59 protein-coding genes and 4 pseudogenes (1 of these 63 running past the window's edge) are annotated in these 57,323 nt (G+C 35.1%); 24 read left to right on the top strand and 39 right to left on the bottom strand.

Features of this window, described 5'->3' with window-relative positions:
- From ACFX4R_RS25380 to ACFX4R_RS25320, 13 genes and pseudogenes are all read right to left on the bottom strand, one after another.
- Positions 1-1,005: the 5' portion of a hypothetical protein gene (locus ACFX4R_RS25380; protein WP_377570878.1), read on the bottom strand. The gene continues 165 nt to the left of window position 1, outside the view; only the first 1,005 of its 1,170 coding nucleotides appear in the window; the start codon lies at positions 1,003-1,005; its stop codon lies off the left edge, out of view.
- A complete protein-coding gene (locus ACFX4R_RS25375; RefSeq protein WP_377570876.1) occupies positions 948-2,636 on the bottom strand; it encodes a pLS20_p028 family conjugation system transmembrane protein in 1,689 nt (562 codons plus the stop codon). Before ACFX4R_RS25375 ends, ACFX4R_RS25380 begins: the two co-directional genes overlap by 58 nt.
- Positions 2,637-2,659: 23 nt before the next feature.
- The gene (locus tag ACFX4R_RS25370; RefSeq protein WP_055990018.1) at positions 2,660-2,866 is read right to left on the bottom strand and encodes a hypothetical protein; all 207 of its coding nucleotides are present in this window, start codon (positions 2,864-2,866) and stop codon (positions 2,660-2,662) included.
- A 414-nt stretch (positions 2,867-3,280) separates the two neighbouring features.
- Positions 3,281-3,800: pseudogene (locus tag ACFX4R_RS29455) on the bottom strand (TraG/TraD/VirD4 family protein); the annotation flags it as partial.
- Between the two features lie 104 nt (positions 3,801-3,904).
- The gene (locus tag ACFX4R_RS25360; RefSeq protein ID WP_377570871.1) at positions 3,905-5,719 is read right to left on the bottom strand and encodes a reverse transcriptase/maturase family protein; all 1,815 of its coding nucleotides are present in this window, start codon (positions 5,717-5,719) and stop codon (positions 3,905-3,907) included.
- A gap of 601 nt (positions 5,720-6,320) precedes the next feature.
- Positions 6,321-8,036 (bottom strand): annotated as a pseudogene (locus ACFX4R_RS25355) (VirD4-like conjugal transfer protein, CD1115 family); the annotation flags it as partial.
- Positions 8,026-8,532, bottom strand: coding sequence for a hypothetical protein (locus ACFX4R_RS25350; protein WP_377570869.1), 507 nt, complete (start codon positions 8,530-8,532; stop codon positions 8,026-8,028). The gene ACFX4R_RS25350 and the pseudogene ACFX4R_RS25355, both read right to left, overlap by 11 nt.
- A gap of 169 nt (positions 8,533-8,701) precedes the next feature.
- On the bottom strand, positions 8,702-9,814 hold the full coding sequence (locus ACFX4R_RS25345) for a hypothetical protein (protein ID WP_377570866.1): 1,113 nt from the start codon (positions 9,812-9,814) through the stop codon (positions 8,702-8,704).
- A gap of 59 nt (positions 9,815-9,873) precedes the next feature.
- Positions 9,874-10,179, bottom strand: a complete 306-nt coding sequence (locus ACFX4R_RS25340; protein WP_055990036.1) for a hypothetical protein — start codon at positions 10,177-10,179, stop codon at positions 9,874-9,876.
- 21 nt (positions 10,180-10,200) lie between these two features.
- Positions 10,201-10,449, bottom strand: a complete 249-nt coding sequence (locus tag ACFX4R_RS25335) for a hypothetical protein (protein WP_061860170.1) — start codon at positions 10,447-10,449, stop codon at positions 10,201-10,203.
- Between the two features lie 28 nt (positions 10,450-10,477).
- On the bottom strand, positions 10,478-10,942 hold the full coding sequence (locus ACFX4R_RS25330; RefSeq protein ID WP_377570863.1) for a hypothetical protein: 465 nt from the start codon (positions 10,940-10,942) through the stop codon (positions 10,478-10,480).
- A 488-nt stretch (positions 10,943-11,430) separates the two neighbouring features.
- Positions 11,431-11,679, bottom strand: coding sequence for a hypothetical protein (locus tag ACFX4R_RS25325; protein WP_377570860.1), 249 nt, complete (start codon positions 11,677-11,679; stop codon positions 11,431-11,433).
- A 42-nt stretch (positions 11,680-11,721) separates the two neighbouring features.
- Positions 11,722-11,937 (bottom strand): helix-turn-helix transcriptional regulator, encoded by a 216-nt coding sequence (locus ACFX4R_RS25320; RefSeq protein WP_034656037.1) that lies wholly within the window; start codon positions 11,935-11,937, stop codon positions 11,722-11,724.
- 145 nt (positions 11,938-12,082) lie between these two features.
- On the opposite strand from ACFX4R_RS25320, the gene ACFX4R_RS25315 reads away from it, so the two are divergent.
- A complete protein-coding gene (locus ACFX4R_RS25315; RefSeq protein WP_051975673.1) occupies positions 12,083-12,493 on the top strand; it encodes a helix-turn-helix domain-containing protein in 411 nt (136 codons plus the stop codon).
- Positions 12,494-12,665: 172 nt separating this feature from the next.
- On the opposite strand, the gene ACFX4R_RS25310 is transcribed toward ACFX4R_RS25315, so the two are convergent.
- The 5 genes from ACFX4R_RS25310 to ACFX4R_RS25290 form a co-directional block, all read right to left on the bottom strand.
- A complete protein-coding gene (locus ACFX4R_RS25310) occupies positions 12,666-13,247 on the bottom strand; it encodes a response regulator (RefSeq protein WP_377570857.1) in 582 nt (193 codons plus the stop codon).
- Positions 13,226-13,963, bottom strand: a complete 738-nt coding sequence (locus tag ACFX4R_RS25305; RefSeq protein ID WP_377570855.1) for an ATP-binding protein — start codon at positions 13,961-13,963, stop codon at positions 13,226-13,228. The genes ACFX4R_RS25310 and ACFX4R_RS25305 overlap by 22 nt, the downstream gene beginning before the upstream one ends.
- Positions 13,964-13,996: 33 nt before the next feature.
- Complete coding sequence (locus ACFX4R_RS25300) at positions 13,997-14,629, bottom strand: hypothetical protein (RefSeq protein WP_377570853.1); 633 nt, start codon at positions 14,627-14,629, stop codon at positions 13,997-13,999.
- A gap of 7 nt (positions 14,630-14,636) precedes the next feature.
- A complete protein-coding gene (locus ACFX4R_RS25295; protein ID WP_377570851.1) occupies positions 14,637-15,617 on the bottom strand; it encodes an alpha/beta hydrolase in 981 nt (326 codons plus the stop codon).
- Between the two features lie 239 nt (positions 15,618-15,856).
- Positions 15,857-16,111: a hypothetical protein gene (locus tag ACFX4R_RS25290; protein WP_377570848.1), complete on the bottom strand. Its 255-nt coding sequence runs from the start codon at positions 16,109-16,111 to the stop codon at positions 15,857-15,859.
- Between the two features lie 272 nt (positions 16,112-16,383).
- Here ACFX4R_RS25290 and ACFX4R_RS25285 point away from each other — a divergent pair, with 272 nt between their 5' ends.
- The 5 genes from ACFX4R_RS25285 (at position 16,384) to ACFX4R_RS25265 (ending at position 21,545) form a co-directional block, all read left to right on the top strand.
- Positions 16,384-16,929, top strand: coding sequence for a DUF3967 domain-containing protein (locus ACFX4R_RS25285; RefSeq protein WP_377570845.1), 546 nt, complete (start codon positions 16,384-16,386; stop codon positions 16,927-16,929).
- A gap of 469 nt (positions 16,930-17,398) precedes the next feature.
- A complete protein-coding gene (locus ACFX4R_RS25280; RefSeq protein ID WP_377570842.1) occupies positions 17,399-18,700 on the top strand; it encodes a replication protein in 1,302 nt (433 codons plus the stop codon).
- A gap of 109 nt (positions 18,701-18,809) precedes the next feature.
- Complete coding sequence (locus tag ACFX4R_RS25275; RefSeq protein ID WP_377570840.1) at positions 18,810-19,598, top strand: ParB N-terminal domain-containing protein; 789 nt, start codon at positions 18,810-18,812, stop codon at positions 19,596-19,598.
- A gap of 205 nt (positions 19,599-19,803) precedes the next feature.
- A complete protein-coding gene (locus ACFX4R_RS25270) occupies positions 19,804-20,697 on the top strand; it encodes a sigma-70 RNA polymerase sigma factor region 4 domain-containing protein (RefSeq protein WP_377570838.1) in 894 nt (297 codons plus the stop codon).
- 623 nt (positions 20,698-21,320) lie between these two features.
- Positions 21,321-21,545 carry a helix-turn-helix domain-containing protein gene (locus tag ACFX4R_RS25265; protein ID WP_095380539.1) on the top strand — a complete coding sequence of 75 codons (225 nt, stop codon included), beginning with the start codon at positions 21,321-21,323 and terminating at the stop codon, positions 21,543-21,545.
- Positions 21,546-21,787: 242 nt separating this feature from the next.
- Here ACFX4R_RS25265 and ACFX4R_RS25260 read toward each other — a convergent pair whose 3' ends face one another.
- The 4 genes from ACFX4R_RS25260 to ACFX4R_RS25245 form a co-directional block, all read right to left on the bottom strand.
- A complete protein-coding gene (locus ACFX4R_RS25260; RefSeq protein ID WP_377570836.1) occupies positions 21,788-22,108 on the bottom strand; it encodes a hypothetical protein in 321 nt (106 codons plus the stop codon).
- 289 nt (positions 22,109-22,397) lie between these two features.
- A complete protein-coding gene (locus ACFX4R_RS25255) occupies positions 22,398-23,093 on the bottom strand; it encodes a hypothetical protein (RefSeq protein WP_377559098.1) in 696 nt (231 codons plus the stop codon).
- Positions 23,090-24,223, bottom strand: coding sequence for an FtsK/SpoIIIE domain-containing protein (locus tag ACFX4R_RS25250; RefSeq protein ID WP_377559100.1), 1,134 nt, complete (start codon positions 24,221-24,223; stop codon positions 23,090-23,092). The genes ACFX4R_RS25255 and ACFX4R_RS25250 overlap by 4 nt, the downstream gene beginning before the upstream one ends.
- Positions 24,224-24,235: 12 nt before the next feature.
- Positions 24,236-24,535 (bottom strand): hypothetical protein, encoded by a 300-nt coding sequence (locus tag ACFX4R_RS25245; protein ID WP_377559101.1) that lies wholly within the window; start codon positions 24,533-24,535, stop codon positions 24,236-24,238.
- Between the two features lie 525 nt (positions 24,536-25,060).
- Here ACFX4R_RS25245 and ACFX4R_RS25240 point away from each other — a divergent pair.
- The 3 genes from ACFX4R_RS25240 (at position 25,061) to ACFX4R_RS25230 (ending at position 26,349) form a co-directional block, all read left to right on the top strand.
- A complete protein-coding gene (locus tag ACFX4R_RS25240) occupies positions 25,061-25,333 on the top strand; it encodes a GlsB/YeaQ/YmgE family stress response membrane protein (RefSeq protein ID WP_377570834.1) in 273 nt (90 codons plus the stop codon).
- A gap of 34 nt (positions 25,334-25,367) precedes the next feature.
- Positions 25,368-25,493 carry a hypothetical protein gene (locus tag ACFX4R_RS25235; RefSeq protein WP_274598754.1) on the top strand — a complete coding sequence of 42 codons (126 nt, stop codon included), beginning with the start codon at positions 25,368-25,370 and terminating at the stop codon, positions 25,491-25,493.
- A gap of 376 nt (positions 25,494-25,869) precedes the next feature.
- Positions 25,870-26,349 (top strand): site-2 protease family protein, encoded by a 480-nt coding sequence (locus ACFX4R_RS25230; RefSeq protein ID WP_377559104.1) that lies wholly within the window; start codon positions 25,870-25,872, stop codon positions 26,347-26,349.
- Positions 26,350-27,020: 671 nt separating this feature from the next.
- Here ACFX4R_RS25230 and ACFX4R_RS25225 read toward each other — a convergent pair.
- Complete coding sequence (locus ACFX4R_RS25225; RefSeq protein ID WP_377559106.1) at positions 27,021-27,479, bottom strand: SMI1/KNR4 family protein; 459 nt, start codon at positions 27,477-27,479, stop codon at positions 27,021-27,023.
- A 27-nt stretch (positions 27,480-27,506) separates the two neighbouring features.
- Positions 27,507-27,683 (bottom strand): DUF8096 family protein, encoded by a 177-nt coding sequence (locus tag ACFX4R_RS25220; protein ID WP_377570832.1) that lies wholly within the window; start codon positions 27,681-27,683, stop codon positions 27,507-27,509.
- A 616-nt stretch (positions 27,684-28,299) separates the two neighbouring features.
- Between ACFX4R_RS25220 and spxA the strand changes: the two genes are divergently transcribed.
- Positions 28,300-28,701: a transcriptional regulator SpxA gene (gene spxA / locus ACFX4R_RS25215; RefSeq protein WP_377570829.1), complete on the top strand. Its 402-nt coding sequence runs from the start codon at positions 28,300-28,302 to the stop codon at positions 28,699-28,701.
- A 172-nt stretch (positions 28,702-28,873) separates the two neighbouring features.
- Here spxA and ACFX4R_RS29450 read toward each other — a convergent pair.
- The 7 genes and pseudogenes from ACFX4R_RS29450 to ACFX4R_RS25185 all read right to left on the bottom strand — a co-directional run.
- Positions 28,874-28,994: pseudogene (locus tag ACFX4R_RS29450) on the bottom strand (DUF8096 family protein); the annotation flags it as partial.
- 153 nt (positions 28,995-29,147) lie between these two features.
- Positions 29,148-29,894 carry a type I methionyl aminopeptidase gene (gene map, locus ACFX4R_RS25210; protein ID WP_275800601.1) on the bottom strand — a complete coding sequence of 249 codons (747 nt, stop codon included), beginning with the start codon at positions 29,892-29,894 and terminating at the stop codon, positions 29,148-29,150.
- 460 nt (positions 29,895-30,354) lie between these two features.
- On the bottom strand, positions 30,355-30,924 hold the full coding sequence (locus tag ACFX4R_RS25205) for a dihydrofolate reductase family protein (protein ID WP_377570825.1): 570 nt from the start codon (positions 30,922-30,924) through the stop codon (positions 30,355-30,357).
- Between the two features lie 28 nt (positions 30,925-30,952).
- Positions 30,953-32,155: a macrolide family glycosyltransferase gene (locus ACFX4R_RS25200; protein WP_377570822.1), complete on the bottom strand. Its 1,203-nt coding sequence runs from the start codon at positions 32,153-32,155 to the stop codon at positions 30,953-30,955.
- 107 nt (positions 32,156-32,262) lie between these two features.
- A complete protein-coding gene (locus ACFX4R_RS25195) occupies positions 32,263-32,595 on the bottom strand; it encodes a YolD-like family protein (protein ID WP_377570818.1) in 333 nt (110 codons plus the stop codon).
- 13 nt (positions 32,596-32,608) lie between these two features.
- On the bottom strand, positions 32,609-33,874 hold the full coding sequence (locus ACFX4R_RS25190) for a Y-family DNA polymerase (RefSeq protein ID WP_377570815.1): 1,266 nt from the start codon (positions 33,872-33,874) through the stop codon (positions 32,609-32,611).
- 113 nt (positions 33,875-33,987) lie between these two features.
- Positions 33,988-34,512 carry an ankyrin repeat domain-containing protein gene (locus ACFX4R_RS25185; RefSeq protein ID WP_377570813.1) on the bottom strand — a complete coding sequence of 175 codons (525 nt, stop codon included), beginning with the start codon at positions 34,510-34,512 and terminating at the stop codon, positions 33,988-33,990.
- A gap of 243 nt (positions 34,513-34,755) precedes the next feature.
- On the opposite strand from ACFX4R_RS25185, the gene ACFX4R_RS25180 reads away from it, so the two are divergent.
- From ACFX4R_RS25180 to ACFX4R_RS25165, 4 genes are all read left to right on the top strand, one after another.
- Complete coding sequence (locus ACFX4R_RS25180) at positions 34,756-34,911, top strand: hypothetical protein (RefSeq protein ID WP_180237327.1); 156 nt, start codon at positions 34,756-34,758, stop codon at positions 34,909-34,911.
- Positions 34,912-35,118: 207 nt separating this feature from the next.
- Positions 35,119-36,162, top strand: a complete 1,044-nt coding sequence (locus ACFX4R_RS25175) for a M48 family metalloprotease (protein WP_377570811.1) — start codon at positions 35,119-35,121, stop codon at positions 36,160-36,162.
- An 89-nt stretch (positions 36,163-36,251) separates the two neighbouring features.
- Positions 36,252-36,557: a hypothetical protein gene (locus tag ACFX4R_RS25170; protein ID WP_377570809.1), complete on the top strand. Its 306-nt coding sequence runs from the start codon at positions 36,252-36,254 to the stop codon at positions 36,555-36,557.
- A gap of 608 nt (positions 36,558-37,165) precedes the next feature.
- Complete coding sequence (locus ACFX4R_RS25165) at positions 37,166-37,942, top strand: DUF4046 domain-containing protein (protein ID WP_053488497.1); 777 nt, start codon at positions 37,166-37,168, stop codon at positions 37,940-37,942.
- 87 nt (positions 37,943-38,029) lie between these two features.
- Here ACFX4R_RS25165 and ACFX4R_RS25160 read toward each other — a convergent pair whose 3' ends face one another.
- On the bottom strand, positions 38,030-38,254 hold the full coding sequence (locus tag ACFX4R_RS25160) for a YczF family membrane protein (protein ID WP_029325680.1): 225 nt from the start codon (positions 38,252-38,254) through the stop codon (positions 38,030-38,032).
- A 132-nt stretch (positions 38,255-38,386) separates the two neighbouring features.
- On the opposite strand from ACFX4R_RS25160, the gene ACFX4R_RS25155 reads away from it, so the two are divergent.
- From ACFX4R_RS25155 to ACFX4R_RS25135, 5 genes and pseudogenes are all read left to right on the top strand, one after another.
- Positions 38,387-40,009, top strand: coding sequence for a spore germination protein (locus ACFX4R_RS25155; protein ID WP_377570806.1), 1,623 nt, complete (start codon positions 38,387-38,389; stop codon positions 40,007-40,009).
- The gene (locus ACFX4R_RS25150; protein WP_377570804.1) at positions 39,999-41,225 is read left to right on the top strand and encodes a Ger(x)C family spore germination protein; all 1,227 of its coding nucleotides are present in this window, start codon (positions 39,999-40,001) and stop codon (positions 41,223-41,225) included. The genes ACFX4R_RS25155 and ACFX4R_RS25150 overlap by 11 nt, the downstream gene beginning before the upstream one ends.
- A gap of 21 nt (positions 41,226-41,246) precedes the next feature.
- Positions 41,247-42,246: pseudogene (locus ACFX4R_RS25145) on the top strand (GerAB/ArcD/ProY family transporter).
- A gap of 208 nt (positions 42,247-42,454) precedes the next feature.
- On the top strand, positions 42,455-43,567 hold the full coding sequence (locus ACFX4R_RS25140) for a GerAB/ArcD/ProY family transporter (RefSeq protein ID WP_377570802.1): 1,113 nt from the start codon (positions 42,455-42,457) through the stop codon (positions 43,565-43,567).
- 212 nt (positions 43,568-43,779) lie between these two features.
- Positions 43,780-44,880 (top strand): GerAB/ArcD/ProY family transporter, encoded by a 1,101-nt coding sequence (locus ACFX4R_RS25135; protein ID WP_097825513.1) that lies wholly within the window; start codon positions 43,780-43,782, stop codon positions 44,878-44,880.
- A 633-nt stretch (positions 44,881-45,513) separates the two neighbouring features.
- On the opposite strand, the gene ACFX4R_RS25130 is transcribed toward ACFX4R_RS25135, so the two are convergent.
- Positions 45,514-45,696: a hypothetical protein gene (locus ACFX4R_RS25130; RefSeq protein WP_028410102.1), complete on the bottom strand. Its 183-nt coding sequence runs from the start codon at positions 45,694-45,696 to the stop codon at positions 45,514-45,516.
- 513 nt (positions 45,697-46,209) lie between these two features.
- Here ACFX4R_RS25130 and ACFX4R_RS25125 point away from each other — a divergent pair.
- On the top strand, positions 46,210-46,479 hold the full coding sequence (locus ACFX4R_RS25125; RefSeq protein WP_318619211.1) for a YesK family protein: 270 nt from the start codon (positions 46,210-46,212) through the stop codon (positions 46,477-46,479).
- A gap of 259 nt (positions 46,480-46,738) precedes the next feature.
- On the opposite strand, the gene corA is transcribed toward ACFX4R_RS25125, so the two are convergent.
- Entirely contained in the window at positions 46,739-47,698 is a 960-nt protein-coding gene (gene corA, locus ACFX4R_RS25120) for a magnesium/cobalt transporter CorA (protein WP_377570799.1), read from the bottom strand.
- A 46-nt stretch (positions 47,699-47,744) separates the two neighbouring features.
- Positions 47,745-47,942 (bottom strand): hypothetical protein, encoded by a 198-nt coding sequence (locus ACFX4R_RS25115; RefSeq protein WP_322551912.1) that lies wholly within the window; start codon positions 47,940-47,942, stop codon positions 47,745-47,747.
- Between the two features lie 650 nt (positions 47,943-48,592).
- Here ACFX4R_RS25115 and ACFX4R_RS25110 point away from each other — a divergent pair.
- Positions 48,593-49,783, top strand: a complete 1,191-nt coding sequence (locus ACFX4R_RS25110; RefSeq protein ID WP_322551913.1) for an FtsW/RodA/SpoVE family cell cycle protein — start codon at positions 48,593-48,595, stop codon at positions 49,781-49,783.
- Positions 49,784-50,367: 584 nt separating this feature from the next.
- Here ACFX4R_RS25110 and ACFX4R_RS25105 read toward each other — a convergent pair.
- The gene (locus tag ACFX4R_RS25105) at positions 50,368-51,006 is read right to left on the bottom strand and encodes a hypothetical protein (protein WP_322551914.1); all 639 of its coding nucleotides are present in this window, start codon (positions 51,004-51,006) and stop codon (positions 50,368-50,370) included.
- A 390-nt stretch (positions 51,007-51,396) separates the two neighbouring features.
- On the opposite strand from ACFX4R_RS25105, the gene ACFX4R_RS25100 reads away from it, so the two are divergent.
- Positions 51,397-52,452, top strand: coding sequence for a hypothetical protein (locus ACFX4R_RS25100; RefSeq protein WP_377570796.1), 1,056 nt, complete (start codon positions 51,397-51,399; stop codon positions 52,450-52,452).
- A gap of 166 nt (positions 52,453-52,618) precedes the next feature.
- Here ACFX4R_RS25100 and ACFX4R_RS25095 read toward each other — a convergent pair whose 3' ends face one another.
- Positions 52,619-53,848 (bottom strand): hypothetical protein, encoded by a 1,230-nt coding sequence (locus ACFX4R_RS25095; protein ID WP_377570793.1) that lies wholly within the window; start codon positions 53,846-53,848, stop codon positions 52,619-52,621.
- A 545-nt stretch (positions 53,849-54,393) separates the two neighbouring features.
- Here ACFX4R_RS25095 and ACFX4R_RS25090 point away from each other — a divergent pair.
- Positions 54,394-55,296, top strand: coding sequence for a hypothetical protein (locus ACFX4R_RS25090; protein ID WP_377570791.1), 903 nt, complete (start codon positions 54,394-54,396; stop codon positions 55,294-55,296).
- Positions 55,297-55,344: 48 nt separating this feature from the next.
- On the opposite strand, the gene ACFX4R_RS25085 is transcribed toward ACFX4R_RS25090, so the two are convergent.
- Together ACFX4R_RS25085 and ACFX4R_RS25080 are read right to left on the bottom strand one after the other, a co-directional pair.
- Complete coding sequence (locus ACFX4R_RS25085; RefSeq protein ID WP_377570789.1) at positions 55,345-55,617, bottom strand: hypothetical protein; 273 nt, start codon at positions 55,615-55,617, stop codon at positions 55,345-55,347.
- Positions 55,598-56,275 (bottom strand): protein kinase domain-containing protein, encoded by a 678-nt coding sequence (locus tag ACFX4R_RS25080; protein WP_377570787.1) that lies wholly within the window; start codon positions 56,273-56,275, stop codon positions 55,598-55,600. Before ACFX4R_RS25080 ends, ACFX4R_RS25085 begins: the two co-directional genes overlap by 20 nt.
- A 285-nt stretch (positions 56,276-56,560) precedes the next feature.
- On the opposite strand from ACFX4R_RS25080, the gene ACFX4R_RS25075 reads away from it, so the two are divergent.
- Positions 56,561-57,001: a hypothetical protein gene (locus ACFX4R_RS25075; RefSeq protein WP_377570784.1), complete on the top strand. Its 441-nt coding sequence runs from the start codon at positions 56,561-56,563 to the stop codon at positions 56,999-57,001.
- Positions 57,002-57,323: the final 322 nt, after the last annotated feature.

Genomic DNA, 57,323 nt, shown 5'->3' with positions numbered 1-57,323 from the left:
CTGGGCAATATTCCGTGTTTCTGTCCGATGTTGATGTGGCATTGGAATATCGCTTGTGGAAGTAGGAACCTGATCTTGCCTGATGGTTTCTTTTACCTGACGAGGTTCTTGGGTAGTTGCTACTTGTCTTCGTGCTTGATCCATGTCTCTAGGCATCGTAATAGAAGGTTCATTTATTGATGAAGGAACCTTTGTACTTCCTATAGAAGAACTACTTTCGCTTGGGCTACCACTATAACCGGAAGTTTGAATCTCCTCTTGAATAGGTGTACTTACGCTTCCTATAGAGGAGCTACTTTCGCTTGGGTTGCCACCATAACCGGAAGTTTGGATCTCCTCTTGAATAGGTGTACTTACGCTTCCTATAGAGGAGCTGCTTTCGCTTGGGCTACCACTATAACCGGAAGTTTGGTTCTCCTCTTGAATAGGTGTACTTACGCTTCCTATAGAAGAGCTGCTCTCGCTTAGGCTGCCACTATAACCGGAAGTTTGGATCTCCTCTTGAATAGGTGTACTTACGCTTCCTATAGAGGAGCTGCTTTCGCTTGGGCTGCCACTATAACCGGAAGTTTGGATCTCCTCTTGAATAGGTGTACTTACACTTCCTATAGAAGAACTGCCTTCACTTGGGCTGCCACTATTTCCAGAAGCCTGCATTTCTTCGTGAAGAGAAGCTCCTCCGTTTTCTACACTAGACGATGTTCCCTCACTTGTACTGTTATCATCATAACCAGAAGCCTGCATTTCTTCGTGAAGAGAAGCCTCACCGTTTTCTACACTAGACGATGTTTCCTCACTTGTGCTGTTGTCATCATAGCCAGAAGCCTGCATTTCCTCGTGAAGAGAAGCTCCTCCGTTTTCTACACTAGATGATGTTCCTTCACTTGAGCTATCGTCATCATAACCAGAGGCCTGCATTTCTTCGTGAAGAGAAGCTCCTCCGTTTTCTACACTAGATGATGTTCCTTCACTTGAGCTATCGTCATCATAACCAGAGGCCTGCATTTCNAGGCCTGCATTTCTTCGTGAAGAGAAGCTCCTCCGTTTTCTACACTAGATGATGTTCCTTCACTTGAGCTATCGTCATCATAACCAGAGGCCTGCATTTCTTCGTGAAGAGAAGCTCCTCCATTTCCTGCGATGGCTGTATTTCCTTGTTGCTCTCCTTTTCCTTGGGCGTAGTTAACATCCCCTTTTTGTCCACCTTCTTGTTGACCGGCTTCTTTGCCTGGTGCGGCTCCTTGCTTCTTATCCCCTCCCTGTTGTCCTTTAGAAGCATCGTTTCCTTTTCCATTTCCTCCTCCAACTCCTGCTTTTTTCATTTCTTCGTGTAGACTTGATTGTTGTCCATTATTCCCTTTACTTCCTACTAATCCTTTACTAAGTCCCCCAACACCTGCGGCAGCTTGAAGAGTACTGCTAGCTGCACCTTTTCCAAGACCTCCAATCCCCTTTGCAAGATCTGCTGCATTTTTGAACGTCCCTTTCGCACCATTCATGGTACTTTCCATTCCTTTCATCATCGCCAGACCTCCTGCGACAGCACCCCAACCACTTTTGAGTCCAGCATCAATTCCGAAGAGACGCTCACACATGACCGGTCCATCTACAACTGCAATACTAAAGGCAATCTGAAGAATAAGCGTTGTGACACCTTCTGTGTGTTCAGCTATATAAGTCATGCCTATCAGATAGACTTTCATCGAAATGAAAATCATAATAATCACTAGGAACGTATTCAATATGTTTTGTAGAACAGTTTTTAACTTTTGTCCATCTCCTACATCCGCAGGGGCTACTAACTGGGCCAAAATTGCATTAAACCCTAGCTCATAGCATAACTTTGCTAATTTAATAGATGTAAACAACATCGTCATACCTGTGACAAAAAGGGAAATGGCAATCGTCCAAAAGTTCCAATGCCATCGATAATAAAGCTCTGGAAAGAAATCAAACCATCCATTTTCAAGCTCTACGAGCCCTTCCTTTCCGTCAGGGGTAACGGCGGCTTTATGGGTAAGGATTTTCTTTCCTTCATCTGAAATTTTATCTTTTTCATTGACCTTAAAGTCCCCATCAATCTTTTCGGTAATATCAATTAGATCAATACGATTTTGTGGCACTTTATTTGATTCTTTCAGTTCAGGTGTTTTCCACCCATTCACATCAAATTGAGCGACATCGGTTATATTTTGTTTAATAATCTTTTCACTGGCCGTACTTTCACCGTTTAAATCCACCGCATCAATGGCTTGATCGGTAAACTTATCAGCTTTTACCATACCTGTGTTTAATAAAAGCAACACAGCCATTGAAATAAAAATGTTAATCATGATTTGTTCTCGATTGACTTTTTTATGGATGATTAACATATAACCGATATACAAGAAGGAAAATGCCCACAAGATATAGAGAAACGGCTGGATCTCTTTAATGAAATCTTGAATTGCAGGTGAATTGAAAAAGAGCTTAATGCCTAATACATTGTCTGTAATCCCTTCTAAACTGTCCACAAGGAAGGATAGTACTTGTATAATGCCCCACCCTATTTTTCTCAATAAATACGAAGCAATATTTCCTTTATCAAGGTAATCAGCAAATTCATGTAGCTTTTTCAGAATCTCTTCATCTTTCATTCTCTTGCCTCCTTTCTACATCTTTACAATCCTTGAAATAAGGCATCTACTGTCATATTTAATCGCTGATCGAGAAGAGAAACACGAATTTGAATCGGTGCTTCTCCTCTTCTTCCTTTTTCAAGATGGACAGTGCCATCTAATAAGCCGATTGCGATCTGTCTCCCTTCCTGTACAAGGGGCGAATACGCCTCTAACATCTGTTCTAATTCTTTTGAGATAGCTCTCATCCCGTTTCTCCTCCTTTAAATTATGTTATTTTTTGTCATGTTCTGTGTCTTGTTCACATTTTATTAAGATCTTATTAATCGTATCTTCAATGAGCTGATGATCTTGTTCATCTAGCTGATTCGCATAGGCTGATCCCATAAACTCATCATAAAAAGCACCCATTGATTGTCGTTTAAAGACATCAAGTGGAATATCTAAGGAAGGAGCCACTGTGGTTTGCATGTATGTCCATACTCCTTCATCCAATGAAAAGAAGGCTTCAACTGTTTGACTTTTCCAATTTTCACGATTCACATCGACAAAGGGCTGATCCTTCTCCTCGGTAACTACTTCTTGTCGGTGTTCTTCTTTCACTGGTTCTGAGTCTTTTTTGGCTTGTTTTTGGAAAGAGAAGAAGTTTTCAATGACTAATTCTCTTGGATTCACTTCCTTATGCAAGGATTCAATATCAATGTCTAGCAGCGAACGATCCGTGTTAAAATCGTCTCCAAGATATTCCCATCGGTATTTAAGAGCCGTTTTCCCCGTGTTATGAATCGGATGAGCCTTAATACGGCGGCGTGATTGGTCTTGACGTTTGACGACACGCACCACGACGCTTTCTCCTTCTTTCAGTTCCATCAGCTCATTGGGTGTTAATAATGGCTTCGCATCCACACCCTCCGTCTTATTTTTATCAGTTGATAAGGTCTTTCCACTTCGAGACGTAGAATTGATGGTCCCGTCTCCTAACTTCTTTGAAATTTCTTGTGCTGTTTCATAGTTATTCGTTAAAATATAAATGGTGTTTCCGCAGTTCCCTTCAATAGTAGCTGCGTCTTCACCATATTTATTTTTGAGCTGCGGATACGCTTGAATGACTAAATTAAAGCGTATATTTCGTCCTAAACAAACCGTGATAATGTTTGCCATTCCTTCAATTGCAGGCATATTGTAGGGTAAGAACCCGGCGCCTTAAGACCTCTCAGTCTTAGGTTTCCGAGAACTCCCCCCCGAACCGTACGTACCCCTCTCAAGGTATACGGCTCTCCATCTCTTCAGTCTAGCTTCCCGTTATGCAGGTCACGATGACACTTTCGACAAAGTATCATTGTTTTACGGTTCCTTGCTATCATCTGTCTTTCCCATTTCTTTTTCCCTTTAAGGTTCTTTAACTTTCGAACATGATGAACTTCCATTGAGCCTTCTTCAGCCTTACACCATTCACATTGATTAGCCATCAATCTTTGGACAAGTGATGTTCGAGATTGGTAGGATACTTCCGAAGGAAGTTTTTCTATATCCTTTTTAGTTATAGGAGTTTTATTCCTACGAAAGCCCTTATCATAAAGCACTTCCGTTTTCTTGCCGGACTTTGTCTCATAACTGACTTGGAATATGCCGTTCACCATAAATTTCTGTTTAGCTTTACCTAAAGTCGTACGGTACTTATTCGCTAAGGTTTTATACATAGAGTATTCCAGAAGATACTTATAACTATTTAAGTGGCACACATTTACTGCCAGTTGGTAATATTGATAGGTTCCACGTATTTGGGCGTTATAGTTCCTTAAAATTTCAAGAGGCACCAGTTTAATTAACTCTGGACGGTGCATTGGTTTCCATTGTCCTGTCTTTTGGTTGACCTTTATTACCCCTTTTTTAAACAGGCGACTATAAACAAGATCAGTAGGCATATATAGTTCACACTTTAATGAAAATGCCCTTGTTTTTATTCCATCACTTCGTCGTTTAGATTGAAAATCTCTCCCAACTTTAACGTCATAACCTAAAAATCGTGCCTTGTGCCTCGTATTTGTTATAAGTGTTTTCTCCTCGGATAACGTTAGCTTAAGTTCAGATTTCAAGAAATTAGCTATGTCTTTCTTTGCTCTGCACGCATCTTCCTTACTCCCAATGACTCCAATCAGAAAGTCATCTGCGTATCTCACATATTGAATTCGTTTGTAGTTTTCATCCATTGGATACCGTTGGGGAGTGCGTTCTCTTTCAGCTAATAACTGGCGTATCCTATTACTCAACTCTTTTTCCCGTACTCCATCTTTTTCTTTAGCTCCCCTTAGTTCTTTCTTAGCCCCACTTATCTGATGCTGGATTTTAGAATAAGCTGGATTTGTCCTTTTAGCTTTTCCTATATCAAAAGTTGACTTATACCTACTCATAAAATTGTCTAATTCATTCAGATAGATATTTGCTAATAGAGGGCTAAGAATACCACCTTGTGGTGTACCACTAAACGTCTTATGGAACTTCCAATCTTCCAAGTAACCAGCTCTAAGAAACTTCCATATAAGCGAAATAAATTGTTCATCATCAATCCTCTTCCTTAGGATATTGATAAGAATATGATGATTAATATTGTCAAAAAAACCTTCAATATCACCTTCAATGAACCATCTGCTCCCCGTAAATGTGCCTTTAACCTGAATCAGAGCTGTATGGCAGCTCTTTTCAGGGCGAAAGCCATGAGAGAACTTACTAAAAGTCGGTTCATAGATGGATTCTAATAGGTTTTTGATGACCTCTTGAACTAATTTATCTTCTACTGAAGGTATGCCTAATGGACGCTTTTTTCCATTTTTCTTTGGAATATAAACTCTTCTTACTGGTTGTGGCTGATAAGAAGAATCTCGTAATTTATCGACTAACCCTGAGATTCTTTTTGTAGACATTCCGTCAATGGTCTTTCTATCTGTTCCAGCAGTCATGTTTCCTTCGCTGGCGTATATGTTTTGATAGGCATCAAGGAAAAATAATGGATTATACAGATTTCGATATAACTTCTTGTATTTATATCCTGCTTTGTTACTGTGAGATGCTAGATTTTCTAATACGATTTTTGGGCTTCGCAAGAGCCTCACGCCCCTTCCCAATTTAATATTAGTCGAAAAGACTGTTCTCCTTCGCCTTGTACGAGGCTTTCCCTCGCTCTGACTACTACGAGAACTCCGTTACCATATTGGATTTTCATGAGCCACATACCTTGCTTTTTACACTTGGTATCATCCTCAATAGCCTCCTTACGAGGCGCTCCAGGTTAGGTAATCCCCATTTAGTACATATAGAGACTAGACTCGTTATGATGTCGGATGCCACTTTCGTCCGTTACTTGTTATTCAAGTTAGTCAGTCGTTGGTCTGCCATACGTATTACGTATGTTCAATGGAAACTTCGGCAACATTTCCATTCTTTGACTGCGAAGCGTTTCAATGACCCTTCACTTCGGGCGACGATACTCCACTTTGGACTATGGTTGAAGCAGTTTAGCCTTCATCCTTGTTCACAACATTTTTTACCTTGCCCTTCAGTCGTACCTAGGTCATTTTGGTAACTTAGGGCTTTCCTTGCATGCTCTGGTCCCCTCCGGGTTTCCCCTTGTAGGTAAGCAAGGTGGTAACTAGGTTAAGCACAGACTCCCATCTCTTGTCTAAGGAGATTCTCTATATGCCCGTATGGGCGCACTCCAAATTCATCCAGTAAAAACACCACTTCACGATAACACTTATTTCCTTTAGCCAGCGACGCATTTTTAGCTAATACATAATACAGTTGACGCACAAAAATAGAGGCAATCACATGATTACTAGAATCATAGTCAGGTGTAACCATAAAGATCGCAATTGGCTTTGTAAAATACGTCACTTCGCTTACATGGATGTCTGGATGTTGTTTCTCTACGCGAAAAGAAGTGGTTCCTTTTTTTCGGTCTATATTATAGACCGATACAACCGTTTCATTTTTATGATCGGTGACAATCTGGTCGTTCACTTTTTCAGCAATCCGAATTTCGTTTTCTTTTGGCTTAATCTCACTTGTAAAATTAAGTTCAAATAAACCTTTGGCATCCGTTTTAATACTTTCCACTTTCCCATCGGGAAAGGTCACCTCTAAACGGGTAAGAGGCATGGCTTTTCCTTTCAAGGTTTTCCCGAAGCCTACACGCTTTAAGTCCACGCTATTTTTAGCCGTCATTTTCGCGATTTCATCAAACGTGAAAATAGATAAGCCATTCATTGTTTGGGTAAATATACCGCCCCGTGTTGTGCCTTTCGAGAAGTTTGATGTCGCATATTGCATTTTTGCGACACTATTCGTTGGTAAATCATCGAAATACATATCCAGTGCATTTTGTGTATTTCCTTTTTTATCAATCACGACTTCTTTTGATCCTAACTCTGACAACATATTAGCTACCGTGTACATCGTAATCTTTTCTTCTGTTTTTTCTTTAATACACTTATCTGTTACAGCTAGAATCATGGCATTACATAGACTCATCGCACATTGTTGCCAAAAGGGATCTTTGGCATTTGGATTGTAATAAAGCGTATACGATAACGTATTGCAAAGTGCCTGGGCAGTTGAATAATCTCCGTCCTTATACGTTTCTTTAATCATTTCCAACAAGTTATAGCTCATGGATTCTAACGGGTTTAACAAATTCAATACTTCGATGTGATAGCCTCTTTTTTCAAGCGTTTCTTTGGACGCTGCAAGCAATTCTGCCTTGGGGTCATTGAGGATCAAGGAAGGCTGTTTCTCAGCCCTTGAATACACGTCAATCGCTGGAATGACAAAGGTTTCTCCTTTTCCTGATCGCGTAATCCCAATAATCAAGTTATTCACCGGTGTATCGTCAATTAATAAATGACTACGAGTCGTAAATAGTTGATGTGCTTTTACCAATTTATCCATCCCCTTTAACTTTTGATAGTCGTGCCAGTTATGAATGAGATTGCGTGTGGTGATACGAGAGATCGGAACACCGCCTCCGCCTGGATAATGCTCAGTTTTTTCTGGTACTTTTCGATATTGTTTCTGCAGTTCTCGACGTGTCGTAAAGCGTCCAGACCCTTTTTGATTTTGATTCAAGTCTTTGAAGTTAGAACGTACATCATACGTTAATTTGGCCGTCAGTAAGCAGGCGATGAGTACCATCATGCAGTAAATCGCTGCATACTGACCTGTGTTCATTTGCCATAAAAACGAGAGGGACAAATGAAACGGCTGCGGATCAAACACATCACTAAATGTGGTCTGAATGAGACTTCGCAGCGTATTGAATAAAAAGTTTAAAATTAGAAAAATAAGCACAAAAAAACAAGCACTTAAAGGAATAAGTACTTGTTTCTCAGCGACGATATATTTAATTGATTTATTAGGTTGCATGTTGTACCTCCTGTTGCATGTGCGTTGATAGTGGAATCACATAAGAGGAACTCAGTGAAAACGAAAAGTAGGCTTGATCCCGTGCATCATATTGTTGTTGAAGGTAATGAAAAGCTGTTTTGATATCCCAGTTAACCTCTTTCATATCCTCTTCGGTTATGATATACGCTTGATTTCGGATAAACTCCTCTCTCTCTCGATGAGTAAGGGCTGATAATTCCAGAGGCGGTAACTTAGGCTTGGTACACACTCTGAACTTATATGCGTGTTTGAGAAAATCATCATTAATCGTGATAGATTCAGCATTTTTAAAAATAACGACCATGTGATCTTTCAGAAGAATAATACTGTTAACACTGTTCGCAATCCGTTGAGCATGAAGAGGAGTCGTATGGAACGTTCCTAGCTCTAATTCTAAAAAAAGATCCTCATGTCCATATTCGACACCCACCGCAAAAGAGTGTCGCTGATTCTTTGTTGTGCTCTGATTGAACATTTTTTTCATCCTTTCTTTAAACTGGAATTAAATTCACCCTCCAAATGATAAAGGAGTCGCAACTCCTCGTACGATGTCTGGATGCTTAATACCTATATAAGATCACTCCCAACGCGACATACATCATCAAACTGACGCATTTTATCATCCTATTCTCTTCCTCTCTTCCTTATATATTTTTCATGACTTCTTCTTGTTTCTTTTGTTGATCGGCTAAGGATTTGATTTTCTTCTCGTCTTTTTGGTCTTTCTTGTTTTCTTCTTCCACTTGTTTTTTCGTTTCCTCTAACTCTTTTTTGGTTTGTTCATAGGTTTCTATTTTTTGATTTAATTCTTGATTCTTAATATGAGCTACTTCTTCTTTTGCCTCCTTTACTTTATCAAGCTTCAAATACCCGTAAGCCTTCATTTCGTACCGTTTATCGGTCATTTCCACTCCCGGTTGCTTCACCATCTCTTCCCACCGTTGTTCGTGATAAGCAAGGTCAAATGCACCATTAGGGGTAGGAAACGATTGTTGAAATGCTTTTAAAGCGTCTATATCTTCTTTTTGAGCAATCATGTTTTCCACAACTTGTGGATGATTGTCTTGAAGCTCCACAGCTTTCTTATAATTTTTTTGACCGATGAGAAGGCTCGTATAGACGCCTTTTTGTTCTTTCGTTAGGTTTTCCTTTGGAATAGATGAAAGCTTCTGTAAAGCATCTTCTTGGTCTCCTAAAAGAGCATCCTCATAAACACTAGTTATTTGTTGCTCGAATTCGACTTGTTTTTGTAAATCTTGGATAGTTTCAGCTCGATTGTGAGAAGTAGCCACTGTTAAAAAACATGTAGCTGAAAGGATGAGAAGGGCAAGAACTCCTCCATACATCCATTTTCGATGATGATTAGATGATGAAACGTTCGTTAGGAGATGTTCTCTGGAAGTAGAAAGACCACCTGAATGCCTCAGATGGTCCGGTACCTGTTCGTTCAGTCTTCCCAGAAAAATTCGCTTTCGCGCTTCTTGTTGATCGTTCATTTTTACACCTATTAATGTCTTACAGATATGATCCACCACATGAGAAGCAGCACCTGATCCAAAAGATAAGGCTCCACGATAAAATTCCACGCCATCGTTGTCGAGGACAACAAAATCAACCTTAGCTTTTTTCTGTTTCTCTTGGTACTCTTTTTCAATCTGTGATGTGACTTCGCATGCTTCTCCAACCGGCATCTTATGAAATGCCTTCAATTGGTCAATTTGGTTTTGCATAAATAGGACAGATAGCATATTTTCCATTCCTTCCTTCTAAAAATGAGCATAGAAAAAAGCTATACAACCCTCGTGTATAGCTTTTCTTAACCACCGAAATGAACATTTGTGTTAACCCCTTCGGCTAACTGATACGCTCCCATGACAACAATCAAACCAATTGCTCCTCCTACAAACCACGCGATACATTTATGGCGACCTCGTTCGCCTCCCAAAATTAAATGGTAGCCTCCTACACAAAACGCAAGTGCTGCGGCTACCATAGCGATTCGTTGCATCCATTTGATAATCGATTTCCCACTTTCAATTAGCCCTGTCATCCCATCTGCGGCTCCCAGTGTTAAATGAGAGGTTAACTGCGTCACATCTACGCTATTCAATAAATCTAACATGTCTATCACTCCTTTTATTTGTTAATTTTGCATTGCTGGAATACTTGTTGGCTTTACAGAAACTTGTTCATTTTCCTTTGGTTCGCTTTTCTCCTCCTCTTCTCCTTGGCCTGTAAAAGCACTCAATGCTTGAAGAATTAAATCTTGATTTTCTTCAATGAACTGTTGATGCTGTTGATGAAGCCAATCGTTGTATTTTTGGTCATTAACTTTCAACAACTTCTCGACCAGATCCTTTGACTTCTTTACATCTTTTTGCGAAACGGTCATCTTATCACCACCTTCCAAGGGAAAACATTTATTCTTCAAAGTACAGTTCTTTTGATGTTTCAATGAAATGAGATAATTCACCCTCTAATTCAGATGGATTATATTCATCAAGCTTAATCTGTTGTTTCAATTCTCCATTCTTATAAGCAGCTAATGTGTCAGTATCCTGTTGTAAACCATAATAAGTTTGGCTCTTTTTTTGATTGTAAAGAGGATCATAACTGTAAATCTCTTTAGCATCTACATCATTTTCCTTTAACGCCTTTTGCACTTCATTCATGTAGATCGTATGATTGTCTTCATCAAAGGAATACATAACAAACCCTGTACCATCTTCTTTCATGAACTTTTTCATTTCTAGAGGATGTAATTCTTCTAGTTGACCATTTCCTTGTACTGGACTTGAATTCTGAGAAGAGATTGCTGCCGTTCCAATTCCTAATGCAACGACAATCCCTGCGGCTGCCACCATGATTTTTTGTTTACGATTCATCATTCATTCTCCTTTATTCTTAATATTCAGACATAAAAAGCGATTCTGAAACCTACCGAGAGGTGTTCATAGTTTATCATACATGTTGGCATCTACTCTGTCTTTTCAAGCACTAAAAGGAAATATATACCCGTTTCTGGCTGGAAGGGCAAACCCTATATTGGCATGCATAGTTTTCACTAAGCCCAATAATGCACAACGTTTTCGGCATGTACGAAGAACCTCGTGTATCTACTGCTTGGAGTGTTGTCGCTTCGTCGGAATTACCCTCACGCCATCACGCTTCACAGATCGTGGATACACCGTCACTGTTTTGTTGCTAGATCACCAATGAGTTTTAGGACGCACTCATCGAACCTTTATTTTTAACCGTATACCTTGATCCCCTTGTGATCCGTTTAGGGGAGGCACGCAATATGAAGTTGTCTAGGTTCCATTACTCGTGCTCTCGGCACGTTTCAAAATCGCTTGTCTGTTTGGTTTAAGAATTAAGAACTTTTTTGAATCACTTCTGTTAATTCTTCTTTTCTTTTTCTTCGCTTGGCGACGATGGTATGAGACTGATCCATCACTGAGCGTACGTCATAATAGATATCAGCTACACGCTTAATGTCGCCTGTTCCATTGTCAACAGCTATACCACCTTTTAAGCTGTATGTTCTTCCGTCAAAGGTTTTGGCACTTTTCGCGCGTACATCTGATATGTCATAGAATGCTAGTCGCTTTTGTGCTTCCATGTTCATCGCCCCTCTTTTAACTATTAATTAAAATTCCACATGTCATTTTATCTGCTTACGACTAGGTAAAAGAATATCTTCTAACTGGATCTCCAAAGCTTCAGCTAGTTTCTTCATACTTTCAAACCTTGGATATGGTCGAAGCCCACTTTCAATTTGAGATATAGTCGATTGTGGGACTCCTGATATTTGTGCTAAATAGCACTGACTCCACTTATTTTTCAACCTTTTCTCACGTATGGAATTTATTTCTAACACCTCCTTGAACACATTATATTCGATATAAGATAATTTGTAAACAGATTTTATTGAAAAAAGATAATTTCTATTAGATAAATTTCACAACATAAATAAATTTTGATAAAATTAATGAAATAACTTTAAAGAAAGTAGATAGATAATTATGAATGAACTTAAAAAGTACATCGGCACAAAAATTAAGGAACATCGTAAGAGCCTTGGTATGACCACCATTGAATTAGGAAAATTATCAAATACATCTCAGAGTACTATTAGTACCATAGAACGTGGGGAAAGATTTGGTACATTTGATACCATGATAAATGTGTGTGAAGCTCTTCAAATCACCTTATACGACATATTACCTCCAGAAAAAAGTGAAAATTTAAATGTTCCTCAGATTCATAATGAACGCATCGCACTTATATTAGATAGGTTATCTTCTGAAGATATTGAGGTAACAGAAACTCTTGTTATAAACGATATGTCGCTCTTAAGAACACTGAATAAATTAAACCCTAATCAGAAAAGACATTTATCCAATCACCTAAATTCGATAATAAATAATGATTGATTATGTAATTTAAATGTTACAGGATTTAATACTTTTAAGGGAGGGTCAAAAAAATACCCCTCCTCAAACAATCGTAAGTGTGGTATAATATATAACTTTCTTTTTATAGATTGTGGTTCTCAAAAACATAAAAAAAGCAAAATGCAATGGAAATTAGCTACAAACTAACTCCTCACTGCATTTTGCTTTTTATAATTCGTAATTGTCTTTTTATTGTTTCGACAGATTTATATAATTTGTCAGCGATTTGTGATTTATTTAACCCTTGTTCTTTTAAGGTATAAACTTCACGTTCTGTTGGTGTTAATATCTTTACTTTTCTTTCTTTCCTTAATTCTCCAACCAATACATTTGTAACATCAGCATGGAGACTAACTTTCCCTCTAAACGCTTCTCTAATAGCATTAGGGATATCTTTATAAGATGTTTTCGTTATGTAATTAACAACCCCTGTATCAAAGCATTCAAGTATAATATCCTTTTCATCCCAAGAGGTTAGCATAATAATTTTCTTTAAACCCTTTTTATATAGATAACTAGCGACCTCAAGACCACTGAAGTTTTCATCATCAATTGAAAGTGATAAATCTAATAACACTACATCTATATTGGTACAATCAACTTGTAATGCTTCTTCTTTGTTGTAAGCTTGCTCAACAACAATGATATCGTTATCCTTTTGTACATAATCACTTATAGATTGCATCCAAACTAAATCATCTTCTACGATCATCAATTTAATTTTGTCGTCCATAGGCCTTTTTCTCCTATCGAGTTAGAATTAGATTGTTCGCTTATTTTGATATTAACAACTCTCTTGGATGGAATTGACAATGTGAATATCGTTCCTTTATTAACTTGACTTTTCACTGAAATACTTCCATCGTGTTTTTGGAGAATGTTATAACATTGAGTTAAACCCAGACCATAATCATTTGTAGATCCTTTTGTTGAATAAAAAGGATCTAATATACGATTAAGATCAGCTTTCTCTATACCCTTACCATTATCTATAAAATCGATATAAACTTTTTTACGAGATGCATAGACTCTTATTAAAATTTGGCCTTTTCCATCCATAGCTTCAATAGCGTTTTTGATTATGTTCAAGTAAGTTTCTTGTAATTGCTCAGTATCACCAACTATTGTGACATCAGCCATGTACTGTCTCATGATTTTAATATCTTGATTATTATATAAATAAGCATTAGATAATTTAATAGCCCTATCAATACTTTCATTAAGGGAGAATTCAGATTCTTTAAGCTTTATAGTGTTTAGCTTGCTTTGAATGCGTGTTGATAACTCTAGAAGGTGATTTGTTGAATTCAATACTAAATTTAGCTTTTCAGAAGATTTTTCATCGAGTGCGATTTGTTCCTTTAATTGATTTACTAGCAAATCAATTTTAGCTATTTCATTTTTTATTGTATGGTTAAATAAAGCTGATCCAGAACGTGCTGCTTTCATTTTAGAATCCCGTATTTCCTTTTCAAACCTAATTCACACACCCAGAATTCCATATCTAGCTCCAAAATAAACGAACACTAGAAATTGACTGACAATAATCCACGGATTGTAGTGCCATACGCCTACAATACCTAATGCTTCTAAAATAATATTTGTAACCAAAACAAAGGTAAACATTGGTATGACAAATATGCAAGTTAATATCTTTCTTCTTTTAATAGTTGGTCGATCTTCTCGCCAAGCAGAATAGATTAATAAAATGTTTGCTGTAACAACATAAGGTACTACCCATAATGCCAAAATACGAAAATCTACTTTAAACTCTGGATACACTTGAAAAATAGGATACATAATGAAGATTGGGATTAGACAAAGCAGCTTTAATATATTTCTCTTTCTTGTATTTCTAATGACATCTGAATAAACTAATCCAAAAATCAGCATACCATATGGAGTAAAGTAGTGTCCTATCGATGTAAATATTCCATCTAAGTGTAATATCCATTCTGGACGATTTACTCCCTTTCCCAGTAAGGCTCCTATTCCCCCGAAACCTCCGAAAAACCCTATAATACTGGCCCACCTAATTTTTTCATTTTGAGGATTTCTAAAAAAAAGAATTGAACTCATTAACCAAAGTAAAGCTACCATTATAAACATAAACATATGCGACTTACCTCGTTAGCTTATTTTGTAGAAATGAAATGGTATCCTTTGCAATTTTTTTTCGTTTAAGAACTATTCCAGCATGTCCACAATTATATACGTATCGTGTAGGCTTTTCCCAAGCCTCCCATAACAAATCTGCGTCTTGAATATGAACATATTGATCATATTTGGCAGAGATCAGTAAAATATTATCTTTATTAATTTTGGGGAGGGCTTGATTTGGCTCAGTTACTTCCCAATATTTTATTAAATCGTTATAATTCACTCCATGATGCTCTAGGTCTTGTCTTATATACTTACCAGGAATCGTATTCCATATCGAATAACTAAGGCGATTAGAATACATTATGGAAACTAAAGCATCAATTTCAGGTTCAAGTGTAGCAACTAAATTTGAGATAAAGCCACCAAGACTAACACCTATTATAATTACAGGACCTTGTTTGTTATTTTTTATCCATTGGATCAAAGCCCTTAGATCAACAATTGCTTGTCTAGTAGATTTAACAGTCCTATTAATATTGGCACTAACCATAAATTCTCCACTATAAAGTGATGCCTCTGGCTGACGTTCCAAGTGGTAAGGAAGCGTATAGTAGTACATATTCCATCCTAAATTATTCATAATCGAATTATGAAAAATCTTCTTTACCCGATCAAATCCTTTCATTCGCCAACCATGCACAAAAATAACATTAGGCTTACTTTCAGATTCATTTAAGAAAGCCTCTCCTCTTACATAGTCATTGAGATCATCCCCAGAAGGTATCAAACTTTCAAATCCAAATTCACCTATGCTATATCCTTTGTCTGTAGAAGTTATATTCAATCCAATATCTGAAGGTGATGCTGGTACTTGAAAAAAAGTTTCTCTATCTATATTTATTGGTATATGAGCAGAATCAATATAGTATTGAGACTCCTCACTTCGGTCTTTATGCAAGTCATTTAAGGCATAATGATCTATAAGTTTCGAAAATAACAAATTAATTTCTCCCTACGACCTAAAAATTAGATATATTTTAGTTTTTTGTTAAATTTTTGTACTTTCTTTCATGATATCAAACTCGTGTTCCGATTTACATGCACCCACATTCCTTTTATATCCAATAATTAAGACCTAAGATATTGGATATTATTTGAATTATAAGTAATAAAATACACACATATCATATATTTTCCATAAAAAGAGGTTCAAAATTCCTATAACAGCCCTATATCCCCCTAAAAAACCCATATAAATATTCTAATTATTAATAACAAACCAATAATAGGAGCTACTATACCTATTACCTCCAATAATATATAGCCGAACAAATACAAGCCACATAAAATACAAAAGACTACTGCAACAATAATTAAAGCTGCTCCTATAAGCTGTAATAATAACCCTTTAAGCATAAATAAAACCGTAAGAATTAAACCTACTATAAGGAAAGATATAAAGATTGGAATTGCATTATGCTTCAACAGCTTCATACAAACCCCCTCCCCACTCCATTTCTGTAATTATCTTTTTCACAAATTAAAATTGGCTGATCCACCTTAAGTTCACCTTAAGTTAAACTTAAGGTGAACTTAAGGTGAACCTACCCTGAAAACTCACGCCAACATATCACTCACTCACTATGGAGTTAAACTCACAAGCGAATGAGTTTAACTAAAGCTCACTCACTCACGAAAGAAGGATAATGCTTGTTTTTGTTGAATCTGTTAGAATAAGTGAGTGGTAAGCAAAAGGAGGTGATTGTGTGAGCGAATGGTTTACCGTACCTCAAATGAGCGAAAAAACGGGTATTCCGCAACAAACATTACGAAGATACATAGCTTCTCATGCACATTTATTACGCATAAAAAAGGAACATAAAGCTTATCAACTTCATAAAGATTGTTTAGATATACTAGCAAGAATACGTGAGTTATATGGGAATGGTAAAAATGCGGAAGAGGTAGACAAAATCCTTACATCACAAGGGGTGCCAGTAACTGTAGAGGTTGTGAGTGAGAGTGGTGAGCAAGAGAGTGCAGAGCTGAGCGAAGTTGTGATGGACATAAAAAAAGCCTTAGATGAGCAAAAAGAGTTTAACAAGCAACTTTTAGAAAAATTTAAAGAACAAGAAGAACTATTAGTTTCTCAACAAAAGTACATCGATGAAAAGTTGAAACAACGTGACGAGCAACTGATGTTATCAATGAGAGAAATGCAAGAAACAAAATTATTAGCGTCTATTAGTAATGAAGGTGCCAATACTGAAGAAAAAAAAGAGTCTTGGTTTACAAAACTGTTTAAGAAGTAAAGTTTTCTATTATACCATATAAAATGGAAATAGGGGAGGGGTATTTTTTTACCCCTCCCCAAATCTATTAAATTCATATACGATGAAGTTGATTCCTCCAATAAACAGTGAAGGATCGACTGTAGCTAAATATACTTGTTTTGATATATTTTGCTATTTTTTATTGAATTTTGAGATGAGTTAACGCTATAATAAAACTAACAAAAAGGTACGGAATAGAAAAAAGACTTCAACTGTTTAAGAAGTGTTGGTCGCACTCTTAAACCGTTCCCCCTAAATCCGGTAGGGAAAACACTTGTCGAAGTCTCTTGTTAATAGATTCATTTTTTTATAAAATAAAACTTATGTTTTTATTTTATACGAAATTGACATCTATTTCAAGGGCTTAGTTCATCAAAATCAAGGCATTGTTTTCCTTTCTCAAGGGAAACAGTGTCTTTTTTTGTTCCTAAAAGGAGACGATGAACAAATGACAAAGATATTAACCTGCTATTTAAAAGATGTAGATACCTTCAATGGACGGTTCAAATGGTTATGGACCCACAAGTCCACACTTCGTAAAAAGAAAGAAGAGTTTTTAGAAAGTCTTCGTGCCCACTTTAAACAACAACAATCTGCTATACATAAAGAATTTCCTAAAAAGAGAATGGAAATGCTCGATCATGTCATCTATAACCTAGTGGCTACGGGCATTCAAGCGATCCGTTCTGAAACGCTTATGAAGAAATTTAATGTTTCCAAAAGTACCGTTTCTCGTTTTGTACGCTCGTTAAAAGCGACACCGTTTATCATTGTCGCTCGTTACATTAAAGAAGATACAACAGGTACTCATCCGGACAGTTATGTATTTATCCTTAAAAGTCATAAGAACTTTCATCACATTTGCGACGAAATCTTTTTTGCCCATGATACAACAGGAATACAAACGCTTCAACAAGAAGAAATGACCACTCCTGTGACACGTCCTGTGACGCATCCAGAAAGTACTGAAAACGTTGATACACCAAGCTTAGAGGCCGATAAATCACCTGATGCCTTTATTAACCTTGATTTACCTGTAAATCATATAAATAATCATTTAATATCTGTTTCACAGGCTTTCAGCTATATTAAAGGTGTGCCAAAGAAAGTTAATCAAGTCTATGCAGGTAAGTATGGACATCAACTACAAGACTTTTATGCTCGTATTCAAAATGCAGCAAAGGCAGTAAAAAGAGATACAGAGACTGAGATTAAAAAAGAGCAAGTACATGATATTGCGTATACATCTATTGTGGGATTAGATAAATATGTCCATGAAGCCAATCAACAAGGCAATCCGTTATCCCTACGGGATATGTGTCGATTAATCTATCAAATTGCGAAAAATCAATTCTATGATTTAACAAAGCCTAAAGACCAGGATTATTCATCAGTATACGCAAACCAACAAGAAGTTATACATAACGAAAGCAAAGAAACAACATTGGCTACACCAAAACGGATTATCCGTAAGGAACTCGTTCCAAATTGGTTAAAAGCTGAACAGCAACAAGAAAAAGCTCCAAAAGAAACAGAGATGTCTTTGGATCAACAGCTTGAAATGATTCAGTTAAAGCAAGATTTAGGACAAGATCTCACACCAGCAGAAGAGGATCTGCTACAGGAGCACAGCTCTACGTATAGTTTGTTGGAGATAGCTCAGGTAAAACAAGACCTAGGACAAGCTTTAACACCGGAGGAACAAGGATGTTTGCGTCAACATAACCAGCTAAAAGACACAGCTTCCTAATCAAAAAAAGTAGAAATCTCTTAGAAGCTGATGTTTTAATAGAATATGTTTATTTAGAACTGTGTTCTAAATAAACAATAACTAATAATCTACGCAGGAGGAGAACATTATGCCACATAAAATTACGTTAACGGGATCAGCCACAGGACCACTACGAGAATATGATCGCTACGTTGCCTTTGATATGCGTGAAAAAGGGTCACCATCTGCGCCTAAAGGGTTAAAGAAGAGTACCTTTATTTCGTATACGGTGTTTGTTGCGAAGAAAGCCTTTAATAAAACCGGGCTTACAAAGAAAAGTATCATGCATGAAAAGGTTTTAATTCAAGGGGAACCAACGTTAGATATTCCGATAGATGAATGCCCTGGTGAAGTAGGGGTCATCTGTTTTCAAATTACGGTTCTCCCGAATAAAAATGACAAAGAGAAGAATCAGCCAGAAGAGAAAAAAGAACCTAAACAAGAGGCATCTGCGCCTTCTGAAACACAAAAGAAAACGGAATCTACTAAACAGGAAGGGGCGCAAGCACCTGTTTCTCAACCTCTAGCAAAGGAAGAGAAGAAAGAAGGAAAGTCTATTCAGCCAGAAGTACAACAAGCGCCTACAGAAGAGAAAAAGGCTGAGGAAAAAAAGACAACACTATCCAACCAACCGAAGGGAACTCAGGATCTAGTGAACTTTGATGATATTATCGTTCCTGATGAGTTCTTAAAGACACGCCCAAACCCTGAAAAAACGCAAAAAGTGATCGATTTTGTGAAGCGTACAGGGCGCTTAGATGAGCCATTGACGATTGAAAAAGGATCGAAGATCTTAAAAGATGGATACCGTCGTTATGTCGTAGCCAAAACGGTCAAAATGGATCAAGTTCCTGTTGTATATGAGTATCAAAAGTAAGAACGCAAAGAAAAAGTAACGATTGTTTATCGTTTCACTGACAAATTAGACAAAAACAGACTAAACAAAGTGATAACCTATGTCCAATAGATAAAAGGTAAATGAAACAGGATTTAATCTCTGTTTAGGTAAGATGAACATCTTCATTACTATTCTCTATACGTAGCTTTCTATACATCTAAGTCGCGAATTGGAGGGAGATATAATGACTAAAAACCAAAAACTGTGGACGAAGGAAGAAGATTTATTTCTAAAAGAACAATATGGGCGGATGACACTCCAAAAAATTGGTGAATGTTTAAATCGTAGTAAAGAATCGGTTAATAAACGGGTCTCACGACTACAACTTCGCAACAACCAGAATGGCATACGCAAAAAATGGTCCCCTGACCAAGATACGTTCTTAAAAGTAAATATTAATAAGATGAACAATCGAGAGATTGGAAAACATTTAGGCAAGAGCCCATCTTCTGTTGCGAATCGAATTAGACTGTTAAAATTAGTACGAAATACGTCATTACGCAGATGGACAAAGAAAGAGGATGAATACTTGGTAAAATGGTATGGAGTCAAGTCCCTTGACCAAATATCTAGACGCTTACAGCGAAGTACACAAGCATTAGAGTCTAGATTATATCGTTTAGGTATAGGTGGCGTAAGAGCTCATCTAGGGAATGTTACAGTATATGAACTAGCAGAGTGTCTCCAAGTTGATGTTCATACCATTTATAATTGGATTCAGAAAAGAGAATTGCCCTATAACATCTTGAGAGCAAACACACGAACATTTTTAGGAATTGACGTAGCAGCCTTTTGGAAATGGGCACAGCAGAATAAGGAACTTATTAATTTTTCTAAGATATCCCTAAATACTCTTATTCCAGAACCCGACTGGGTAAAGGCACAAAGAAAATATGATTATTTTAATCGACCTAAATATGAAAATAAAAAGTGGACTGAAGAGGAAGATGCCCGTCTATGGTACATGTTTTATCAAGAAGGTCGTACTCAACAAGAAATTGGCCAACTAATCGGTAGATCAGCCCATGGAATTCAACGGAGATTACACCGACTACGGAAAAAGAAGTTACCTCAATAAATCCTACCTTTTTTTAATCGTTTTTACTGCTCTCACATATTAGTCCTTTACATTGCACATTCATTTTGTGAAACAGCCTTTTTTATAAGAAAGGTAGCCCTATAGAAGCATAGAAATTCATGTTATGCTTAAAAATATTATATTTTACACTTTACTATTATCTATTGTTTTATTCCATAAAGGAGAGGACTCTATACGGATAGATGGGGTTCTCTTTTCTCCTTCACCGATTAAATTGTGTTTTCTGGTCTGATAATTTATGAATTGCTGTTGTTAACAATGTTCTTACTTTCTCTTGGGCAGACTGCTTTATGACAGGTTGTTTTTTATTTTCTATGATACTCAAAAACTATTCATACCTATAACAAAGACCGCCCATTATGTATCAGTGTATAAGGCGGTCTTAACTGTATTCATGCTATATGATTATGACCAAAATATCGACATTATTCTAGAAGCTTCTAAAAAATACATATTAAATTTATTCGTTGTGCTTATGTAGTATTTTGATGTCTTAATAGATGATATGGTATTGGCTTGTCCACTATGACTTATTTTTAACGTTTTATTTTTAGTGAAATTTGGACATAACTAGAGTAATAACAAGTAAAGGGGTATCTATAATGTTCGGGTTAGGAAAAAGGCGAACTAGACTTGGTAAATGGATTGATAAAAGAAACATTAATCAAGAATGGCTTGTAAGAAAGTCAGGATTAGGTAGAAGTACGATTGGTGATTTAGTAAACAACTCCGAAAGGTTGCCTACACAAAGAACTATGAAAAAGATATTACAAGCATTAAGAAGGATTGATCCTAATATTAAGAGCGAAGATTTTTGGGATATTTAAATATGCTTATTACAGTTCTTTTTTATTCCTTTAGAAAGTTTGTTTCTCCAAGTATATAAAAACAGGCTTTAGTAATCGTTTAAAAGCCTGTTTTTAATTCGCCGTTAAAACGGTCCTATTCATCAAATTGCTCCTCTTTACATGCTAGCGTGCTCGAAACATGTCATTAACACATTGAATGGCGATTTCTAGGGATTTATCAGTATTTAAACAAAAAAGCGACCTTATTGGCCGCCGTGATTCTACTCGCTATTTTCGAATAAATTAAAAGAAAGTTGCTCAGATCTTTTCCTATGGTAATAAGCATTTTTAACTCTTTTTACGTGCTCCCTATTTTTAACGTAATAATCTCGGTCGCGAACAGAAACGCAGCCTTTGCAGTATGGTCCAAGTTGACCAAATCCATCGCTTTTATGATGATAGTTCTTTACATGTTTTAATTCGCCGCATTCACGGCAAGTTTTAGCGACAACTTGTCCGTCAGCGTCTGTAAAGTATACGAATCCTCTCGGCTTTTTTCTTTCCTCATATTCCTGCGCCAGTAGTTCTTCTCGTAGACTCATATTCGCTCACCTCCTCGGTTGCCTTGGTATTGCTACTTATTCTCTTTTATTATACGAATTAATTCCATTCGATACCAGTATGCAAATCTATTACCTTCTCCGCGTATGACAGTTTCGTCTCCTGCAGACGCCTGGATTGATTCAACTTTATCTAATTCTTTCTATGTTAATGATTACGCTGTTTCCATAACCCTTTGCAAATGCGCGGATGAAAGGTGTATAAACAGGCTACCTTTCATTATTTTGAGGTAGCCTGTTTTTGTGTGATTAAAAACACTTTTCTAGTACTCTATGTTAAGTTGATTTTAATTCCCCCAGAAGAGGAGGTGATTCTTGACCTTACTTCTTTTGTTTGTTTGGAAGACCCCTTATATTTCTCCATAAGTTCGTGAATGCTTGCTACTTGTATGATACGGATATGATCCGAAGATACTGCATAACGAACAGGTGTAATTAAAATTACAGAAGGGAAGATGGCTGCTTGATCTTCAGGCTGCCACTGCAACGTTTTCCACTCATCTGAAAAGAAAAACTCCTCGTATAGATTGATCTTCGCTTGCATTTTCTGTTCTGAATACTGATTTCGTTGAATTTCAACCCAAAAAGGGGATCCTTTAAAGATACAAAACAGATCTGGTTCGATACCTCCTTTTCGTCCAGTGGGCTTATCTTCCACAATGACCTGTTTAGGCGCACTGTACGTACACATTTGTTTATAGATATCTAGAATTGAAAGGAAATGGAGTATTTTCTGCGAGTTCTTTTTGATCTTTGCATCCACAGGCAAATAGGCGGTCGGAGAATACTGCTGTGTGCGTTCAATGAGTCCTAATCGATATAAACGTACCATGACACTATTACACGCATTTACAGGCGATTTCAGCTGTTTAAAGAAGCGTTCTACTAATGAGTCTCGATCCACAGCCCGAAACTGATTGATAAACCCAATGATGTCTTTATCACGCTGAGATAGTCGAAAACTCATCCCTGTTCCTCCTTCTCTAATAACCCAAAGATAGACTGTGACACAACCTCTAGTTGCGGTTCAGGATCTTTCACATGTGTTTTATAAGGGGAAAGCATTTCCTTACAAGCTTCTTCATCTAAGAAATAGGCTTGAAACTCTTTCACGTCATCAATCTTAATTTTCATACGACCTCTGGCAGCTGCATCAATTTCTTCTGCTCCGAGTACTCCAGCTACTTTCGCATTCGTCGCATCGGCTTGCCTTCCAGAGATCCGAACCCTTAAATTGGCTTTTAACGCAGAGTTTAATAAATCAGCATCCGGACGCTGCATGGCAATAATCGTATGAACACCTAGTGCACGACCTTGGCTGGCAAACTGTTGAATCATCTCTACAAGATCCGTTTCTCTCTTCACTATGGACATTTCATCAATTACCACAACGATACGAGGTAGCTTAAAAGGAAGCCTGCTGATATGTGTGACGCCATGCTCTAACAGTAAATCCCCTCGTCGATACATTTCAGCTCGTAACAACGCAAAAGGTTTTCTCATGTCTTTCGCTTCAAAGCAAAGCGCATCCACGTGGTCAATCCCATGAAATAAGCCCAAATCGGCTCGTTTAAGGTCCACTAAGACTAAGCGTAAGTCTTCAGGAGAGGTATACTTCACCCATGTGGTGAGAATCACGCGCATTAAGCTGCTTTTTCCTGCCCCAATTTCGCCAGAAATCAGTAACGTTTCTAAATCCGCAAAATCCCATGAAACAGGGTTTCCATAGATATCTTGACCAATGCATACTGGGAGCTCCATTTTCTCAATATAAGGATGAATGATCTCATAACTATAATTGAGCATCTTTGGTAGGCTTTTGTGATGAACAGTAATACTAAAGTTCTTTAAGCTGCCGTTTATTTCGATGTTGCTGCCTAATACTTGTCGTAAGGCCCATCTTTTTTTATTTAGAAGTTCAGGATTGATACCATTTAGTAAGGAAAAGGCGTACCGAGTGTACGTTTGATGGTGATCGATTCGATGAATCTTTGGAAACAGATAGGAGGTACGGTCCCCACGTTTCACCACCCGGTAAATCTCTGCCGTACGAAACGCTTTAAGCAATTGGCCACGCAATTTTAGTTTTTCAAACATCTAAATCCCTCCTCAAAACATAAAGGTCACAAAAAAGTAAATTAAGGCGCTATAGAAGGTGACAGGTAAGATAAAACGCATGACCTTTGCGAACTGATCCACAAGATCAATGACACCCCATCGCTCTAATACCCGTTCGATGATAGCAACCCCTAAGACAATGCCTCCTATGGTTAGAATAGTAGGGTCAAGCATGGCAAATGGACTAAACGGAACAAAGGAATAAGCCCTGAAGGGACGAGGTCTCGTGAGAGATGATTGGAGGGTTAAAGGAAAGATCTTTTGAAAATGAAACCTTTGTGTTTTTCTCATGTTGATACCTTCTTTCATTCTTTAATTTTTTTGCCTTTCACGCCTTAGTTATTTCAGCTCAACACATCCGGTCGCCCCCTTCGCCTCTTCGGCTCAGCTCCCTTACAGATTCCATGAAGGGCGTCATTACGCATATAAAGCTTGTATTAACGCGGTAGCGATACTGAACTAGACACTAATTAGATAATGAAGCTAAGATTCTTTAGATACTATGTAGCTACTGTAGTAAGCTTGCCTGTCCAGTCAAAAAATAAAAAAGAACCCTTACTGCAGTAGGGGATTAGTAGGTAGTTATGTAAGATGCGCTCGGTTTTTATATGCTAGGGGTTGTCCTAATAGCTTATTCTTCTTATGAAATGGACGAGACATTTGATGTTGTCCAAGTGAACAAAAATAAAGGGCAAGCAAAACTACATGATCTTATGACATAAAGAGAAAAAACTTATAGAGGGAAAAAATAACAGGATTAATGAGTTTTAGCCGGGGGTAAAGTCAAATAACTATTTCAAAAGGAGAGAGTGATTTATGGAAATTCTATGGATGCTAATTGTAGGTGGAATTATCGGTTGGCTTGCCGGTTTACTTACAGGGCGTGACGTTCCTGGAGGCATTATTGGTAATATTATCGCCGGTTTTATTGGTTCTTGGTTAGGTGGTCTGATCCTGGGAAGTTGGGGACCAGTTATTGGTGGTTTTGCCATCATTCCAGCCATTATTGGAGCAATCATTTTGGTGTTAATCGTAAGCTTTGTTCTAAGGAAAATGGAACAAAAAAAGAATCATGGTCATCATGCATGATAAATCGAAAAAAATTAAATTGGAGTGATTAAAAATGAGAGAAGAAAGTAAGTCTGTGTTAGATGATTTTGTTGAAGATAATCAATTTGAATTAGATTCTTACCTTACTTATTTGTTCGATCAAATTAATAATGATATCGAAGTTCTGTCAGAAGCTTAATGAGAAACCAGATATTTTATTATAAAGAAAAAGAGAAAAAAATAAATCAGAATATAACATAAACGGCCTTAGTAACTTTGGTTACGATACATAGGGTCGTTTATTGTTATGGAGAATGTTTAAAAATAAAGTGAAGATATCCTTCTCTATAGGCAATGCTCAAAGATTATTAATTACTTTAACTGCTGCTTTAGTAAAAATCTATTGGTCCTATATTTTGATTAAAGACCTTTCAAAGTGCGAAACAAAGGACTGTAAATATGATTAAAAAGGCGCCTCCTCTGTATGGAAAAGTCTGTCCACTATCAAAAAGAATTTATCTACCTTAATAAGCTAACTGTTTATTAAATCATTTTATAATAAAGGAGATGGAAGTGTGTTTGGATTCAGTGATATGCCTAAGTTCTTGTTTTCTTTCTTACTTGTACTACCACTTGTATCTCTTGTTCACCAATTAGGTCATTCTATCATGGCAATCTTTTTCGGAGGGAGAGTGGATTTTACAATTGGAAAAGGAAAAACCATTTTTAAATGGAAGAAAGTTAAAATAAAATCAGTTTACTTTTTGGATTCTTTTTGTGTATATGAGAAACTAAAATACGACAACCGATTTACCCATGCCTGTGTCTATGCTGGAGGTGCCATTGCTAATTTAGCCTTTATTTTCCTTATAAATGGCTTAGTTATGGCTGACATCCTTTCAGCAAGTCTCTTTTCTTACCAGTTTGTCTACTTTTCTGTTTATTATATTGTCTTCTCGCTACTACCCATCAAATACACAGAAACAAATTCAAGCGATGGACGTGCTATTTATGATGCATTGAGATATGGAAAAATAACATGTAACCCTGATTAATAAAGCTGAAATAATGATGTGAAGCGATAGGTTTGCGAAGCTACATGGGATTCACTTTTACGTAATGAAGTAGATGATAAAAATAAAATTACTTTAAATAATATGGTTAATCCAGCAATTAGTGTTGAAGTTGATAAATAATTGATATCAAAAAACCTTCTACTCCTGTCAGGTAGAAGGTCATTTGTGTGATTGAAATGTCATTGTATACCCTGCGAGAAAGGTAACACATTTATTCATTGCCAATAAAATTATTAAACAGAGTACATAGGAAAACCCTCTATCCTATAGATAGAAGGCAAGATAAAACATACTATAAACAAAGGTAGGTGACTTAGATAACTTTACATTTATTTTTATACCCAAAAGGAAAGAACTTAAACAGATAAAAAACCCTTCTACCCATAGAGAGTAGAAGGTCACATGGATCACATACTGTTAAAAAAAGTTAGTTGATTATAGATTTTAACCCGAAAAATAAAATTCAAACATCTTACATAAAAAATATGTGGTTGGCCTAATAGCTTATCTTTTTCATGAAATGGACGAGACATAAGGACTAAAGTAGAATGTGATGAGGAAAAGGGAGAGCTTGGTGAATCAAATCATATGAAACTAATACAAAAGAACCGACAATTGAATGCCAGTTCCTTTGTATTGTATAAATGTAGTCATTCTTCATCTTCATAAATAAATAAGCCATTTACCAAGGTCTCAAAATCAGGAGCTAATTCAAAAATAAGTGTGTCTGTTCCCCATTCTAAATCCATATAAATTATAGGAGGGTTATCTTTTGTATCCCGATAGTCAAATGCAACCCACCAATGTCCCTCTCCACATAGTAAAACAATATCTTTTGGTAACTCCCATTCTTCTATATAATAATCACTGGATAAAATGCCTTCTTTCCCTATTCCATAAATCTCAGGGACATTTACATGATCGTCTGCCCAATTTGTTGGAACGGAGGTAGGGTAGTCACAATATTTTAAAGAGCCTCCATTTTGCATTTTACATAACTCAATATAGGATTTTGGCAACTTCACACCCAACTTCTTTTCTGCATCGTTGACCATTTCTTCTGTTAATTTCTTTGATTGACTGTATCCATCATCCCAAATATCTCTCATTTCCCCAACCCTTTCAATCAATACCAACTAAATGCTTTTCTTCATGCCACATTCTCGACATTCACGTAAGAAAACGCCACCTTTTACGGAACTTTTGAAGTAAGCTGAGTTGCAGTTGTCGCATCTGCCACTGACCTTATCCGGAAATTCAGCGTAGTCATAAATTTTAGTAAGATCGATTTCTTGCTGCTGTTTCTCTTCCACGTCGATCACTCTTTTCTAATTGCCTTTTATTAGCGTACCACAAAAAGCGAAGGTGACATTATTTTATGTAAAACGAACATCAATTAGCTCACTTAACCTCATTTTATTTTTTAATTCGAATACTTCCTCGATAAAAACAAACAAATTCCCCAGGGAATCAACAGATTGGATGAATCCCTTTTCTGTAATACATTGTCCCTTTTTGTAGTATGTAAGATAAACTTGGCCTTTATTTTACACACCTCACTATTAAAGATAAAGCTTAATTATCCTCCAATTTTACATCATTTCAATCTCCTTCTTTAACACACTTGCTGCGCTGTAAAAAGTGGAATTATATGTTTCATTTCCTTGTTATAAAATATAGAAGGTTAGTATCGTTCTTAATCATATATCTCAAATTTTTAGTCATATTAAGACCGGAAATTTATTAAACAGATGCACAAACTATGTTATAATGGTGATGGGAATAATACGTGAATTACCTAATGTGTTCAACGTAGCAAAAAGCCACTTGTAGTATACAAGTGGCTTTTACTTATTAGAAATCTATATACTTTTATTTACAGTGATTAATTAAAGGTAGAAAAAAATACATATAGACGAGGTGTAAAAAATGATTAATCTATATACGACAACCAGCTGCGTTTCTTGCCGAAAAGCAAAGGCTTGGCTTGAGGAACATCAAATTGATTATATTGAGAGAAATCTATCGTATGAACCTATTACAGAAGATGAAATTAAAAATATTCTTAGTATGACAGAAAAGGGTACAGATGAAATTATTTCTACAAGATCAAAGATCCCTCAAAAGTTAAATATAGAGATTGATGCACTGTCGTTACAGGGTCTGTATGATTTGATAAAGAACCATCCTTTTATACTTAAACGCCCTATTATCATACAAGATCGTAAAATACTGCAAATCGGATATAAAGAAGAAGAGATAAGAGCTTTTATTCCTCGGAAACTTCGTACTCTCACGATGACAGAACAGGCGGTAGTAGGTGATCATTAGAAGGTAATAGAAGAGCGATCAACGGATGCCTTAACTTCTAAAGTAGATTGTAATAAAAGGTATCGGCAGTGTAGGAAGGTATATATTTTAGATTCTAAAAATGAGTAAACACAACTACATCTACATAAAAAGGAGAAGGGTAAAAATCCCTCTCCTTTTACTATATATTCCTCTATACTAAGGTACTCTTCTTTATGCCGCATTCACGACATTCGCGTAAAAAAAACGCAACCTTTTAAAGAACTTTTGAAGTAAGATGAATTGCAGTTGTCGCATCTGCCACTGACCTTATTATCAAGACCCAAATCGAAAAAAACATAGAAAATAAAGGTTAATATATATTGTACATGACTAATATGTATGAACCTTTTAATCTTTGCTCAACAAGCACGCCCATTTGATGAACTTCCTTAAACATTTATGGGCCTAACATCTGAAAACAATATCTAAGCTATCGTTGTAATTATCGGTTGATCCCTTGTAATAATTATTGTGTGCTCATATTGTGCACAAAGACTATTATCGGGCACACATAAAGTCCATCCATCCGAACTTTCAACTGTATACTCTGCTCCAGTTGATAAAAAAGGCTCAATTGTAATAACCATACCTTCTTTCAATACCCGTTTATCATGCTTGTCATAGATAGGTAAAATATCTTCAGGTGCCTCATGTAAAGACCTTCCAATGCCGTGACTGCAAAGATCCGTAAGTACCTTGTAACCACCTTTTTGGGCTTCATTTTGAATAATTCTTCCGATTTCATTCAATCTCACCCCATGTTTAAGTGAAGAAATAACTTTCATCATGGTATTGTGTGTGTATTGACAGAGACGTGTTACAGAAGGGTTATATAAAGGGATCTGAAAGGAATGACCTGCATCGGCAAAGTAACCATTTAACTCAGCAGAGACATCAATATTTATTAGGTCACCTTCTTGAATCTTCCGATTCCCCGGTATTCCGTGAGCAACTTCATGGTTAATGCTAATGCATGTGTTACCGGGAAAATTGTAGGTTATCTTTGGTGCAGAGACCGCACCATATCTTCTTAAAAAACATCCCCCTATTTCATCCAATTCTTTGGTCGTCATTCCGGCACGTGTCTGATTTTTCATTTCACTTATTGTTAAAGCAACGATTTTTCCGATTTCCTTAAGCCCTTCAATATCATGCTTACCTTCAACAGTCACGTATGAACCCTCCAATTTTTTTTGATGCTTTCATTTTATCCAAAGTAATGTTTCCGGCCCTCCATAAACTGGCCCGATTGCTTAATACCTATTATTACAAAGTTACAAAATTCATACCACTCACCTCCTAAGTCATATTAATGATCGGGTTGAAGACCTCATTGAGTCTCCTACTATAGGCTACATCCTGCATTTGTAACAAACTTAAGTTCCTTTATAATATATACATATTAAACTATATGTGTAGTATCTAAATAACGAGTCTACTATTTATAAGAAAAGGGGTATATGCTCGTATATTGAACATAATACCCTCTTATTAGTTTAGTCTATTTAATGTTTATCTGGATATTCGGCATAATCATATACTTTAGTGAGATCTATTTCTTGCTCCTTTATTTCTTCCAGGTTAATCACTCTTTTCTGTTTACTCTTATTAGAAAAGCTTTCTTGAATTTCATTAATTATTATTAAGGCGATAGCACAGCTGGATAACGCCAGAAGAAAACGTTTTTGTATTAACCAATTTAAGGTTTAACCTTTGTTTTATGTCAATAAATAAAGGTTTTCCACTTCCCAAAACAACAGGATGAACCGATAATCTAAATTCATCTACAAGCCCTAAATGTATAAAATTTGTAATAAGACTTGCTCCACCATATAGCCAGATATCTTTTCCAGGCTTTTTCTTTAATTTATTTACTTCTTCCAAAATATTATCATTTATATATATTGCTTTATGATCAGCCCTTTTTTGTGTCCTAGAAAAAACATACTTTTCTTTGCTGTGAACTAATTCCCACATTTCTTTTTCGGTATCAGAATCCCCAGTTTCCGGAGTGTATTCCCCCCATAAATCGTAGCTTTTTCTTCCATATAAAATAGTATCAATTTGATTCAAGAAATGAGTAAACCCCATATCAGAGTCCATGACACACCAATCAATTTCTCCGTTTGGTCCTTCAATAAATCCATCTAAAGTAACTGCTAAATCTAAAATTATTCTTCTAGGTCTTATGTTATTGGACATAAAATCTCCACCCTTACATGTTCTATATTTAAATATTGTATTGTCTTTTAAATGTGAAAATCTCATCTACAGCCTGCTGATATCCCCCTGATTTTTGAAAAGATTCTCTTATATCTGTTAGAGCTTTATAAAAGGAAGGATGTCCTAACACATAATCCACGGTTTTACATAGGTGACTTACAGTCAACCCTTGCATTTGTAACTTAATGCCAGCTCCAAGACTCTCAACTTGTTGAGCAATTACCGGCTGATCTGCGCTTTGTGGGATTACAATGAGTGGAATCCCATAATAGAGACCTTCATTGGTGCTATTCATTCCGCCATGTGTGATAAATAATTTCGTGTGCTTTAGCACTTCAGTTTGTGGAACGTAATTTTTCACAATAAAGTTTTTAGGAATCTTCCCTAAATCAGATAGTTGAGTTTTTCCACCAATAGACATAACAACGGTATAGTCAGTGTTCTCAAAAGCCTTAAAGCAAAGTTTATAGAAATCAATTTCCTGATTAAAAACAGTACCTAATGAAATGTAAATGACACTTTTTCCTTTTAATACAGAAAAGTCGAAGCTTCCTTGTGTTTCTATTGCAGGAAAAGATGGTCCTACAAACTTGTACGTTTGATCGAATGTTTCTCGAAAAGGTTGAAACTCCCTAGTTGTATATACAATGGTAAGAGGGGCAGGATTACAAAAAACTTCATAAGGAGAAGTTATTTCAACCCCATATTTTTCTTTAATCTTTCTTGTTAGACTTTGAAAATCACTATTTATCCTGTTAGCATGTTCTGGTGGAATATTTTGCGAAAGGTGTTCTAACATTCTTTTAAATGATAGTTCAGTTTGAGCAAAAGATGTACATGAATTAATTGCAGGGAGTTTTAGAATTTGGGAGAGTAAACGTCCACAACCAAACATCGAATCGTGAATGATGTAATCAAACTGTTCTCCTTGGATTTGTTCAAGAACGCTAGGTATAATGATATCCGCCGTATGTAAAAGACCGTTGATTCTTTCGGGTAAATAATTTCTTCCACCTGAGATAAAGGCTTTTAAAAATTTTTGACCGTCAAATGTTCGTACATCAGCTCCTGTCTTTTCAATACGTTCTCGAAAAGCTTCTATTGAAAAGTATACTACCTCTTCTCCACGTGAAATAAGCTCTTGTACAACTGCAATTGTTGGATTGATATGTCCTTCTGATCCACCATTAATAAATAGAACACGTGCCATTATAATCACTCCTTAAGTAAGATGTTCTCTAGATTTTATATAAGAGTAAGGAGCACTGCTGCAAACTCTTGCTTAACTTAAATAATGAAACTGAATTCACCCTAATTTTAAACGAATCGAACATCAATTAGCTCACTTAACTTCATTTTGTTTTTTAATTCAAATATTTCATCGATAAAAACAAACAAATTCCCCAGGGAATCAACAAATTGGATGAATCCTGTATCGGTTATACTTTGCCCATTCTTATAATATGTAAGGTATACTTGTTTATTTGTATGTAAGGCTTCAATTAAGGTGAAATTCATCTGTTCCATTTGCTCTTCTGTTAAAACAGGTTGAGCTACTTCTACTTGCTTATTTATAATCTCCTTTAACCCTATGAATTGCTCTGGCATAGTGGCGAATGGACGCCATTTTTTCATTCCTCTAGGTTCCATCTCTTTTTCCTCCTTACGCTTTATGGCCACCCATAAGGCCATTTCGATAACGAGCTGTTGAATAAGGAAGGTGACTAGACGCACGTAGTACACTATTCTTGCCATAACGCAGCCGAATGTTATCTATCGTTTTGGCAAGAGCATAGGCTCTTTCACGCTGATCGATATCCTCAAATAAGCTCATTTGCTCCTCTTCTTCAATGCTCGTATTAGATAATGAAATTCCAATGGAGCGAATCGGCATTCCATTATCAAAATTATGTAAAATGGTTAAACAATAAGGGAAAATATCTTGGCTTAAGTTTGAAGCTCTTCCCATTTTCTTTTGTCTTGAGAAGCCTCCACCTGTTTGTTTGCTGTAGCCAATCGATAAATGGATCGTTTGAGCCACCACTTGATGCATACGTAAACGAAAACAAACATCGTCCAATAGCTCCAATAGTAATAATTCCACTTCTTTTCGGCTTGTATAATCTCGAAAGAGAATCTGACTTTTTCCAAAGGAACGAGAACTAGGAATGTACACATCGGAAATACGACTAAAATCAATCCCATTTGCATGTTGGTGTAACTCTTCCCCCATGATGCCAAATTCTTTTTTTAACATCTCTTTAGAAGAAAGAGCGAGTTCTTTTATGGTATAGATGCCTAAACGGTTTAAGCGTCTTTCTGTAGCTGACGAGATCCCCCAGAAATCCTTCATTGGATGAATTGACCATAACTTAAAGGGAATATCCTCATATCGCCAATAAGCAACTCCTGTTGGGCTGTGCTTCGCTTCATGATCTAAGCTGACTTTAGCTAGTAAGAGATTCGGACCGATTCCTGCGGTAGCTGTCAGTCTTGTTTTGCGATAGATCTCATTACGTATTCGATGAGCTAGCTCCTCTGGTGTTTGAGCAAATAAATGCAAAGAAGCTGTGGCATCAATAAACAGCTCATCAATGCTATACGCATGGAAATCTTCAGGCGCCACATACTGTAACACCAAACTAGAAATATAGTTCGACGCCTTGATATATCTCTCCATGGATGGATTCACCACATGGATATCTTTCCTTTTAGGAATTTCAAAGAGGCGACTTCCTGTTTTGATCCCTTCTTTCTTTAATAAAGGTGTGGCAGCTAACACAACAGATCCCGACCGTTTGATATCTCCTACAACCGCAAGCTTTGTTTTCAACGGATCTAATCCTCTTATGACACTGGAAACTGAAGCAAAAAAGGCTTTCATGTCGATGCAAATAATGACTCTGTTTGGTAGCTGCCCATCATCCATTGGAATAACTCCTTAATAAAGAACGTTTGTTCTTTATTATATACGAACAAACGTTCTTTATTCAATGGAATCTTTTCCCGATTATTGATATTCTAACGGAAATGAAAGACACATCATTCTTTTACTTTTCTATTTTTTTCATCCATCTTCTGTATTAAATATTCAGCAATTTCTGTTTGCCCAAATTCTCTAGCATATTCATATGCATTCATATTCTTCATACTCTCTCCGGTATATCTAATTGAAATATCTATTCCTTTTTCAACTAGAAACTCAACTACATCTTTATGCCCACCATAAATTGCTCCAAATAATGGATTTCTCTTTGCTAAACTCACATCTAATTCTGCACCAGCCTCTATTAAATACTTTACTATCTCCAAATGCCCTGCTCCCGCAGCTAATCTTAAAGAAGAAGCATCAAATATATCACCTTTTGTATTAACGTCAATTCCTTTATGTATAAGATATTCTACTATTCCAAGATGTCCTTTTTTAGCTGCAACATGCAACCATGTACCAAATGGAGTCATTGTGTTCAAAATTTCTTTATCATTACCTATTAATTGTTTTACTTCCTTACTATCACCAAGTTTAATTGCATTCCTTATTGCTTTGTTTACACTTTTTTTATCCAAAATATATCCTCCTTAAATTCAATTATCTTCTACTAGCTAATTCACCTAATTCTTCAAGAGCTTCTACAACACAGAACTAAGTAACAATAAATCTATCCGATCACTTCTTTTCGTTAAAATTTTAAGAAGAGGCTGCACATACTCTTTTTTTATTGTATTAATAAATAAGAGGTGAAGAAAGTAATTTAAAACTAAAAAGATTTTATAAAAAGTTAAAATTTCTGTGAAGGTGGAATTTGTTAAATGTATCAAATGAGGATCTTTACATTAAGAGACGGTACGAAAAGGAAAATAAAGATCGAAGAGGGAATGACCCTTCAAGATGAGTTAAAAAAGGCAGGAATTACAGAATCAGATATATTTCAAATGCAATTAGTAATCCAAGATGATAAAATGTAATTCTAGTTGTGCATTTTTGCTAAAAAAGGCAGCCAAATATTTGGCTGCTTTTTTTATTGTGTAGACTCTAACTAATAAAATAGCAAAACAGGAAATAGATATTAAATTTTCGCTTTGATAACAAAACTTGCCAAAAAGAAAAAATTTGTTAACCTAAAAATATAGAAAGGTTAGCTTTTAAATAAGTTTAGTGATGAGGGGAACAAAATGGAATATAAAAAATCAGCAAAAGAAAGATTCTTAGATGAATACTTCGGTGGAGTAGAGGATTGGGATAAACATATGGCAGGTTTAATAACTGCGGATGAAAATGCTCATTTTCTTGAAACGAGAGAGAAAATCATGAAAAAACAAGAAGAATTTGGTAATATAACTAATTTTGAATTAGGAAGAGAAATGTGGTACAGTAATTACTTTTTTATTAATAGTCTAATTCTGAATTTTATTACAGATGCAGAAGGCGATCCTGATTTAATTAACGAACTAAAAAAAATATATGTTGGAGTACTAGGTAATTTTGGACCCGATGTAGTGGCACTGAACATGGATGAGGAATATGACGGCTATTTAATCAAAATGAATGCTGATGTAGATTATCAGCTAACATTTATTTCTGATTTAGTGTCATACCATATGTATGGTATGACACTTAATGATGGGAGAGAAAGGGACAATTTAATACCAAAAATGTGGGAGTCATTATCAGATTTGGTAGACAAGAAAGCCCTACTGAAAAAAATTCGTGAAAATAGACAGGCTCCTGCTCCTAGACAGGTAGATCTTGAATCCCCTAGATTACATATAGCAACAGATTTATATGTAGCAGGCATGTCTTTTGTATTAGGACACGAGATTGGTCATCATTTCCTAAAGCATACAGAGTCGAACGGAAGAAACATCGTAGCAAAGTTTATGCCACCAGATGGTACATTTAGTCAATTGCATTTAGATGAATTTACTGCCGATAATTTTAGCTTTGATTTATTAATTAGAGGAATGAAAGAAAGAAATGATCTTACTTTATTTGCTCCCTCATTAATAGTAATATTACTGCTGGCCTTATATGATAAAACCCCTCAGGAACCTAGTCAAACACACCCTTCATTAAGGGATAGATATCTAAACTTATTAAAGAGAGTGTCTGAACAAGATGAAGAAGTGGCATCAAAACTTCAACAAATTTTTAATCATGTAGCTACTTGGATTAATGTTGCTTTGGATGGTCACTGGAAAACAGAATGGTGGAAATAAGAAATAAGTTACAGCTTAATAATGTATCAGATATCCGATTTGTTTAAATCGGGTATCTTTTTTTATTTTATAGATATATGAGCATACTAATGAAAATAGATCATTCTAGAAAGCGAGGGAACAATATGAGTGTTTTTAAAATTGATAGGTCTGTTGTTGTGGATGAAAAAGCGATGAGACATAGAAAAGGTGAACTTTATAAGCTTGTTAATGAAATAATGGATCAACACGATTTAGAAACATTGATGATTGCTACCCTATCGAAAATTGCTTTTATCGATTATTTATTAGGACTGGACGTTATGGAAAACAAACGTCTTGAGTCTATGATTAATGTAGTTAATAGTAACCGTAATACAAATCACCAATTAACAGATTTCTATATCCGTTTTTAGTCAAAAAACGTCCGTAAAAGTATATATAAAACAAAGAACGTTCATAAAGTGTTTTTGAACTTTTGCGGATATATAAAATAATCGATTTTGATAATTTTTTATACGTTCATAAAGGTATACTTTTATGAACGGTATATTTTGTGTTATTGTTAAATTTATACAAATAATCCTATTTCAAATTTGGGTTTAAATATTATATCTATAATTGCATAAAAAAACCTATTCCCTTGTGCTGTTATGTGGGAATAGGCTCAATGAGTTAAGATGACATTTCGAAAAATCTCCAATTAACATGCCTTTTTTATTTTACAACAATTCAAAGTGGAAAGCGATTACATTTTTGTTTTAAACACAAAAAAATCGTAGCTTAGAAAGGATGGCGGACTTGTTGGAGTTTGGTTTCAAGAATCAATATGCACACGTATATTATTTTTCCTTTATCAATTCCCATATCCCTATTTACATAATGAAAAGAAAAGCTACTGATAAAGGATCAGTAGCTTTTCTTTTCATTATGTATCTTATCAGATTCAGCTCCATCCGTATATAAATCCCATTATTATACATAATAATAAACAAATATACTTTCTCAAAAGGGGCTTTGGATAGTGAATAGAGAACAAGTCATCGATATTTATCAAGATGTTCTAGAAAAGAAAAGAAAACGTTTTCCTAACTATTTCTTTGTAGGTAATGAAGGAAAAAAATATATGCGCTATATGACATGCTATCTACTTGAGCAACGATTATCGATTCCTATTCACGAGATTCCTCTACAGGTAACGGCAGGCACTTTATGGTCTAACCGTCTTAAACCACCTGCTATGCTTTATGAATGGAATTATTACGAAGTCATTGATAACGCTTATCCAGGAAGATTTAAAGCTTGGCAGTTTCAACAAGTTCCTGATAAATATTGGGATGGAGACGAAGGAAAAAAACGAGCTATTGAAGCAGTAAAGTACGTAATAGAGGAAAAACTAAAAATCCCTCTTAAAGAGATTCCTATTCAGGTTAATATTCACTTTTTTAGTCAACATAGCCTGAGAGGTGTCTTTTCCCTGTTCGGCCAATCCCCTTTTCAAGTAGTAGAGGCTGTTTATCCTGGAGTCTTTAAACCTTGGCAATTTGCTCATGTTCCCATGAATTGTTGGAAAAATGAAGAATACGTTCGGGAGGCAATGGTCGATTTTTTATTCAGACAGCTTCATTTCTCTTCTTATGAGGAGGCTTTTCTCAAATTAAAAGGAAGTCATTTCACCGATTTTCAGTTAACTGGTCTCTTTCAAATGGCGTTTGATTCCAGAATGAACAATGTGAAGGAGTGGATAAAAAACCAGTTAATGAATATAGACAATGAATTATCTTATGTGAATCTTGATTAATAAAAGAACCAATTGAAACGAATAGCCTGAACTACATCTCTATTATTTCCATTTCCTTTTTTCAAAAAGCGATTTATAAGTATGCAGTTACTTGCTTTGATTCCTCTTCTTTATAAAAAGATATGCAGATTCAGCAAAAAAAAGAAAAAGAAGAAAAAAGAGCACAAATAATTCGGCAACTTCCATTACTCGAAAAGGACTCAAGGCGTTGTACAACGCCTGAGAAACATCAAATCCTTGAAGAATATCAATGCCTAAAGAAAACCCCATTAAGCATCCCATCATTAAAAGGCTAATACCTATGATTTTCATATCAATCACGCTCCATTTAATAGGTTTTTCTTTTTCTTCTATGATGATACATAAATATTTATTGTTAATTTTTACATAAAAAGTTTCTATATGGTTAAATTAATAAAAATTTAAAGAAGGGTGCTTAAATCTATGCCTTCGTTTTTTAAAGATCGCAAACCAAAAAAGAAACGATCACAGAGTGAAGAAAATCAAACTCCTGATCATCAAATAGAATGGATACAATTTTCATTATCAGACAACCTTAACATGATTAAGCAGAAAACCGGAAATAGTTCAGATGTCGTTATTCGTGAGATAAAAATGGGAGGGGCTTCCGACATAAAAACAGCGATTGTCTATGTAGAAGGAATTGTAGACAATCAGTCGATTCAAGATTATCTACTGCAATCTATGATGAAGGATGATCATAAAGAAGAATTAAATCAGCACAATGCGATAGACCTCCTTTCTAAAGATATAATGACAATTGGAAACATATCCTTCATCACTAGCTTGGATGATTTATTTGCATCTTTAATGGCAGGAGATACTCTTATCCTAGTGGATGGAGTAAAACAAGCACTGAGTGCTAGCACCAAAGGTGGAGAAAAACGTTCCATCGCGGAATCTACTACTCAAATGGTGGTGCGAGGACCAAAAGGGGCCTTTACCGAGTCTCTTGGGACCAATACAGCTATGGTACGCCGCATCATTAAAACCCCTGATTTATGGATGGAGTCTTTAAAAGTAGGACGCGTAACAAAGACAGATGTGACATTTATGTACATACATGGCATTGCCAATGATAAAGTCGTTAAAGAAATTCGTCAGCGATTGAAGCGAATTGATATCGATAGCATTTTGGAATCAGGTTATATTGAACAACTAATAGAGGATCAAACATTCACCCCTTTTCCAACTATGTACAACACGGAGAGACCTGACGTTGTAGCAGGAAACCTACTAGAAGGGCGGATTGCTATATTTGTGGATGGAACCCCCTTTGTACTGATTGCACCTGCTTTGTTCATGCAATTCTTCCAATCGGCTGAAGATTATTATGCGCGTTTTGACATTGCAACCTCAATTCGTCTTTTACGTATTTTTATGTTTATGATTTCGCTTATCGCGCCTGCTACCTATGTCGCGGTAACAACCTTCCATCAGGAAATGGTACCAACCACGCTCATTGTAGCAATTGCGGCACAGAGGGAAGCTGTTCCTTTTCCAGCATTTGTGGAAGCCCTTCTTATGGAGCTAACCTTTGAAATCTTACGAGAAGCAGGGATACGTTTACCTAAAGCTATTGGTTCAGCCGTATCCATTGTCGGGGCCCTTGTAATTGGTCAAGCAGCCGTTCAAGCAAGTATTGTGTCACCAGCAATGGTTATCATTGTATCGATCACAGCCATTGCCAGTTTTGCCACACCTTCTTTTGATATGGCGATTTCAGCTCGCTTAATTCGGTTTTTGTTTATGATTGGCGCAGCAACATTTGGTTTCTATGGCATCATTTTATGCCTTTTAATGATGGTTGTACATTTATGCAGTTTACGTTCGTTTGGGGTACCTTATATGGCTCCATTTGCTCCCTTCATCCCTGTAAACAATGGAGATACCGTTATAAGATTACCGTGGTGGACACTGAGACAAAGACCGCGATTAATTACTGCTAACACGATTCGAGAAGGATCAAATCAAAACCCGCACCCCCCTGCATCTCGTGGTATGGTGAATCGTGATTTTGAAGAAGGTGACAACAATGAAGCGTAAAGGAGTTTTTCTTTTATTGATGATGACGGTAACCATCTTGCTCACCAGTTGTTGGAGTAAAAAAGAGTTAACTGACCTTGCTATCGTGGCAGCTCTGGGCGTCGATAAAACAAAAGATGGAAGATATCACATAACGCTCCAAATTATTAATCCAGGGAATGTGGCTGGTATACAAGGAGGGGGAGGCGGTACTCAAAGCCCTCCTATTACCATTTATTCAGCTTCAGGAGACAATGTAGTCGAAGCAAGTAGACGGGCTTCGGGCAGAATTTCTCGACGATTGTATTATGCTCATACAAACTTGGTCGTGGTTGGTGAAAAATTGGCTAAAGAAGAAGGGCTTGATACATTAATTGATGCGTTTGATCGAGATCCAGAATTTCGAAATACTTCCACCCTCGTGATTGCCAACCATTCGTCTGCAGCTGATCTAGTGAAAACGTTAACGCCGGTTGATAAGATTCCAGCGAATAAAGTGCTGAAAACCTTAGAATTTACGGAAAGAAAATGGGGAGAGAATGTAAAAACATCGCTTCAAGAGGTGATGAAGAGCCTTGAATCTCCCGGAAGTGGAACTGTCGTATCAGGATTTCGTCTAGATGGAAATCCCCAGCAAGCACAAAAGCTGGATAACCTTCAGGAAAGTGCACCCGAAGCAACGCTTCGTGCTTCTGGAATTGCTGTCTTAAAACAGGGAAAGCTAGTAGATTGGTTGTATGGAAAACCAGCAAGAGGAACGGTATGGATTCTTGATAAAATCCAAGGAACGGATATTAATATTGATTGGGCAGGAAAGAAAGAAGCTATTGCTTATCAAACTGTACGACAAAAAACAAGTGTGTCTGCTCAAGTGAAGAATGGCAAACCTCATATTTCTGTTCATACACGTGTTGAAGGAGATATCGGTGACATGGAGGTACCTGTTGATATCACCAATCCAAAGGTCATTACAAAAATCGAACAATCCGTGAGGAAAGAAATTAAAAAAGAGCTAAAGACAGCTATTGAACGTGCCCAAAAAAACAAAACGGATATTTTGGGATTTGGAGAAGTAGTTCATCGTACTAGACCAAATCAATTTAAGAAAATGAAAATGGAATGGAATGATGTGTACTTTCCGAAGTTAGATGTAGATATTACAGTGGAAGCCTATGTACGTCGCGCTGGCTTACGAAACAAGTCATTTCTTTCAGGAATAAAAGAGAATCAAAAATAAGGAAAAGGAGGTGCCAGTTAAATGGAGAAAGCAAAAATTAGTGCCAATCAGCTCTTTATTCTAATGGTTTTATTTGAGCTGGGGAGTGCTTTACTGGTACCTCTTACCCACAGAATATATGCAAAAAATCTTAGGTAAAGTACTAGGTACCGTACTGGCTTTTGTTTACATTCTTTATTTTATGTATGATGCCTCAAGAGTTCTACGTGATTTTGGTGAAATGTTGTTGACTTTTGCCTATCCTGATACGCCTTTATTCATCGCCAATGCATTATTAATGCTTGTCATTGTTTATACAGTCAGAAAAGGAATTGAAGTCATAGCTCGATCAGGAGAACTGCTTTTTATTTTTATGTATGTTCTTGCGGTTGCTGGGTTTATTTTAATCATTTCTTCTGGTTTAATTGAGTTTAAAAATTTACAACCTGTTTTGGAAGATGGCTTTTTACCATCTGTAAAGGTTGCAGTGTCTGAAACTTTATATTTTCCGTTTACCGAAGCTATCGTATTTACGATGATTTTGCCATATTTAAATAATCCTAAGAAGGCAAAGGTGACCATGCTATGTGCAACGGGATTAAGTGGAATCAATTTGGTTATTACGATGCTCATCAATATTAGTATGCTTGGCGTTAACCTGACTGCACGTTCGCAATTTCCTCTTCTTAGTACAGTAGCAAGCATCCAAGTAGCTGATTTTCTAGAACGACTGGATGTATTTTTTATGCTTGCTATGGTGATTGGGATTTTTTTAAAAATTACCGTATTATTTTATGCGGCCACCATAGGGACAGCTAACTTATTTAAAGTTAAATCACCTTCAAGGCTATCGTATCCTTTAGGTATCGTTATTTTATTTTTATCTATCACAATCGCGAGTAATTTCCAAGAACACCTTCATGAAGGATTACATGTAGCCAAAGTTGTTCTACATATTCCTCTGTTCACAATAATTCCTCCTATCCTTCTTTTTGTAGCTTTCATAAATAACAAGAAGAAGCATCAGGGTAAACACATTTGATGAACTAATTTTCATATAGAACATTTTCGTTATCGTTATATTCCTTAGTAAGGTACTTACCAGTAGAAAGAATCTTTTTAGTCTAGAGTTAGCCTTAAAGCAATCTACTACATAATGTTCAAAAATAGTAAGTGATGAAAACGTTAAAAAAAGATTCAAGAAGACAAAAGGTTGCTTTAAATAAAAACAAAAAGGAGGTTCCAATTGCATGGAGAAAGCTAAAATTAGTTCTAGTCAGCTCTTTATCTTAATGATTCTATTCGAACTGGGTAGTGCTTTATTGGTACCTCTTGCAATAGATGCAAAACAAGATGCGTGGCTTGCGATTCTGCTTGGAATGGTATTCAGTTTCGTTCTATTGTTAATCTACCACAAGCTTTATACCTATTATCCCGATCTTTTGCCTACAGAGTATCTGCAAAGGATTCTCGGGAAAGTACTTGGAACCGTACTGGCTTTTGTTTACATTCTTTACTTTATGTATGACGCCTCAAGGGTTCTACGCGATTTTGGTGAGATGCTGTTAACCTTTGCCTATCCGGACACACCTTTATTCATCGCGAATGCATTATTAATGCTTGTCATTATTTATACCATTAGAAAAGGAATTGAGGTCATAGCTCGATCAGGAGAACTGCTGTTTATTTTTATGTATGTTCTTGCGGTTGCTGGTTTTATCTTAATTGTATCTTCTGGATTAATCGAGATAAAAAATTTACAACCTATTTTGGAAGAAGGTTTATTCCCTGTCCTAAAAGTGGTATTTACTCAAACGTTGTATTTTCCATTTACAGAAGTCATTGTATTTACGATGATTTTACCCTATTTAGACAACCCCAAGAAAGCAAAGGTAACTATGTTATGCGCAACAGGATTAAGTGGAATCAATTTAATTATTACCATGCTTATTAATGTCTGTGTACTCGGGGTTGATTTAACTGCACGTTCCCAATACCCACTTCTTAGTACAATTGAGAGCATCCAAGTAGCTAATTTTTTAGAACGTCTTGATGTATTTTTTATGCTCGCATTAATCATCACGATTTTCTTTAAAATTTGTGTGCTATTTTATGCAGCTGTCGTAGGAACTGCTAGTTTATTCAAGGTTAAATCACCTTCACGGTTATCGTATCCTTTAGGGCTAACCATTCTCTTTTTATCTATTACCATTGCGAGTAATGTTCAAGAACATAACCATGAAGGACTAAAGGTGGCAATGCTGGTTCTACATATCCCTCTTCTTACGGTCATTCCTCCTTTGCTTCTTCTTGTAGCTTTCTTTAAAAATAGGAAGAAGCATGGGAAAAACAAATTTAACTAGCTAATTTTCATATGGAATATTGTCATCCTTGTTAAATTCCCCAGTAAAGTTCTTATCCGTAGAAAGAATACTTTTAGCCTAGAATTAACCTTAAAGTAAAACTAGTATTTATTACATAACGGTCGAAAAATCAGAAGTGGTGAAAGCAGTAAAGGATAATCCAAAAAATTAAAACATTTCCTTAAATACAGTTGAAAGGGAAGGCGGATTGAATGGAGAAAGCTAAAATTAGTGCCAGTCAGCTTTTTATCCTAATGGTTTTGTTTGAGCTGGGTACTACTTTATTGTTACCTATTGCTATGGACGCAAAACAGGACTCTTGGCTTGCGATTCTGCTTGGAACCGTATTCAGTTTTGTTCTGTTTCTAGTCTATAATAAACTTTACTCGTACTATCCAGATATTTTACCTACAGAGTACATGCAAAAAATCTTAGGTAAAGCCATAGGAAGCGTACTGGCCTTTCTTTATATCTTTTATTTTATCTATAATGTAGCAAGGGTTCTACGTGATATCGGCGAGATGCTGTTAACCTTTGCCTATCCCGATACCCCTTTGTTTATTGCGAATGCTTTATTGATTCTTGTTATTATTTATACAGTTCGCAAAGGTATCGAAGTAATAGCGCGATCCGGAGAAATCTTTTTTATAATCATGTATATCCTAGCCATCACTGGCTTTATTCTGATTGTATGTTCAGGATTAATCGATATTACGAACTTACAACCAGTACTTGAAGAAGGGATATTCCAACCCTTGAAAGTTGTTTTTACTCAAATCTTGTATTTTCCTTTCAGTGAAGCGATTGTGTTTACAATGATTTTACCGTATTTAAAAAACCCAAAGAAAGCCAAAGTGACCATGTTATGTGCATCAGGATTAGCTGGCATCAACTTGACTATTGCCATGCTGATTAACATTAGTGTACTTGGGGTTGATTTGACTGAACGTTCCCAATTTCCTCTTCTTAGCACCATACAAAGCATCCAAGTAGCTGACTTTTTAGAACGTCTTGATGTGTTTTTTATGATTGCTTTAGTTACCGGTGGCTTCTTTAAGATAAGTGTGTTGCTTTATGCGGCTGTCATAGGAACGGCCAACTTATTTAAGATTAAATCACCTTCACGACTTTCATATCCTATAGGGCTTATGATTCTATTTATGTCAATGACGATTTCTAGCAATTTTCAAGAACACCTCCATGAAGGATTGGGGATAGAGATGTTTGTTTTGTATATTCCCCTCTCTGCGATTATTCCTCTTCTGCTGCTTCTTGTTGCTTTCTTGAAAAATAGAAAGAAGCAGAGAGAGTAACAGGTTCATTTGCTTGATTTTTCTGAGGAGGAAATAACTCTTACAATCCGTGAATCCTTCTAAACTAGTGCTTATCAATGTGAATTTAAACTATGTGAGGTGATTTTTCTGTATAGTTGGTTTTATGATCATTTTGTTAATACTATCCTGTTTCCTCTTACTTGTATAATGATGGTAGCTATCATGTTGAGTGCATATGCGTACTTTAAATTAAAAAAATAGATAATTAACAGTTTCAGGGCTTGTTGATTCATAACGGAGCTTTCTTCTTTAAAACTTGATTATTTATACAAAATACAGTTATCACTTATATTAATGACTTAAGAAAAGCTCGCTATCTAAAAAAGTCAGGCATCATAATGAATTTTATCTGCAACAACATGGTAAAATGGTCTATTTTGATCTATGATGAAGCTCTTATTATTCCTGAACTTATACTTTATTGAACACTCCTTGAGCACCAATGCACACATTTTGTTTTAGTTTTTGCTGAGAAAAAGAGTAACTTTAGGGTTGCTCTTTTTTTTGTTAAATGGTATAATCTCCAAAATATAAAGATTCTACATGGTTTTAGTTTTGTAAGATAAAACTTATCGGAGAACCGCCTTACTTTTGTAGGGCGGTTTTTTCGTGCTATTTTTTTGGATGGTATCCGAGGTTTGCATTTACTTTTCCAGTTAGTCCATCGTTTTCAGCAGGAATTTTATTTCCGACAGATTGGGGTACATCTACTGGTTGGATACTTCCACCGTTTGTATCATAACTATTGCTATGATTGTTATTATTATGTGTTTTATTGAAACTGTGTTCTGGCATAAAAACACCTCCTAAACGTATTATTTGATTTGTGTTGAAGAAAATAAGAGGTAGTATGAGAAAATTACTAATACAACTACTCACGAAAAGACTTTTAATTTTACGTATGAGTTCGCTAGCAACACGATTTTAGGCAAAAAAAGAGCAACCGTGATTATTTCGGCTGCTTTTAGTAGAGCTCATACATATTTGATGTATGGAATAAGCTATTTTCATCATATTTTTCGCATATAGGCTATTTTTTATAGGGGTTAACATATGTATAAAAGGAGCGCTTTTTATACATTCTCGTTTCTTTCAACTATCCAAAGAATGTAGTCATATCAACAATGTATAAAAAGATGTATACTCCGGAAAAGGGACTCTTAGCTGAACCCAAGTGGCGCACAGGGTTCTCTTTTTCGTGTCTTCCGGAAAGAGTGTTTATGTAAACTAGCAATGCATATCATATACATAGTGATTTTACCCAATATTATTGTTAAAATGGAATTAAAAGGATAAAAGGGGTATTCTATGGATGTTAAGATCATTTTAGGGACGATTATAGCTGCTTTAATATTGGCGTATATATTTCATTCGCTTCAAAGAAAAAGAAACTCTGATAAACACATAGGGGATAAAGTTTTTAACATTGGATTTGTCATTTCTTTAACTATAATTGCAATTAGCATTTTGGTAGTAGGCGGATGGGATGGAATGGCTTTAGGAGCACTAGGAGCTTATTTATTGTTCCCATCATTAAGTGGACTTATTTTTACTAAGCTTTTAATCAGATATAACTAATAAAGTGTTAAGCATATTTTAAGCCTTTAGATTTATAAATCTAAAGGCTTTTTTGTGCCGAAAATTTACATTCCGTCAACTACAGGCGTATATCGTATACAGCTAAAAAAAGTGAAAAACCTACTGGACAGGGGACTGACCCCAGAGATTAGTAGGTTTTTCTGCTCTATTGCAGTAAGGATTTTCGCAGATGCCTCACGGCGTCTTGAGTAGTTTTCTCAATGTACTAAAAACTTATGTATAGAAAGAAAAAATCCTGCTACTTATTGACGTTAAACCAGCCTTTTTGTTTAAACCAAAGAATCATGCCAATTGTCATTAAAGCCATAATTCCTAAAACAATATAATATCCGTAGTGCCAGTGAAGTTCAGGCATATGATCAAAGTTCATCCCATATAACCCTACAACAAAGGTGAGAGGGATAAAAATAGAGGAGATAATGGTTAATGTCATCATAATAGAGTTCATCCGGTTGGCGTTGAGTGAAAGGTAATTATCTCTCATATCTGATGTCATATCTCGATTGGCTTCCACCATGCTTGTTAATTTTATTAAATGATCGTAGATGTCATTGAAATAGGCTTTCTGCTCTGCAGGTATATGTAAACGTTCAGAATTAATAATTCGATATAGCAGATCACGCATAGGAAGAACGGTTTTTCTAAGCTTTAATAAATCACTTCGGATATCAAAAACATCATTCATTAGTAAAGCAATTGACTTTTTGGCATCTTTGCTTTCAATTTCATTTAATTTATCCTCAATTTCATACACAATTGGGAAGTAATCATCCACTAATTGATCCAGAACCGCATAGGCAATATAGGACACTCCTTTATTAAATCCATTAGGATGTTGCAAAAGACGTTGTTGTACTGTTTCAATACTAAGTAATGGTTTAAAGTGAAAGGTCACTAAATAATTGTCTCCGATAAATACGTCTACTTCTTCAACATCTAATGTGTGGCTATTTAAATAATGAAGAACTAAAAAGCTGTAATCCTCATAATAATCAAGTTTAGGGCGTTGTAATAAATGAAGACAATCTTCGATAGCTAAAGGGTGAAAATGGAAAAACGTCTCTAATACTTCTGCTTCCTCCTCAGATGGAGAGGCAAGGTCTACCCAGAACCACTTAATTGAAGGATCAGACAAGTGATCAAGAGGTATATCTTCTTTGACATGTAAGTCTTGTGTAATAGCGATTGTTCGAATCATGCTGCTGCTCCTCCATATGATTAACGATTCTATACATTATAGTATGTTACATAAAATAAACGATTAATCCAACTGCTAACAAGGCAATGAAATCTTTCTGATACTTTCTTCTCTTTTCTTCACTTGTATCTTTATTTTCACCAAAATATTTATCTATAAAAATAATAAAACAAAGCACGAGGAAACTAAGAATGATATCTAGTATTAAGAAATGAAAGAAATTATCTGTAGTAGTCAATGACATAGGAATTCTCCTTATTTCTCACGTTCAAGTGTGAGAATACTAAATAAGTCTCTCTTCATATTTTAATCAGGTAAAAAAAGCTCTAAAATCAATGTAGCTGTATAATAACGAATAGCATAAAAAAGAAAGGATTCGCTTTTTATTATTTTCCTTATCCTAATGTTTATAATTAAAACATACAAAACAACTTATTATATAACAAAATGTTCTATATGTCCTGAGTTCTTGGAAGAAAGAGGATTATTAATCTTAAAACAGGAACGTCTAAGAAGTGTATAAGTTAATAAGGTGAGACGGAGAGGATAAAACGTAACGATATATAATAAAAGAGATAGTAGTGGGAGATTTTTATGAAATATGCACAAATTTTTATTGATAATCGAATTCGAAATGCAACGTTGATTGTATTGCTTATTTGTATGAGTATAGCTTGGCTTTTTGATAGCGATTACTGGTACAATATAGCCGTTCTTATGGTTTCAGTATCTTTTCTCTTACATGGTATAAATGATTATATCGTAGGAAAGAACAAAGCACGAGGAACTGTTATTATACTATTGAGTGTTCTTTTTACTCTATATAATCTACTAAGAATCTTTGTTTTATGATAAAAACAAGATTTTTACACTTGCAAGGAACGAGGAGTTTTTATGTTTAAGAAAATAGTAAAATGTTATGATTACAAATTTATTGTAGCCTTAATTGTTCTAAGCCTCATCGGTTTAGTCATGGTCTACAGTGCTAGTATGGTAACGGCGGTTAGTCGTTACGGTGTTGAAGGGGATTATTTTTATCAAAAGCAAAAACTTGCTCTGATAGCAGGATTCTTCTTTTTCTGTGTTTCTGCCTTTATTCCCTATAAAATTTATCGAGAGAAAAAAGTATTAAAAATCTTATTAATAACAGTGATTACACTTCTTGCCTTGGTCCTTATTTTTGGACATACCGCGGGAAATGCACAAAGTTGGCTTATACTGGGCCCGATTAGAATACAACCACTAGAATTTACGAAACTAACGATCATTGTATATTTATCGGCTGTTTTTGCGAATAAACAAGAGTATATCAATGATCTAAAGCGTGCTATTATTCCACCTATTCTTATCGTATTTTTTATTTGTTTCTTAATTGCTTTACAACCCGATTACGGTGGAATTCTCCTTATTTTAGGTACAGTTGCAGCTATTGTCTTATGTTCAGGTATTTCTAGAAAATCCATGCTAAAGATTGCTCTGTTAGGAGTAGTAGGAATATTTGTTATGCTCATCGTTTTATTAGTAACAGGACAGATGGCTACCGTTTTTTCTCCTGTTCGTTTAGCTCGTTTTACTGGGTTTCTCCATCCATTTGCGAATCAGCAAGGGGATGGGTACCAATTGGTTAACTCCTACCTAGCTATAGGAACTGGGGGGCTATCAGGTGAAGGGTTAGGCCAAGGCATTCAAAAGGCTGGTTATCTACCTGAGTCTCATACAGATTTTATTATGGCAGTTATTGCTGAAGAGTTAGGTTTTTGGGGAGTATTACTTGTATTAGGGTTACTATTTTTCATTATTTTGCAAGGCTTAAAAATTGCTAAAAAATGCAACGATCCTTTTGGTGCCTTATTAGCTATCGGTATTTCGGTCATGATTGGCATTCAAGCATTTGTTAACTTAGGAGCAGTAACGGGCCTTCTTCCTATCACAGGTGTAACGTTACCTTTTGTAAGTTATGGCGGCTCTTCTCTTACATTGCTTCTGTTTGCTGTAGGAGTACTAGCGAATATATCCATGTTTAATAAATTTGAAAAGAAATACAAAAATAAAGTAACAGATCCAAGGGAACTGAAAAGTGTCTAATAATTTATATAAATGACATTTCTATAAAATTTATTGAGCATAAAATAAAATTATAAACAAAAGACACCGGTTAAGAGCCAGTGTCTTTTGTTTATGGAAGGAGGTTAAGTTTGTAGTATTGCTAAAGAAATTCAAAGGTCTATTAGAACGCCTCTTATGTACCATTTATATACTTTCCTAAAAATCTTTATGTAGAAGATAAAAATTATTCCCTTCGGAAAAACTGCAAGGCGCTATAAACGACCCATAGAAAACAGGCCACCATAACTTGTTTCTCTAGGCAAAGAATAATTGTCCATAGTATCACTAAAGTTAAAATAGGAATAGATAACTTTCTTATCATTCACACCTTCCCTTTCTTTATTATTCTCCTATCTATATTCATGAAAACGTGGTAGATTGCCTTTTTTGTGCAAAAAAAATGACGCCTATTAGGGCGCCTATATCCAACGAAATAGTTTGGAAAAGGGAAAAGTGTTCACTTTAAGAATGAACATGATCTTATTTGGTTCTTACCCTTTTTAAAAAGAACAAAACATACATTATAGGTAACACAAATAAGCTACTTAAATTCTCTATTCCATTTATTGATCCTCTGGATTTACCTCGAGACTTTCAACTTCATCATTCTTCTTTACTTCTAATCGCACAACTTTGTTTTTACTATCTCCAGGCATATTGTCGTCATCTTGCTCAAAGTCTTTAGATTTTTTATAAGTCTTTTTTCCACTAGACACTTCTATTGTTACATCATTATCGGTTTCATTAATTAATTTTCCAATTATACTGTAATCTCCATCAGCATCTTTTTCGTATATACCATTTGAATCTGCTTTTGCCTGAGGAGTTAACTCTAAACTTTCTGCATTTTGATTTTTAGCATTAATCTCTACATTTACTTGTTTTCCATCACTATTCTTAGGTGTACCTTTTTCCTTTTTAAACGCATTACTCTTAGGTACCTTTACCTTTTTATCATCAATAACAAGTGTTAACTCATCGTTTGTTTCTTTTTCTAAAGTTCCCACTAGATCAAAATCTTCATCTTGTTTACTATCAGCGTCTTTGGAATACCGTTGTAAATTTAATTTATTTTCTGCAGAGTTACTTTCTTTTTGTGGTGTGTTTGAGGATGAATCATTTTGATTAGAACAACCTGTAAGAGATCCTGTAGTTAAAGCTCCAGCTAATGAAATACAGAGTATTATCATTTTTTTATTCATATGGATTATTCCTCCTTCTTGTTCCTTGTTTATATTGCCTATTTTTTACAGAATCAAACGAAATAACCATCTTAACGAGGAAGAAGTTTCAATATATGTTTACAGTATAGTAGTTCCTAGAATTTTGATTATGTTAACTAAACTTGTATATATATTGATTTATATTAACAACGGTAAAAATCTTTGGTAAAAGAAGATGTAGCAAGCGGATCAATGACTATCCTTAAAAGTAAAATAGAAGCTATGTATGGGTAGTGTGTCTATTTCAAGATCCATATGATATTAGAGAAAAAAACGTGGTATATTATATTTCTTCTCGTATAGAAGATTGAAAAGTAATGGTAAGATTAGACTATTGAAATTATTGTTATAGAAGAGGAGGGTGCAAAAATGTTTAAGAAATTCTTAAAGGATATTTTTAATCCAAATACAACAAAAATAAAACCAAAGGAAGCGTTACAAACGATATCTAAAAAAGGAAAAGATAAAGATTTCTATAAACAAAAAAGTAAGGAATTGTTTCAACAGGCAAGGGATATTTTTGATAGTGGAGATATAAATAGATCAATTGATTTGATAAAGAATGCCAATGAACATTTAATAAGATCTTTTGCTAAAAATGAAGATGATATAAAGAGCGCTTCCCGTTTTTTTGGAGTAAATCAGGAAGGATATGAAGCTGCTAAGGATATAAAAATTCCAATATACGGGCTTGAGGAAGATGAAATAGACTTGATTCATAGAGAAGTTTGTTGGTTCGCTTTAAACGGTATTAAGCCAGATTATGTTTTAATGTCCTTTTTAATGTTCAAAGAGTATGAGTGGAAAGAATTTGAGGAAGAACTGCAACGAGCGAAAGATTCTAGTAATCCTGAAGAATATGAAATTTACTATTATATAAAAAATGAAGCAAAAGAACAGGTTAATTTATTAAAATACAGAGAGAAATTTTATAATCTGTCATTAGATGCGAGGGTTCTTCTCTCTTCTTATAATGCAATTGCTCGAAAAAGATATTTAAAAGTGGAAAAAGATGTAGAGAATTTTTATCATCAACGTGGTGCTACAGAACTTAAGGATGCAGGATACATTCATTCGACTCCTAATGGATTAATGATTGAATTCCCAGTAAATGAAAAGAAACAAGTAATGTTTGAAAAAAAGAAATTAGAAACATTAATGCGTCATTTATTAACGTTAACCTACCGAAATAGAGAATATAAAATAGGGAAATTGGACTTTAAGAAAAATGATATCCCTAATGCAGTTTTTCTTGTTAACGGTATGGGCGGTTCAACATTGTGTAAAACAGAAGCTATACCTGTTAAAGGAGCTAAAGAAAAGGATCTACAGATACATAGTATTGGATGTAAATGCAGTTTTTCTTTTTACGGACGACCAGAAAATTTACCAGAAGAAGAAAAGGAAAAATATGCTTTAAAATAAAAGTGATGAACAAATGATCTAATTTAGTTTAAAAATGTAGTGAATTATATAGGTAGAGACAGCTCTACTACAAGTAATAAAGGAAAATTTAAAATATAAGAAACAAGAGAATTAATCTCTTATTTCTTATATTTTAACTATTGGCTTGATTAATGATATGAAGTTTTTACTTTAGTGAATGTTGTATTGTGTGGTATTGTTTTCCGTCGTAATGGTATACTTTTATAGATCCTTCTACATAGGTAGCGTCTTCTTTGTTAAACAAGACTAAATTTTTTCCCTTTTGGCCTATCAAGTTCATTCTCGTACTTCTGAACAGAATGCCTCCATATCCTTTATCCATTAAGTATTTAGACAGCAAATGGAATGGTTTATATGCATTCAGTTCTGGATCTTTCTTTTCATCTATCGGTAAGAATACTGCTTCATCGATGTTTTTCATTAATGTTCTTCCCAGGTACATTTCGCTCTCTGTTTTGATTCTTGATTTAACTTTTTTCCATCCTTTATCTTTAGATAAAATTCTTTCAATAATCGGACCAGAAAATTCGCTTTTCTTAATTTTCGAAATGTTTGTTGGATCTTTAAGGATTTCTTTAGCTTTTTCTTGTGTAATAGCATCCATTAATTGTTCTATGTTATTTTCAATATCCTCAAAACTAACATCCTCATAACAAAAATCAATTATTTTTAGCTTTTTATTTACAGGGGTGAATTTACAAGTAGTGACATCTTCACCTGATTGTAGTCTCAATTCTTCAAAACAAGTTTTTTCTATAGAATTAACATTTTTATCATACATTTTGATATTGTTCTCATACCCCAAATATAAAAAGTCATAGCCTTTGGGATTCCATCTATTATCGTTTCGAGCTGGAATTGGAACCATTCTTTCGTAATTATTAAACCATCTTCCTCTTTGTGCTCTATATAAGTTTCTTAATTGATCTAATTCTTTGATGAAGAGCTTTGGATGTTTTTCGACACAATTTCGGTGAAAATCATCAAATACTTCTATGAAAGACTTTTCGCTATCTTTATTTTCGTTTTCCCAATGCAGCAAGACCTTCTTTTGAAAATCCTCTTTATATTCTTTGTCAAAGAGTTCAGGAATATTTCCTATTCTTAATTTATATTTCTTGAATTGGGAAAAGTAATGTTCAAACATCTCGTCTGTGACAAACTTAAAGTCTCTATCACTAAATTCACCTAATGAATCTACCAATATTTCAAACAAATTATTTATCTTACTCAGAATAAGTGTTGTATTATGTACACTTAATTGTTCTTTATTATTAATAATTGCTTTTTTTAGTATTGTAAATTTGTATTCTTTCCTACTATATTGCTCCATTTTATTTAATTCTAAGATAAGTTCAAAATCAGTAAAATTCATATTTTCCTCCTCTAACGTTGCTTTTAATTGGTAAAAAAGAAGTGACAACATTCATTTGTCACTTCTTCTTGTACACTGGACGATGTATATTAAAAGACTGGGTATTCTATTTAGTGTTAGTTTAAAAGATTAACCTCTATCCTTCTCGAGTTCATATCGTTTGTCTGATTCACAACTGGAGCTACAGAAATTCCATCCATTGCTTGATGTTCCTGTACCATACTCATACTTTCTTTGACAATTATCACAAGTCTCCATAAAAAAACCTCCTTATAATAATATACAATTTTATAATATTCTCCAAAAGAACTATTTTTTCCTTTTTTAAGTATTTATATAAATCTATTGTTTTATTATAATCTAAGTAATTTAACCTATGAATTAGAGGAACATTAAAAGAATTGTCGAAAATAGGCATATTAAGATTGCTTTGAAAATATCAATTAGTATTTCATTTACATAGAGAAATTAAAAAGTTAAAGCATTGTGTAGGGGTTAATCGGAAGAAGAAAAAATAGTAGAAAATAAAAAAGGAGTGGCTTTGTTTGAATTTATTAAAAGATTTAAATGGGATTCTACAAGCAGAATTAAACAAAATAGGCTATCAGCAGATACAAAAAAAGGATACTCATAATTTGTTAGCTGCATTATTCAATGTACAAGATAAAACAGTTAGTGTAAAAAGAAGAAGAGTTTATATTTCGGAAGAATTAAAAGTTAGAGAAGTTGAGGAACCTTATAATGATTATTTGAAACAGATAAGAAATAAATTCAAAAATGGTAAAGATATTAATCCTCATTTGAGCGGAGGATCTACAAAATTATATAAAAAGGACCCATTATTATACGATTGGGGAATCCATCATTTACATTTAAACAATAAACTGAATAGCAAAGGTTTGATTGAAAGATCAGACTATCTCTTATTTTTTATACTAAAGGAAGACGATGTTTATTTTATTGATGTAACTAAACATAAGCTGGAGGACAGAACGGAATTTTCCCAGCAATACCTACTAGGAATTGTTAAAAGGAATTGGCCATATTTATTAGAACCTTTTAAACTGCCAGTTACTTTATCAAGAAAAAATGATGATAAAGTTCATTCATTGTTGAGGGGTGCAGGCATAGTAACATTTGTTGATATTGATGGAGAGGCATATGGTCTAATGGGTGGGGGCATTTCCTCTGCTAAGACAAATCTTACTCATACACGTAAAGCCGATGATATAATTAAAAGTCTGAGAGACCAGGAGAATATTTTAAAAACAGCGAAAAAAGAGTTAAAAGATTTAACAAGTGAGTTTAAAATTTCTCCTATAAAAACAGACTACAAGTTAATCTTAGAAGATAAATCCTTTTATATAGTTGAAAGTCTTACAGGGACTAAAACAATTGAAATCCAGGGACTCTATAATAGTGTTTTTGGGCACTTGGTAAATGTTTAAACAAAAAAGAAGCTCATAACGAGCTTTTTTTTGTTTAAATTCTTTGTTTTAACGAAATGTATGAGCAATATTATTAAAGGCTTTTTGCATCTCTTCAACACTTTGATATCTTTTTGTTTCATCATCTGCAATTCCAGTTTTGATAAATTTCTTAAATTCATCATTTTCAAATGAGCCAATTTTCATTTTACCTGTCATTACAAAATAAATTAATCGAGTCAAGGCATAGGTTTCGTGCCATACTTCATAATTACTAAAACCAACGACTTCTAATTTTCGATCATTTAAAGAGCCTTTTATTTTAGTATTTATATTCGTCAAAATTATAAACTTCTATAACATAGGGAGATTTTAGTTTTTTCATTACTTCAAATTCAATTTTAAAGCGCTGATATTCCTCTTCCGTAAGGTTTTTATCGGCCTTTTTCACGGCAAAAGTTCGATTATAAAAATCGTCTTTATACTTGTGCACCGTGGCATAAGAACCTGTTCCAACTGATTTGAGTGAAAATGATACTTTTTGGTTTTTCGTTGTTATAGAAATAGAATCTTTTATTATAAATATAGGTGCATTTTCAGCAATATTTATTCTTGAGAAATCATCAGGGATTTTACTACCTCTATAATACTCTAAAAATTGTTCGCATTGCTCTATTATATATGCGTAATAAGCATCTGTTTCAAACTCATATTTTGTACCTTTCAAGTTTGATTCAACGGTTTTTAATTGTTCGCACCAATATATAAGACTTCTACTCTCATCAGCAGTATAGTAACCACTGCTTATTCTACTGTTCATATGTTTAAATAAGTGATTAAAGTGATAGTGAAACATAGAAAAAATATCTTTTAAATAGTTAGTAGGGATTCCTTCATAAAAACCTATATATCTTTTTATATGTTCATTTCCAAACTTTTGAATGTATTCATCAAGCTTGTTACTCAAGTATATTAAGCTATGATCTGTTAACAATTCCATTTCAGTTATCCCCTCTTCATAATCCAATAAATTTCATTTCTTGTAAATATATATAATATTAATATTTATCAACTACAAATACCACATTTATCTAAGCTGTGAGAACTAAACTAAACAAATTGATGCTTTTTTGTTATATCTTCAACGTGGTTACATAGCAAAGATTATCGAAGAATTAAGAAAAATAGAGAAATGTTCTCCTTTTAATCCTGTCCTAGACAGGATTTTTGTGTTTAATTCGAGAACTATATCATTTGCAAATTCATAAATTAAAGGGGTTTTAATATGGCCATAAAGTTTGTTGATTACAAAGGAAATATAGATAACGAGCCTTTAGAATTAAGAAAAATATTTGAATTAATGAAAGAAGATGCTGATGGACAAATAAACGTAGCTTATTTTCGCTATAGACAACTTGTTATCGGGGGAGGTAGTGACAAAAAAAGTGAGTTAGAATTATACTTCGGAAGTGATCGCAATAAAAAAATTACTATTGTTATAGTAAAGTTTATAAAACAAAGACAAGGGAATTGCACACGACTGATAGATTTACTTTTGGAATATGGACGCAAAGAAGGATATGAAACGTTAGAGATACAATCTGTTCAAAGTGATGAAATGGAAGCTTTTGCGAGAAAAAATAATTTCGAACAAGAAGTACTCCATCCTGTTCTTCAATCAGCTTATGGTGTAGAGCATTCTGATAATTGGATAAAAAAAATATAAGAAAAACAGTAGCAGAATGTTTATCTGCTACTGTTTTTCTTATATAAACCCTCAAATTGTCAAAATTTAATCTATAATACGAACATAAATTACTTACTTTTTTATGAACGCTAGTTGAAAGTGTTCAAACATTCTTAAGTAAATACTATCTTATTTTTGTTATTTTTATAGTTTTATTATTTACACTTACTGACGACAAATATGGGCTTTTACTTCTTATAATATACCAATCTATCTTCCATTTAATTAAGAATTTTTCCAAAGGCTACGAAGAAAAACAATTAATTAAATGGGGGATTCAGCTAAAAGGAAAAGAGAAGCT

The organism is Priestia sp. YIM B13490 (assembly GCF_042787735.1).
Lineage (GTDB): Bacteria > Bacillota > Bacilli > Bacillales > Bacillaceae_H > Priestia > Priestia megaterium.
The sequence above is the reverse complement of the archived record's forward strand: the minus strand, read 5'-3'. Positions and strand labels throughout refer to the sequence as shown.

Excerpts from the sequence above, each read along its gene's own strand:
- ACFX4R_RS25260 (WP_377570836.1), bottom strand. The coding sequence starts at position 22,108 with ATGAGTCTACGAGAAGAACTACTGGCGCAGGAATATGAGGAAAGAAAA.
- spxA (WP_377570829.1), top strand. The coding sequence starts at position 28,300 with ATGATTAATCTATATACGACAACCAGCTGCGTTTCTTGCCGAAAAGCA.
- ACFX4R_RS25370 (WP_055990018.1), bottom strand. The coding sequence starts at position 2,866 with ATGAGAGCTATCTCAAAAGAATTAGAACAGATGTTAGAGGCGTATTCG.
- ACFX4R_RS25300 (WP_377570853.1), bottom strand. The coding sequence starts at position 14,629 with ATGTTTATGTTTATAATGGTAGCTTTACTTTGGTTAATGAGTTCAATT.
- ACFX4R_RS25250 (WP_377559100.1), bottom strand. The coding sequence starts at position 24,223 with ATGTTTGAAAAACTAAAATTGCGTGGCCAATTGCTTAAAGCGTTTCGT.
- ACFX4R_RS25110 (WP_322551913.1), top strand. The coding sequence starts at position 48,593 with ATGTTTAAGAAAATAGTAAAATGTTATGATTACAAATTTATTGTAGCC.
- ACFX4R_RS25325 (WP_377570860.1), bottom strand. The coding sequence starts at position 11,679 with ATGGAAGCACAAAAGCGACTAGCATTCTATGACATATCAGATGTACGC.
- ACFX4R_RS25175 (WP_377570811.1), top strand. The coding sequence starts at position 35,119 with ATGGAATATAAAAAATCAGCAAAAGAAAGATTCTTAGATGAATACTTC.
- ACFX4R_RS25255 (WP_377559098.1), bottom strand. The coding sequence starts at position 23,093 with ATGAGTTTTCGACTATCTCAGCGTGATAAAGACATCATTGGGTTTATC.
- ACFX4R_RS25095 (WP_377570793.1), bottom strand. The coding sequence starts at position 53,848 with ATGAATTTTACTGATTTTGAACTTATCTTAGAATTAAATAAAATGGAG.
- ACFX4R_RS25315 (WP_051975673.1), top strand. The coding sequence starts at position 12,083 with ATGAATGAACTTAAAAAGTACATCGGCACAAAAATTAAGGAACATCGT.
- ACFX4R_RS25275 (WP_377570840.1), top strand. The coding sequence starts at position 18,810 with ATGCCACATAAAATTACGTTAACGGGATCAGCCACAGGACCACTACGA.
- ACFX4R_RS25150 (WP_377570804.1), top strand. The coding sequence starts at position 39,999 with ATGAAGCGTAAAGGAGTTTTTCTTTTATTGATGATGACGGTAACCATC.
- ACFX4R_RS25235 (WP_274598754.1), top strand. The coding sequence starts at position 25,368 with ATGAGAGAAGAAAGTAAGTCTGTGTTAGATGATTTTGTTGAAGATAAT.
- ACFX4R_RS25200 (WP_377570822.1), bottom strand. The coding sequence starts at position 32,155 with ATGGCACGTGTTCTATTTATTAATGGTGGATCAGAAGGACATATCAAT.
- ACFX4R_RS25155 (WP_377570806.1), top strand. The coding sequence starts at position 38,387 with ATGCCTTCGTTTTTTAAAGATCGCAAACCAAAAAAGAAACGATCACAG.
- ACFX4R_RS25240 (WP_377570834.1), top strand. The coding sequence starts at position 25,061 with ATGGAAATTCTATGGATGCTAATTGTAGGTGGAATTATCGGTTGGCTT.
- ACFX4R_RS25205 (WP_377570825.1), bottom strand. The coding sequence starts at position 30,924 with ATGTCCAATAACATAAGACCTAGAAGAATAATTTTAGATTTAGCAGTT.
- ACFX4R_RS25290 (WP_377570848.1), bottom strand. The coding sequence starts at position 16,111 with ATGAAGCTGTTGAAGCATAATGCAATTCCAATCTTTATATCTTTCCTT.
- ACFX4R_RS25140 (WP_377570802.1), top strand. The coding sequence starts at position 42,455 with ATGGAGAAAGCTAAAATTAGTTCTAGTCAGCTCTTTATCTTAATGATT.
- ACFX4R_RS25305 (WP_377570855.1), bottom strand. The coding sequence starts at position 13,963 with ATGAAAGCAGCACGTTCTGGATCAGCTTTATTTAACCATACAATAAAA.
- ACFX4R_RS25310 (WP_377570857.1), bottom strand. The coding sequence starts at position 13,247 with ATGGACGACAAAATTAAATTGATGATCGTAGAAGATGATTTAGTTTGG.
- ACFX4R_RS25345 (WP_377570866.1), bottom strand. The coding sequence starts at position 9,814 with ATGGAAAATATGCTATCTGTCCTATTTATGCAAAACCAAATTGACCAA.
- ACFX4R_RS25160 (WP_029325680.1), bottom strand. The coding sequence starts at position 38,254 with ATGAAAATCATAGGTATTAGCCTTTTAATGATGGGATGCTTAATGGGG.
- ACFX4R_RS25190 (WP_377570815.1), bottom strand. The coding sequence starts at position 33,874 with ATGGATGATGGGCAGCTACCAAACAGAGTCATTATTTGCATCGACATG.
- ACFX4R_RS25115 (WP_322551912.1), bottom strand. The coding sequence starts at position 47,942 with ATGTCATTGACTACTACAGATAATTTCTTTCATTTCTTAATACTAGAT.
- ACFX4R_RS25270 (WP_377570838.1), top strand. The coding sequence starts at position 19,804 with ATGACTAAAAACCAAAAACTGTGGACGAAGGAAGAAGATTTATTTCTA.
- ACFX4R_RS25330 (WP_377570863.1), bottom strand. The coding sequence starts at position 10,942 with ATGAATCGTAAACAAAAAATCATGGTGGCAGCCGCAGGGATTGTCGTT.
- ACFX4R_RS25135 (WP_097825513.1), top strand. The coding sequence starts at position 43,780 with ATGGAGAAAGCTAAAATTAGTGCCAGTCAGCTTTTTATCCTAATGGTT.
- ACFX4R_RS25080 (WP_377570787.1), bottom strand. The coding sequence starts at position 56,275 with ATGGAATTGTTAACAGATCATAGCTTAATATACTTGAGTAACAAGCTT.
- ACFX4R_RS25340 (WP_055990036.1), bottom strand. The coding sequence starts at position 10,179 with ATGTTAGATTTATTGAATAGCGTAGATGTGACGCAGTTAACCTCTCAT.
- ACFX4R_RS25225 (WP_377559106.1), bottom strand. The coding sequence starts at position 27,479 with ATGAGAGATATTTGGGATGATGGATACAGTCAATCAAAGAAATTAACA.
- ACFX4R_RS25180 (WP_180237327.1), top strand. The coding sequence starts at position 34,756 with ATGTATCAAATGAGGATCTTTACATTAAGAGACGGTACGAAAAGGAAA.
- ACFX4R_RS25100 (WP_377570796.1), top strand. The coding sequence starts at position 51,397 with ATGTTTAAGAAATTCTTAAAGGATATTTTTAATCCAAATACAACAAAA.
- ACFX4R_RS25245 (WP_377559101.1), bottom strand. The coding sequence starts at position 24,535 with ATGAGAAAAACACAAAGGTTTCATTTTCAAAAGATCTTTCCTTTAACC.
- ACFX4R_RS25350 (WP_377570869.1), bottom strand. The coding sequence starts at position 8,532 with ATGTTCAATCAGAGCACAACAAAGAATCAGCGACACTCTTTTGCGGTG.
- ACFX4R_RS25195 (WP_377570818.1), bottom strand. The coding sequence starts at position 32,595 with ATGGAACCTAGAGGAATGAAAAAATGGCGTCCATTCGCCACTATGCCA.
- ACFX4R_RS25075 (WP_377570784.1), top strand. The coding sequence starts at position 56,561 with ATGGCCATAAAGTTTGTTGATTACAAAGGAAATATAGATAACGAGCCT.
- ACFX4R_RS25335 (WP_061860170.1), bottom strand. The coding sequence starts at position 10,449 with ATGACCGTTTCGCAAAAAGATGTAAAGAAGTCAAAGGATCTGGTCGAG.
- corA (WP_377570799.1), bottom strand. The coding sequence starts at position 47,698 with ATGATTCGAACAATCGCTATTACACAAGACTTACATGTCAAAGAAGAT.
- ACFX4R_RS25170 (WP_377570809.1), top strand. The coding sequence starts at position 36,252 with ATGAAAATAGATCATTCTAGAAAGCGAGGGAACAATATGAGTGTTTTT.
- ACFX4R_RS25280 (WP_377570842.1), top strand. The coding sequence starts at position 17,399 with ATGACAAAGATATTAACCTGCTATTTAAAAGATGTAGATACCTTCAAT.
- ACFX4R_RS25125 (WP_318619211.1), top strand. The coding sequence starts at position 46,210 with ATGGATGTTAAGATCATTTTAGGGACGATTATAGCTGCTTTAATATTG.
- ACFX4R_RS25105 (WP_322551914.1), bottom strand. The coding sequence starts at position 51,006 with ATGAATAAAAAAATGATAATACTCTGTATTTCATTAGCTGGAGCTTTA.
- ACFX4R_RS25130 (WP_028410102.1), bottom strand. The coding sequence starts at position 45,696 with ATGCCAGAACACAGTTTCAATAAAACACATAATAATAACAATCATAGC.
- ACFX4R_RS25265 (WP_095380539.1), top strand. The coding sequence starts at position 21,321 with ATGTTCGGGTTAGGAAAAAGGCGAACTAGACTTGGTAAATGGATTGAT.